Annotated in this window: 53 protein-coding genes; 39 read left to right on the top strand and 14 right to left on the bottom strand. The window is 67.7% G+C overall.

Annotation, left to right across the window (positions count from 1 at the left end):
* From BACI349Y_RS20280 to BACI349Y_RS12240, 4 genes are all read left to right on the top strand, one after another.
* Positions 1-1,717 (top strand): DNA translocase FtsK (locus tag BACI349Y_RS20280; protein ID WP_236560813.1); only part of this gene is annotated, 1,717 nt, incomplete at its 5' end.
* A 17-nt stretch (positions 1,718-1,734) separates the two neighbouring features.
* Complete coding sequence (gene pgsA / locus BACI349Y_RS12250; RefSeq protein ID WP_159632331.1) at positions 1,735-2,379, top strand: CDP-diacylglycerol--glycerol-3-phosphate 3-phosphatidyltransferase; 645 nt, start codon at positions 1,735-1,737, stop codon at positions 2,377-2,379.
* Positions 2,376-2,855, top strand: a complete 480-nt coding sequence (locus tag BACI349Y_RS12245) for a CinA family protein (protein ID WP_159632330.1) — start codon at positions 2,376-2,378, stop codon at positions 2,853-2,855. Before pgsA ends, BACI349Y_RS12245 begins: the two co-directional genes overlap by 4 nt.
* Positions 2,856-3,023: 168 nt before the next feature.
* Complete coding sequence (locus BACI349Y_RS12240; protein ID WP_018771597.1) at positions 3,024-3,476, top strand: helix-turn-helix domain-containing protein; 453 nt, start codon at positions 3,024-3,026, stop codon at positions 3,474-3,476.
* Between the two features lie 75 nt (positions 3,477-3,551).
* On the opposite strand, the gene BACI349Y_RS12235 is transcribed toward BACI349Y_RS12240, so the two are convergent.
* Positions 3,552-4,094, bottom strand: a complete 543-nt coding sequence (locus BACI349Y_RS12235; RefSeq protein WP_159632329.1) for a MarR family winged helix-turn-helix transcriptional regulator — start codon at positions 4,092-4,094, stop codon at positions 3,552-3,554.
* A 41-nt stretch (positions 4,095-4,135) separates the two neighbouring features.
* Between BACI349Y_RS12235 and BACI349Y_RS12230 the strand changes: the two genes are divergently transcribed.
* From BACI349Y_RS12230 to dapF, 6 genes are all read left to right on the top strand, one after another.
* Positions 4,136-4,360, top strand: coding sequence for a DUF3046 domain-containing protein (locus tag BACI349Y_RS12230; protein ID WP_141940786.1), 225 nt, complete (start codon positions 4,136-4,138; stop codon positions 4,358-4,360).
* Between the two features lie 226 nt (positions 4,361-4,586).
* Positions 4,587-5,642 carry a recombinase RecA gene (gene recA, locus BACI349Y_RS12225; protein ID WP_159635594.1) on the top strand — a complete coding sequence of 352 codons (1,056 nt, stop codon included), beginning with the start codon at positions 4,587-4,589 and terminating at the stop codon, positions 5,640-5,642.
* A 120-nt stretch (positions 5,643-5,762) separates the two neighbouring features.
* A complete protein-coding gene (locus BACI349Y_RS12220; protein WP_201302517.1) occupies positions 5,763-6,263 on the top strand; it encodes a regulatory protein RecX in 501 nt (166 codons plus the stop codon).
* Positions 6,264-6,266: 3 nt separating this feature from the next.
* Positions 6,267-7,823, top strand: a complete 1,557-nt coding sequence (miaB, locus tag BACI349Y_RS12215; protein WP_159632327.1) for a tRNA (N6-isopentenyl adenosine(37)-C2)-methylthiotransferase MiaB — start codon at positions 6,267-6,269, stop codon at positions 7,821-7,823.
* A gap of 3 nt (positions 7,824-7,826) precedes the next feature.
* Positions 7,827-8,723: a tRNA (adenosine(37)-N6)-dimethylallyltransferase MiaA gene (gene miaA, locus BACI349Y_RS12210; protein WP_159632326.1), complete on the top strand. Its 897-nt coding sequence runs from the start codon at positions 7,827-7,829 to the stop codon at positions 8,721-8,723.
* A gap of 44 nt (positions 8,724-8,767) precedes the next feature.
* Positions 8,768-9,712: a diaminopimelate epimerase gene (dapF, locus tag BACI349Y_RS12205; RefSeq protein ID WP_159632325.1), complete on the top strand. Its 945-nt coding sequence runs from the start codon at positions 8,768-8,770 to the stop codon at positions 9,710-9,712.
* Here dapF and BACI349Y_RS12200 read toward each other — a convergent pair.
* The gene (locus tag BACI349Y_RS12200; protein WP_159632324.1) at positions 9,684-10,307 is read right to left on the bottom strand and encodes a class I SAM-dependent methyltransferase; all 624 of its coding nucleotides are present in this window, start codon (positions 10,305-10,307) and stop codon (positions 9,684-9,686) included. The genes dapF and BACI349Y_RS12200 overlap by 29 nt on opposite strands.
* A gap of 436 nt (positions 10,308-10,743) precedes the next feature.
* Between BACI349Y_RS12200 and hflX the strand changes: the two genes are divergently transcribed.
* A complete protein-coding gene (gene hflX, locus BACI349Y_RS12195; RefSeq protein ID WP_159632323.1) occupies positions 10,744-12,321 on the top strand; it encodes a GTPase HflX in 1,578 nt (525 codons plus the stop codon).
* Positions 12,314-14,371, top strand: coding sequence for an ATP-dependent DNA helicase (locus tag BACI349Y_RS12190; RefSeq protein WP_159632322.1), 2,058 nt, complete (start codon positions 12,314-12,316; stop codon positions 14,369-14,371). Before hflX ends, BACI349Y_RS12190 begins: the two co-directional genes overlap by 8 nt.
* Before the next feature lie 48 nt (positions 14,372-14,419).
* On the opposite strand, the gene lexA is transcribed toward BACI349Y_RS12190, so the two are convergent.
* Positions 14,420-15,154, bottom strand: a complete 735-nt coding sequence (gene lexA / locus BACI349Y_RS12185; RefSeq protein ID WP_159632321.1) for a transcriptional repressor LexA — start codon at positions 15,152-15,154, stop codon at positions 14,420-14,422.
* A gap of 354 nt (positions 15,155-15,508) precedes the next feature.
* Here lexA and BACI349Y_RS12180 point away from each other — a divergent pair, with 354 nt between their 5' ends.
* From BACI349Y_RS12180 to BACI349Y_RS12145, 8 genes are all read left to right on the top strand, one after another.
* Positions 15,509-15,859, top strand: coding sequence for a LysM peptidoglycan-binding domain-containing protein (locus BACI349Y_RS12180; protein ID WP_159632320.1), 351 nt, complete (start codon positions 15,509-15,511; stop codon positions 15,857-15,859).
* Between the two features lie 227 nt (positions 15,860-16,086).
* A complete protein-coding gene (locus tag BACI349Y_RS12175) occupies positions 16,087-17,205 on the top strand; it encodes a histidinol-phosphate transaminase (RefSeq protein ID WP_159632319.1) in 1,119 nt (372 codons plus the stop codon).
* Positions 17,206-17,266: 61 nt separating this feature from the next.
* The gene (gene hisB, locus BACI349Y_RS12170) at positions 17,267-17,893 is read left to right on the top strand and encodes an imidazoleglycerol-phosphate dehydratase HisB (RefSeq protein ID WP_159632318.1); all 627 of its coding nucleotides are present in this window, start codon (positions 17,267-17,269) and stop codon (positions 17,891-17,893) included.
* The gene (hisH, locus tag BACI349Y_RS12165; protein ID WP_159632317.1) at positions 17,890-18,651 is read left to right on the top strand and encodes an imidazole glycerol phosphate synthase subunit HisH; all 762 of its coding nucleotides are present in this window, start codon (positions 17,890-17,892) and stop codon (positions 18,649-18,651) included. The genes hisB and hisH overlap by 4 nt, the downstream gene beginning before the upstream one ends.
* Complete coding sequence (locus BACI349Y_RS12160; RefSeq protein ID WP_201302437.1) at positions 18,652-18,810, top strand: hypothetical protein; 159 nt, start codon at positions 18,652-18,654, stop codon at positions 18,808-18,810.
* An 84-nt stretch (positions 18,811-18,894) separates the two neighbouring features.
* A complete protein-coding gene (gene priA / locus BACI349Y_RS12155) occupies positions 18,895-19,641 on the top strand; it encodes a bifunctional 1-(5-phosphoribosyl)-5-((5-phosphoribosylamino)methylideneamino)imidazole-4-carboxamide isomerase/phosphoribosylanthranilate isomerase PriA (RefSeq protein WP_159632316.1) in 747 nt (248 codons plus the stop codon).
* Positions 19,642-19,662: 21 nt separating this feature from the next.
* Positions 19,663-20,547 (top strand): SseB family protein, encoded by an 885-nt coding sequence (locus BACI349Y_RS12150; RefSeq protein WP_159632315.1) that lies wholly within the window; start codon positions 19,663-19,665, stop codon positions 20,545-20,547.
* 57 nt (positions 20,548-20,604) lie between these two features.
* The gene (locus tag BACI349Y_RS12145) at positions 20,605-21,903 is read left to right on the top strand and encodes an MFS transporter (RefSeq protein ID WP_159632314.1); all 1,299 of its coding nucleotides are present in this window, start codon (positions 20,605-20,607) and stop codon (positions 21,901-21,903) included.
* 91 nt (positions 21,904-21,994) lie between these two features.
* On the opposite strand, the gene BACI349Y_RS12140 is transcribed toward BACI349Y_RS12145, so the two are convergent.
* Positions 21,995-22,381 carry a DUF1844 domain-containing protein gene (locus BACI349Y_RS12140; RefSeq protein ID WP_159632313.1) on the bottom strand — a complete coding sequence of 129 codons (387 nt, stop codon included), beginning with the start codon at positions 22,379-22,381 and terminating at the stop codon, positions 21,995-21,997.
* Positions 22,382-22,781: 400 nt separating this feature from the next.
* Here BACI349Y_RS12140 and infC point away from each other — a divergent pair, with 400 nt between their 5' ends.
* The 4 genes from infC to BACI349Y_RS12120 all read left to right on the top strand — a co-directional run bounded on the left by infC (position 22,782) and on the right by BACI349Y_RS12120 (position 25,621).
* Entirely contained in the window at positions 22,782-23,804 is a 1,023-nt protein-coding gene (gene infC, locus BACI349Y_RS12135) for a translation initiation factor IF-3 (protein ID WP_236560812.1), read from the top strand.
* 118 nt (positions 23,805-23,922) lie between these two features.
* A complete protein-coding gene (gene rpmI, locus BACI349Y_RS12130) occupies positions 23,923-24,117 on the top strand; it encodes a 50S ribosomal protein L35 (RefSeq protein WP_009358635.1) in 195 nt (64 codons plus the stop codon).
* A 118-nt stretch (positions 24,118-24,235) separates the two neighbouring features.
* Positions 24,236-24,625, top strand: a complete 390-nt coding sequence (gene rplT, locus BACI349Y_RS12125) for a 50S ribosomal protein L20 (protein ID WP_018763610.1) — start codon at positions 24,236-24,238, stop codon at positions 24,623-24,625.
* A 69-nt stretch (positions 24,626-24,694) separates the two neighbouring features.
* On the top strand, positions 24,695-25,621 hold the full coding sequence (locus tag BACI349Y_RS12120; RefSeq protein WP_159632312.1) for a TrmH family RNA methyltransferase: 927 nt from the start codon (positions 24,695-24,697) through the stop codon (positions 25,619-25,621).
* A gap of 141 nt (positions 25,622-25,762) precedes the next feature.
* Here BACI349Y_RS12120 and BACI349Y_RS12115 read toward each other — a convergent pair whose 3' ends face one another.
* Both BACI349Y_RS12115 and BACI349Y_RS12110 read right to left on the bottom strand, forming a co-directional pair.
* Entirely contained in the window at positions 25,763-26,038 is a 276-nt protein-coding gene (locus tag BACI349Y_RS12115) for a GlsB/YeaQ/YmgE family stress response membrane protein (protein ID WP_159632311.1), read from the bottom strand.
* 167 nt (positions 26,039-26,205) lie between these two features.
* The gene (locus BACI349Y_RS12110; protein WP_159632310.1) at positions 26,206-27,414 is read right to left on the bottom strand and encodes an MFS transporter; all 1,209 of its coding nucleotides are present in this window, start codon (positions 27,412-27,414) and stop codon (positions 26,206-26,208) included.
* Positions 27,415-27,581: 167 nt separating this feature from the next.
* Between BACI349Y_RS12110 and BACI349Y_RS12105 the strand changes: the two genes are divergently transcribed.
* Positions 27,582-28,040 (top strand): (deoxy)nucleoside triphosphate pyrophosphohydrolase, encoded by a 459-nt coding sequence (locus tag BACI349Y_RS12105; protein WP_159632309.1) that lies wholly within the window; start codon positions 27,582-27,584, stop codon positions 28,038-28,040.
* Between the two features lie 13 nt (positions 28,041-28,053).
* On the opposite strand, the gene BACI349Y_RS12100 is transcribed toward BACI349Y_RS12105, so the two are convergent.
* From BACI349Y_RS12100 to BACI349Y_RS12090, 3 genes are all read right to left on the bottom strand, one after another.
* A complete protein-coding gene (locus BACI349Y_RS12100; RefSeq protein ID WP_159632308.1) occupies positions 28,054-29,184 on the bottom strand; it encodes an Rv2578c family radical SAM protein in 1,131 nt (376 codons plus the stop codon).
* Positions 29,185-29,291: 107 nt separating this feature from the next.
* Positions 29,292-29,951, bottom strand: coding sequence for an SIMPL domain-containing protein (locus BACI349Y_RS12095; protein ID WP_268891542.1), 660 nt, complete (start codon positions 29,949-29,951; stop codon positions 29,292-29,294).
* The gene (locus tag BACI349Y_RS12090) at positions 29,948-30,400 is read right to left on the bottom strand and encodes a hypothetical protein (protein ID WP_159632307.1); all 453 of its coding nucleotides are present in this window, start codon (positions 30,398-30,400) and stop codon (positions 29,948-29,950) included. Before BACI349Y_RS12090 ends, BACI349Y_RS12095 begins: the two co-directional genes overlap by 4 nt.
* 201 nt (positions 30,401-30,601) lie before the next feature.
* Here BACI349Y_RS12090 and pheS point away from each other — a divergent pair, with 201 nt between their 5' ends.
* From pheS to BACI349Y_RS12075, 3 genes are read left to right on the top strand one after another with little or no spacing between them, the layout of a single operon-like run.
* Complete coding sequence (pheS, locus tag BACI349Y_RS12085) at positions 30,602-31,663, top strand: phenylalanine--tRNA ligase subunit alpha (RefSeq protein WP_159632306.1); 1,062 nt, start codon at positions 30,602-30,604, stop codon at positions 31,661-31,663.
* A gap of 2 nt (positions 31,664-31,665) precedes the next feature.
* Positions 31,666-34,209, top strand: a complete 2,544-nt coding sequence (pheT, locus tag BACI349Y_RS12080; RefSeq protein WP_159632305.1) for a phenylalanine--tRNA ligase subunit beta — start codon at positions 31,666-31,668, stop codon at positions 34,207-34,209.
* A 32-nt stretch (positions 34,210-34,241) separates the two neighbouring features.
* On the top strand, positions 34,242-34,946 hold the full coding sequence (locus tag BACI349Y_RS12075; protein ID WP_159632304.1) for a 4'-phosphopantetheinyl transferase family protein: 705 nt from the start codon (positions 34,242-34,244) through the stop codon (positions 34,944-34,946).
* On the opposite strand, the gene BACI349Y_RS12070 is transcribed toward BACI349Y_RS12075, so the two are convergent.
* From BACI349Y_RS12070 to BACI349Y_RS12060, 3 genes are all read right to left on the bottom strand, one after another.
* Positions 34,910-36,271, bottom strand: coding sequence for a M1 family metallopeptidase (locus BACI349Y_RS12070; RefSeq protein ID WP_159632303.1), 1,362 nt, complete (start codon positions 36,269-36,271; stop codon positions 34,910-34,912). The two genes, BACI349Y_RS12075 and BACI349Y_RS12070, sit on opposite strands and share 37 nt — an antisense overlap.
* A gap of 11 nt (positions 36,272-36,282) precedes the next feature.
* Complete coding sequence (locus BACI349Y_RS12065; protein ID WP_236561030.1) at positions 36,283-40,176, bottom strand: Pls/PosA family non-ribosomal peptide synthetase; 3,894 nt, start codon at positions 40,174-40,176, stop codon at positions 36,283-36,285.
* A 244-nt stretch (positions 40,177-40,420) separates the two neighbouring features.
* Complete coding sequence (locus BACI349Y_RS12060; RefSeq protein ID WP_159632302.1) at positions 40,421-41,386, bottom strand: quinone oxidoreductase family protein; 966 nt, start codon at positions 41,384-41,386, stop codon at positions 40,421-40,423.
* Between the two features lie 155 nt (positions 41,387-41,541).
* On the opposite strand from BACI349Y_RS12060, the gene argC reads away from it, so the two are divergent.
* The 10 genes from argC to BACI349Y_RS12010 all read left to right on the top strand — a co-directional run bounded on the left by argC (position 41,542) and on the right by BACI349Y_RS12010 (position 51,608).
* Entirely contained in the window at positions 41,542-42,573 is a 1,032-nt protein-coding gene (argC, locus tag BACI349Y_RS12055) for an N-acetyl-gamma-glutamyl-phosphate reductase (protein WP_159632301.1), read from the top strand.
* Positions 42,570-43,736 (top strand): bifunctional glutamate N-acetyltransferase/amino-acid acetyltransferase ArgJ, encoded by a 1,167-nt coding sequence (gene argJ / locus BACI349Y_RS12050; protein ID WP_159632300.1) that lies wholly within the window; start codon positions 42,570-42,572, stop codon positions 43,734-43,736. The genes argC and argJ overlap by 4 nt, the downstream gene beginning before the upstream one ends.
* A 54-nt stretch (positions 43,737-43,790) precedes the next feature.
* Positions 43,791-44,750, top strand: coding sequence for an acetylglutamate kinase (gene argB, locus BACI349Y_RS12045; RefSeq protein ID WP_159632299.1), 960 nt, complete (start codon positions 43,791-43,793; stop codon positions 44,748-44,750).
* Entirely contained in the window at positions 44,747-46,018 is a 1,272-nt protein-coding gene (locus tag BACI349Y_RS12040; RefSeq protein ID WP_159632298.1) for an acetylornithine transaminase, read from the top strand. Before argB ends, BACI349Y_RS12040 begins: the two co-directional genes overlap by 4 nt.
* A complete protein-coding gene (gene argF, locus BACI349Y_RS12035; protein ID WP_159632297.1) occupies positions 46,015-47,016 on the top strand; it encodes an ornithine carbamoyltransferase in 1,002 nt (333 codons plus the stop codon). Before BACI349Y_RS12040 ends, argF begins: the two co-directional genes overlap by 4 nt.
* A complete protein-coding gene (locus tag BACI349Y_RS12030; RefSeq protein WP_159632296.1) occupies positions 47,016-47,546 on the top strand; it encodes an arginine repressor in 531 nt (176 codons plus the stop codon). The genes argF and BACI349Y_RS12030 overlap by 1 nt, the downstream gene beginning before the upstream one ends.
* A 45-nt stretch (positions 47,547-47,591) precedes the next feature.
* The gene (locus BACI349Y_RS12025; RefSeq protein ID WP_018763590.1) at positions 47,592-48,797 is read left to right on the top strand and encodes an argininosuccinate synthase; all 1,206 of its coding nucleotides are present in this window, start codon (positions 47,592-47,594) and stop codon (positions 48,795-48,797) included.
* A 5-nt stretch (positions 48,798-48,802) separates the two neighbouring features.
* On the top strand, positions 48,803-50,230 hold the full coding sequence (argH, locus tag BACI349Y_RS12020; protein ID WP_159632295.1) for an argininosuccinate lyase: 1,428 nt from the start codon (positions 48,803-48,805) through the stop codon (positions 50,228-50,230).
* A 70-nt stretch (positions 50,231-50,300) separates the two neighbouring features.
* Complete coding sequence (locus tag BACI349Y_RS12015; RefSeq protein ID WP_159632294.1) at positions 50,301-50,849, top strand: pyridoxine/pyridoxamine 5'-phosphate oxidase; 549 nt, start codon at positions 50,301-50,303, stop codon at positions 50,847-50,849.
* Positions 50,850-50,870: 21 nt separating this feature from the next.
* Positions 50,871-51,608 carry a maleylpyruvate isomerase family mycothiol-dependent enzyme gene (locus BACI349Y_RS12010; protein ID WP_159632293.1) on the top strand — a complete coding sequence of 246 codons (738 nt, stop codon included), beginning with the start codon at positions 50,871-50,873 and terminating at the stop codon, positions 51,606-51,608.
* Between the two features lie 18 nt (positions 51,609-51,626).
* Here the strand turns inward: BACI349Y_RS12010 and BACI349Y_RS12005 are convergent, their stop codons facing one another.
* Complete coding sequence (locus BACI349Y_RS12005) at positions 51,627-52,121, bottom strand: methylated-DNA--[protein]-cysteine S-methyltransferase (protein WP_159632292.1); 495 nt, start codon at positions 52,119-52,121, stop codon at positions 51,627-51,629.
* A complete protein-coding gene (locus tag BACI349Y_RS12000) occupies positions 52,118-53,596 on the bottom strand; it encodes an AlkA N-terminal domain-containing protein (protein ID WP_159632291.1) in 1,479 nt (492 codons plus the stop codon). Before BACI349Y_RS12000 ends, BACI349Y_RS12005 begins: the two co-directional genes overlap by 4 nt.
* A gap of 128 nt (positions 53,597-53,724) precedes the next feature.
* Here BACI349Y_RS12000 and BACI349Y_RS11995 point away from each other — a divergent pair.
* Positions 53,725-53,876 (top strand): DNA-3-methyladenine glycosylase (locus tag BACI349Y_RS11995; protein WP_201302435.1); only part of this gene is annotated, 152 nt, incomplete at its 3' end.

The raw sequence follows: 53,876 nt of genomic DNA, 5'->3' as shown, positions 1-53,876 counted from the left end.
CCCCATCCCGCAGCGGACCGAGCAGCTTTCACTCGCCGGCGACGTCACGTACACCCTCCCGGCCTCGGACTTCCTGACCCCCGGATCCATCCCCAAGGAGCGCACGGAAGCGAACGACGCCGTCGTCGCCGCCCTGACCGATACCCTGCAGCAGTTCAACGTTGACGCCACCGTCACCGGCTTCAGCCGCGGCCCCACCGTCACCCGGTACGAGATCGAACTCTCACCGGGCACCAAGGTGGAGCGTGTCACCGCCCTGTCCAAGAACATCTCCTACGCCGTCGCCTCCAGCGATGTCCGCATCCTCAGCCCCATCCCGGGCAAGTCGGCCATCGGCATCGAGATCCCCAACACGGACCGCGAAACCGTCTCCCTGGGCGATGTCCTCCGCAGCCAGAACGCCCGCCGCACGGATCACCCGATGGTCATGGGCGTGGGCAAGGACGTGGAGGGTGGCTACGTGGTGGCCAACCTGGCCAAGATGCCGCACCTCCTGGTGGCTGGTGCCACCGGTGCCGGTAAGTCGTCCTTCGTGAACTCAATGATCACGTCCATCCTGATGCGTGCCACCCCGGACGAGGTCCGCATGGTCATGGTGGACCCCAAGCGTGTGGAACTGACCGCCTACGAGGGCGTTCCGCACCTGATCACTCCCATCATCACCAACCCCAAGAAGGCGGCCGAAGCGCTGCAGTGGGTGGTACGGGAAATGGACGCCCGCTACGACGACCTCGCCAACTACGGCTTCAAGCACATCGACGACTTCAACAAGGCCGTGCGCGCCGGCAAGGTCCAGCCGCCGGTCGACTCCAAACGCGTCATCCGGCCCTACCCGTACCTGCTGGTGATCGTGGACGAACTCGCCGACCTCATGATGGTGGCCCCCCGCGACGTCGAAGACTCCATCGTCCGCATCACCCAGCTGGCCCGTGCCGCCGGCATCCACCTGGTCCTGGCCACCCAGCGGCCCTCCGTCGACGTGGTCACGGGCCTCATCAAAGCCAACGTGCCCTCGCGCATGGCCTTCGCCACGTCCTCCGTCACGGACTCCCGGGTGGTCCTGGACCAGCCGGGCGCCGAGAAGCTCATCGGCCAGGGTGACGCGCTCTTCCTGCCCATGGGCGCCTCCAAGGCGATGCGTGTCCAGGGCGCCTGGGTCACGGAGTCGGAGATCCACAAAGTGGTGGAGCACGTCAAGGGACAGCTGCAGGCTGTCTACCGTGACGACGTCGCCCCTGAAGCGGAAAAGAAGCAGATCGACGACGACATCGGGGACGACCTCGAGGTGCTGCTGCAGGCCACCGAACTGGTGGTCACCACCCAATTCGGCTCCACCTCCATGCTGCAGCGCAAGCTCCGGGTCGGGTTCGCCAAGGCCGGCCGGCTCATGGACCTCCTCGAATCCAGGGGAGTGGTGGGCCCCTCGGAGGGTTCCAAGGCGCGTGACGTCCTGGTGAAGCCGGACGACCTCGCCGCCGTCCTCGCCGCGATGAAGGGCCAGGAAGCCCCTGCGGCGCCTGACTCGCAGACCGCCGCACTCAGTGACAATGCCAACGCCAACATCGCCCAGGGCGGCTACGCCGAAGACCTGGTGGCTGCGGACCTGGACCAGAGGAAGCAGAACGTCGAATACTACGACGGCTCGGATTCGGCCCCGGGCGGCTACGGCGATGACGACGACGGCTCCGAAGACGCGTGGTCCCTCACGGGACGCTAGGCCGGTAGCCTAGGAACGTGACTAGCACCGATGCCACCGCCGCCGGCCAAGGCCGAGCCGGGGTCTGGAACCTTCCCAATGTCCTGACCATGATCCGCATTGTGCTGGTCCCGTTCTTCGTGTGGTTCCTCGTCGCGGATGCGCCGGGGCTGCACAGTACCTCCGGACCGTGGCGCTGGGCGGCGGTGGCGGCGTTCGCCGTCGCCATCTACACCGACAAGCTCGACGGCGATATCGCCAGGAGCCGGAACCTCGTTACGGACTTCGGCAAGATCGCCGATCCCATCGCCGACAAGCTCCTCATCGGCTCCGCCCTGGTGATGCTGTCCCTGCTGGGCGAACTGCCCTGGTGGGCAACCCTGGTGATCCTGGTCCGGGAATGGGGCATCACTGCGCTGCGTTTCTTCGTGATCCGCTACGGCGTCATCCCCGCTTCCCGCGGCGGCAAGCTCAAGACCGTCGTGCAGACCGCGGCGATCTTCCTGTACCTGCTGCCGTTCGGGGCGTTCGCGCCGTGGATGTCCTGGGTAGCGTTTGCCGTCATGATGGCCGCCGTGGCAATCACGCTGTGGACCGGCGTTGAATACGTGATTGAAGCCATGCGCCTCCGTGCGAAGGGCAAGCGCCAGGCAGGGACCGCGGAAGGGCAGGAACAGGCATGAGCAACCTCCACCAGCTGGCCGCCCAGGCCGTCAGGCAGGCGCTCGAGTCAGGACGGACCGTTGCCACCGCGGAATCTTTGACGGCCGGAATGGTGTCCGCGGTCCTCGCCGACACGCCCGGAGCCTCCGGCATGCTCCAGGGCGGCGTCGTGGCCTACCAGAACTCCGTGAAGGACGCGGTGCTGCACGTCCCTTCCGACCTGCTGGCCCGTGCCGGCTCCGTCGACCCCGACGTCGCCCGTGCCATGGCGGCCGGGGCGCGCACTGTCCTGGGTGCCGACGTCGGGCTTTCCACCACCGGCGTCGCCGGTCCCGAGGCCCATGACGGCAAGCCCGTAGGCCGGGTTTACATTGGAATTGCCACGGCTGCCGGCACCGCCGGTTTCGAATACACCTTTACCGGCAGCAGGCCGGACATCCGGGCCGCTGCGTGCGGCGCCGCGCTGGAAAGACTGCTTGAGGCCCTGTCCGGCTGACCTTCGCCGCCTGCGAAGTTACCGGGCGTAAAGTTGCCGGGAACAAAAGCCGGTACCGATTAGTTATTACATTGTGTCGCTTCCGGAGAGCGGAGGCGCCTAGGATGAAATGACCAAGACGGGTTCGCCGGCGGCGGACCTGACCAATGAGGGAGCAAGGCGATACAGATGGTAAAGCAGCCCGTATCCGTAAACGGCGTTGTCCGCTGGAAGGATGTGGGCCTCGCCGAACAGGCTAAGAGCGAACAGAAGGAGCGCAAGATGGTAGTACTTCGTCACGAAATCGGTGATGTCCTGCGCGATGTCCGCCAGCGTCAGGGGCGCACGCTCCGTGAAGTTTCGCACAGCGCCCGTGTCTCCCTGGGATACCTCAGCGAAGTGGAGCGCGGCCAGAAGGAAGCATCATCAGAGCTTCTGTCCTCGATCTGCTCGGCACTGGATGTTCCGTTGTCAAGCATGCTCCGTGAGGTCAGCGACCGCGTGGCAGTAGCCGAAGGCGTCGCAGTTCCGGACACCGTTCCGCAGGAATTCTCCCAGCGTTACGGCCGTGACCTGGAACGCGACCTCAACACTGAACTGAACGACGAACTCTCCACGGGCCTCCTCTCCGGCGCCCGGTAAAAGCAGCCCCACCCCAGGGTGGGACGAGGAAACAGCAGGAAGCCCCCGGCCGTGCCGGGGGCTTCCTGCTGCCGCCTAGTTGTCGGATGCGTCTTCCTGCGCGGTGGACGGGTCCGCCGCTTCCCTGGCGAACCCGTCACGCTCATAGGTGGAGTTCAGCTTGGCCATGCAGCGGGCCAGCTCCTGCAGGTCCTCCACCGGCCACTCGCGCAGCCGCTCCTGGAAGACCTGGCGCCGGGCGTCCTGGACCTGGTGCATCTTCTCTTCGCCCTTCGGCGTCAGCCGGATGGACTGCGCCCGCCGGTCCAGGGGGTCCGCCTCCTTGGACACCAGGCCCAGGCTTTCCAGGAAGGCGATCTGCCGGCTGACCGACGGCTTGCCCACGCCGATGTTCATGGCAAGGTCGGTGAGCCGGATGGGTCCTTCCCGGCGGATGACCGTCAGGAGCCCATACGCGGCAGGCTCCATGTCCGGGTGAACCTCGCGCGAGAGCTGGTTGGAGATGGCCCGGGCCCGCCGCCAAAAGAGGCTGATTTGGTGTTCGACATTCTGAAGCGCGGCGTCGGCGGCATCGTTGCCTGTGTCCTGCCGCGGCGGGAGATCCGGGGAGTTGCTCATGGCAACAATTCTAGGGTCCGCAATCATGAGAGGATTTACCGATGCGAATCAGCGAGTACTGGCGTCTCATGGATGACGAGTTCGGTGCGGGGTACTCCCGCGTGCTGAGCAGTACCCTGGTCCTTGCCGGCGTAGGCGGACGCACCGCTGACCAGGCCCTGGCCGCGGGCGTTGAGCCGCGGAAGGTATGGCTTGCTGTCTGCGACGTCCAGGACGTCCCGGCGGAACGGCGGCTCGGGCGAGACATCGCCCCGCGCCGCGATTGACGGCGGCGCCCGCCTCGATGCGGGCGCCAAGGATCCCGCCGCCTGACACGCCGCAGGAACTCCACTCTTCGAATACCTGTTCGGATAACGCTATGCTTTTTCCATCGGGTTTATCCACATAGCCGTTGTCCTCCGGCCGGAATGTCAGTGGGTCCCCTTAGCGTCAGAGATGACCAATACAACGGCCGCGAAGGCCACCATCGAGAAAGCATTAGAGGTGTCAACCATGGCGGCAGCCCCGGATCGTGCAAAAGCGCTGGAAGCAGCGCTTGCCCAGATTGACAAGCAGTTCGGCAAGGGCTCGGTCATGCGCCTGGGCGACGAAGTCCGCGCTCCGATCGAAGTCATCCCCACCGGCTCCATCGCCCTGGACGTCGCCCTTGGCATTGGCGGGCTCCCGCGCGGCCGCGTCATTGAAATCTACGGTCCTGAATCGTCGGGTAAAACCACCGTGGCCCTGCACGCCGTGGCGAACGCACAGCGCGCGGGCGGGATCGCAGCGTTCATCGACGCCGAGCACGCCCTGGACCCTGACTACGCCGCCAAGCTCGGCGTGGACACGGATGCCCTCCTGGTCTCGCAGCCGGATACCGGCGAGCAGGCCCTGGAGATCATGGACATGCTGGTCGGCTCCGGCTCCCTGGACGTCATCGTCATCGACTCCGTGGCCGCCCTGGTGCCGCGCGCTGAAATCGAAGGCGACATGGGTGACAGCCACGTCGGCCTCCAGGCCCGGCTCATGAGCCAGGCACTGCGTAAGATCACCGGCCGCCTGAGCCAGACCAAGACCACCGCCATCTTCATCAACCAGCTCCGTGAAAAGATCGGCGTGTTCTTCGGTTCCCCGGAAACCACCACCGGTGGTAAGGCGCTGAAGTTCTACGCGTCGGTCCGCATCGACGTCCGCCGGATCCAGACCCTCAAGGAGGGTGCCGATTCCGTCGGTAACCGGACCAAGGCCAAGATCGTCAAGAACAAGATGGCTCCGCCTTTCAAGGTCGCCGAGTTCGACATCATCTACGGCCAGGGCATCTCCCGTGAGGGCGGCATCATCGACATGGGCGTTGAGCACGGCATCATCAAGAAGTCGGGCTCCTGGTTCACCTACGACGGTGACCAGCTGGGCCAGGGCATGGAGAACTCGCGCCGGTTCCTCCGCGACAACCCTGAGCTGGCCGCCGAGCTGGAGCGCCTCATCAAGGAGAAGCTCGGTGTCGGGGTCAAGCCTGCGGAGGATGAGTCCAAGGACTCACCAAAGCTGAAAGCTGTCGACGGGTTCTAGCCCTTGACCGGACCACGAACACGGCGGCCCCGTACCGGCACCCCCTCAACAGGGGTGCCGGACGGGTATGCAGTCCCTGACGACCCGCAGGCCGCGGACGCCGAACCGGACCCGTTTACGGTGGCGCAGGCAATCGTGTACCGGCAGCTGACGGCGGCGCCTAAGAGCAGGCTGCAGCTTGCCCGGAAACTGGCCGAACGGAACATCCCGGAGCACGTCGCCGAGGCCGTTCTGGACAAGTTCCAGGAAGTCCGGCTGATTAACGATGCAGAATTCGCTGACATGTGGGTCAGGAGCCGCGCCCAGTCCCGCAAGCTTGCCAAGGGCGCGCTGAGGCGTGAGCTCGCTGAGAAAGGCATCGACCAGGAGACAGCGGCTTCAGCCCTGGAACAACTGACTGACGCCGACGAGGAGGCCGCTGCGCGCGCCCTGGTTGAGCGCAAGCTCCGGCCCGGGACAGACCTGTCCGGTCCCGGGGAACGGGACAAAGCAGTGCGGCGCGTGGCGTCCATGCTGGCAAGAAAGGGTTACCAGCCCTCGCAGGCGTTCCGGATCGTCAACGATGTCCTCGATTCCCAGCAGGACCCCGACAGCGGGGGCCTCCAAAGCCGGTACCCTTAACGGGTGAGTTTGACCATTCCTTCCCCCCAATCCGGCGCCACCCCTTCCGTCGACGCAGGGACGGTCCCGCAAACCGGAGCCCTGCCCCGCACCTACCAGGTGCGCACCTTCGGCTGCCAGATGAACGTCCACGACTCGGAACGGATGTCCGGCCTGCTCGAGGCCGCGGGCTACGTCCCGGCGGAGGGCGAGCACGCCGACGTGGTGGTGTTCAACACTTGTGCGGTCCGGGAAAACGCGGACAACAAGCTCTACGGCAACCTGGGCATCCTGGCGCCCGTGAAGGCTGCCAACCCCGGGATGCAGATCGCCGTGGGCGGTTGCCTGGCGCAAAAGGACCGCGAGACGATCCTCAAGAAGGCGCCGTGGGTGGACGCAGTCTTCGGCACCCACAACGTCGGTGCCCTTCCCGCCCTCCTGGACCGGGCGCGGCACAACAACGAAGCGCAGCTGGAGATCCTGGAATCCCTGGACGTCTTCCCGTCAACGTTGCCCACCAAACGTGACTCTGTCTACTCCGGCTGGGTGTCCATCTCCGTGGGCTGCAACAACACCTGCACCTTCTGCATCGTGCCCGCCCTCCGCGGCAAGGAAAAGGACCGCCGGCCCGGAGAGATCCTCGCCGAGATCCAGGCACTCGTGGACGATGGCGCCATTGAAGTCACCCTGCTCGGCCAGAACGTCAACTCCTACGGGGTGGAATTCGGGGACCGGCAGGCATTCTCCAAGCTCCTGCGTGCCTGCGGAGAGATCGAGGGGCTCGAACGCGTCCGGTTCACCAGCCCGCACCCCGCCGCCTTCACGGATGACGTCATTGACGCCATGGCAGAGACGCCGAACGTGATGCCGCAGCTGCACATGCCGCTCCAGTCCGGGTCGGACAGCATCCTCCGGGCTATGAAGCGTTCCTACCGGTCCACCAAGTTCCTGGGCATCCTGGACAAGGTCCGCGAAAGAATCCCGCACGCCGCCATTTCCACCGACATCATCGTGGGCTTCCCGGGTGAAACGGAGGAGGACTTCCAGGCGACCCTGGACGTGGTGGAAAAGTCCCGCTTCGCCACCGCCTTCACGTTCCAGTATTCAAAGCGTCCCGGCACGCCCGCGGCTGACCTGCCCGACCAGCTCCCCAAGGCCGTGGTCCAGGAACGCTTCGAACGCCTCACCGCGCTGCAGGACCGCATCGCCGCGGAGGAAAACCGGAAGCAGCTTGGCCGCCGGCTCGAAGTCATGGTGACCGCACAGTCCGGGCGGAAGTCTGAGGAAACCCACCGGCTGTCCGGCCGGTCGCAGGACCAGCGCCTCGTCCATTTCTCGGTCCCGGAGGGTGCACCTGCCCCGAGGCCGGGGGACCTCGTCACCGTCACCATTACCGAGGCCGCGGCTTTCCACCTGGTCTCCGACCCCACGCCTGAGGACTACACCCTTCGCCGTTCACGGGCAGGGGACGCGTGGGACAGATCCCAGGCCGACTCCTGCGGCGCGCCGGTCCCCGCTTCCGGAGAGGCACGTAAGGGCGTCTCCCTCGGCATGCCCTCACTGCCGCTGCGCACCCGCTGACAGGTGGCTGCCCCGCCCGTCATCGCCGTCGTCGGTCCCACCGGCTCCGGAAAGTCCGACCTTGCCGTCAACCTTGCCCTCGAACTGGACGGCGAGGTCATTAACGCCGATGCCATGCAGTTCTACCGCGGCATGGACATCGGCACCGCCAAAATCACGGTGGCCGAGCGCAGGGGAGTGCCGCACCACCTCCTCGACATCCTGGACGTGACCCAGGAAGCCAGTGTTTCCGACTTCCAGGCCCAGGCGCGCGAAACCATCGACGACATCCATGGGCGCGGCAAGCGCGCCATCCTGGCAGGGGGCTCCGGGCTGTACGTCCGGGCCGCCCTGGACGTCCTGGAATTCCCGGGGACCGACCCTGCGCTGCGTGCCCGGCTTGAAGCGGAGCACGCGGAAGTCGGCACAGGTGAACTCCTGGCCAGGCTCCGGAGGGTGGATCCCACCTCCGCTGACCGGGTCTCCGATGCACGGCGCATCATCCGCGCGCTGGAGGTCCACGAACTCACCGGGCGCCCGTTCAGCTCCTACATGCCGCGGAGGGAGTACCACCAGCCCGCCGTCCAGGTGGGCCTCGGCGTGGACCGCGAGGTTTTGCGGGACCGGCTGGCAGCCCGCGTGCACCGGATGGTGGACTCCGGCCTGCTGGGGGAGGTCCGGATGCTCGATGCCAAAGGCCTGCGCCGCGGCAAGACCGCGTCCCGTGCCCTGGGCTATGCACAGTTCCTGCGGGTCCTCGATGGCGCCTCCACCGTTGAGGCTGCCGCGGAGGAAACCATCGTGGCCACCCGCCAGTTTGCCCGGCGCCAGTTGACCTGGTTCCGCGCCGATCCCCGCATCACGTGGCTGGACTGGCAGGCTCCGGAGCTCATTGGCAAGGCAGCGGAGTTGTGCCGGTAGCTGCGGTTTCAGGACCGGCAGCATCCGCCGCTACGCTTGGGATCATGAATGCTACCCCCGCAGAAACCACCGGGCCCGCCCTGCGCACACTGAGCGGGCTCCGCTTTTCCAAGGGGCACGGCACCGGCAACGACTTCGTCCTGGTGGCGGACCCCGAGGGGACGCACGTGATCGGTGCCGACCAGGCCGCCGCCCTGTGCGACCGGCACCGTGGCATCGGGGCCGACGGCCTGATCAGGGCCGTCCCGTCCCGCTTCCTGCCGGAGGGCCGCGAACTGCTCGCCGGCACCCCGGACGCGGAGTGGTTCATGGATTACCGCAACGCCGACGGCTCCCTGTCCGAGATGTGCGGCAACGGGGTCAGGGTCTTCGTCCACTTCCTGCGGACCGAGGGCCTGATCGACCTGCCCGACGGCGGATCGCTCACCATCGGCACGCGGGGCGGCGTCAAGACCGTGGTCCGGACCGGAGACGGCTACGCGGTGGACATGGGACCCTGGGAGTTCATTTTCCCCGGGGAAGCCAGCGCCAAGGCCATGGATTCCCTTGTCACCGCCGACGGGCTGGAGGTTCCCCGGCCGGCACTCTCCGTGAGCATGGGCAACCCGCATACGGTGGTGGCCCTCGCTGAACTTGCGGAGCTCGCGGGCACCCGGCTGTTCACCGCTCCGAAGGTCGACCCGGTACCCGCGAACGGGACCAACGTGGAATTCGTGGTGCCGGCAGAACCGCTGGTCCATGACGGCGTCGGCTCCGTAACCATGCGGGTGCACGAGCGCGGCGTGGGGGAGACCCAGTCCTGCGGGACGGGCGCCTGTGCTGCCGCCGTCGCCACCAGGCACTGGGCCGGAGCGGAAGCCCCCGACGCCTGGCAGGTCCACGTTCCGGGAGGAGTGGTGGGCGTGAAGTTCTTCGCCGGCCCCGGTGGCCACGAGCATGTGGAGCTCAGCGGTCCCGCCGTCATTGTGGCGAGTGGGACGCTTTCCTGACCTTCAGGATCCGGAAGGACTTGGACGTCGATTCGCGGGTCACGGTGAAGGAACTGTCCAGTTCGGCGGCCAGCCAGCGCTGAAGGGAATCAGAGCCAAGGTTCTTCTGCACCACCAGCCACGCGGTGCCGCCCTCCGCCAGGCGCGGCAGCCACAGCTTGAGCAGGGCATGCAGTTCGTCCTTGCCGATCCTGATGGGAGGGTTGGACCAGATTGTGTCGAAGCGGATGCCGGGATCCACGGCCTGGGGCGTGCTGGCGACGACATTGGACAGTCCCAGCGCGGCGGCGTTCTCGTTGGTCAGGGTGATGCAGCGTTCGTTGACATCCACGGCGTAGACCTTTGATTCGGGGGCCAGCAGCGCCATAGTGAGCGCCACCGGACCCCAGCCGCACCCGATATCCAGGAGATTGCCCTCGGGATTCGGGGCCGGAACTTCGGCGAGGAGCACCGCGGTGCCCTTGTCGATTCCGTCGGGGCTGAAGATGCCCGTGGAGGTCTGGAGCCGTCGCGTCTCACCGGCCAGTTCCACCGTCAAAGGCTTCCGGGTAAAGGGGCCGGCAGGGGAAGTGCTGAAATAGTGTGCGGACTCCATAACTGGCCAGAGTAGTTCCCCCTGCAGCGTAATGGGAAACCGGCGAGAAGGCCCTCTGCTACGCTGGAAGGCATGTTCCTGATCTTCGAGTAGCCGGTACGGGCAATGCCCGTCCGCAGCCTGTCCTCCAGCGACAGTCGGTCCCGCAGCGACGCAGGTTTCCATGCCTTCCGCTTTGCGCACCGGCCAGACCGTTCCGTCTGAGCCGGACGCCGGACAATACTCGAAAGTCAGCCCGTTGCTGCACTTCCTGCCATTCTCCGGCCTCTTCCAGCCCTGCCGCCGTCGTGACGCGGCATTCGAGCCCCGGCATTGCAGCCGGCGGCGAAACAACCAGGAGAACTGCATGACCGCAGGCCGTCAGCCCAGCGCGAATACTTTCCAACTTCCACCCAATCAGCACTATTCTGGAACTGCCGAATCTTCAAAGGAGACCATGACCAGCCAGCCCAATACCGGTTCCGATCCAGCCGCCCAGGACATGAGTCCGCAGGAGATCCAGGCTGTCATCGACCGGATCCTCGCCAAGGACGTACCGGCCAGAAACGTCAGCACGCCCGGTGGTGAAGGCGGCGGTGGAAAAGCGGTGCTCGGCAAGGCGCAGGCCATTTCCCGCCTTGACGAAGAACACTCAACGTACGACGGCGACCAGCAGGACCTCGAGGAACGGCGCGCGCTGCGCCGGCGGGCAGGCCTGTCCACCGAACTCGAAGACGTCACCGAGGTCGAATACCGGCAGCTGCGCCTGGAACGCGTCGTCCTCGCCGGGCTCTGGTCCGAAGGAACGCTTGCCGACGCCGAAAACTCGTTGCGTGAGCTCGCCGCCCTCGCCGAGACCGCCGGTTCGGAGGTCCTCGACGGGTTGGTGCAGCGCCGCGACAAACCGGACCCCGGGACGTTCCTGGGTTCCGGCAAGGCCCAGGAGCTGAAGGACATCGTCATGGCCACCGGCGCGGACACCGTGGTGGTGGACGCCGAACTGGCACCTTCCCAGCGCCGCGGCCTTGAGGACATCGTCAAGGTCAAGGTCATCGACCGCACGGCCCTGATCCTGGACATCTTCGCGCAGCATGCCAAGAGCCGTGAAGGCAAGGCCCAGGTGGAACTGGCACAGCTGGAATACCTCCTTCCCCGCCTGCGCGGCTGGGGCGAGTCGATGTCCCGCCAGGCCGGTGGCCAGGTGGGCGGCGCTGCTGCCGGCATGGGCTCGCGTGGTCCCGGTGAGACCAAGATCGAACTGGACCGGCGCCGGATCCGTACCCGCATGGCAAAGCTGCGGCGCGAAATTGCCGCCATGAAGCCGGCCCGCGAGACCAAACGGGCCAACCGCCGTCGTAACGAAGTGCCCTCCGTGGCAATCGCCGGGTACACCAACGCCGGCAAGTCCTCGCTGCTGAACAGGCTCACGGACGCAGGTGTCCTCGTGGAGAACGCGCTGTTCGCCACGCTGGATCCCACCGTCCGCAAGGCCGAAACCGCTGACGGCCTGGGGTACACCCTGGCCGACACCGTCGGATTCGTCCGTTCGCTGCCCACCCAGTTGGTGGAAGCCTTTCGTTCCACCCTGGAAGAGGTCGCCGACTCGGACCTGATCCTGCACGTGGTGGACGTTTCGCACCCTGACCCCGAAGGGCAGATCGCAGCGGTCCGGAAGGTCTTCAGCGAAGTCGATGCCCGCAAGGTGCCGGAAATCATCGTCCTGAACAAGGCCGATGCGGCCGACCCCTTCGTGGTGGAACGGCTGAAGCAGCGCGAGCCGCGGCACGTGGTGGTCTCCGCCCGGACGGGGGAGGGCATTCCGGAACTCCTAAAGGCCATCAGTGAGTCCATTCCCCGGCCATCGGTCAAGATGGAGCTGCTCATTCCGTACGACCGCGGGGACCTGCTCAGCAAGCTCCACGAGTCCGACGCCGAAATCCTCAGCCTGGACCACGTTGAGGCAGGCACCAGGGCTGCCGTGATGGTCCGGGAGGGCCTCGCGTCTGAACTGGAACCATTCGTCGTCAATGACTGACCCCGCGGCCGGCGAAGCTGCGCAGACGGCGGGCGAGCAGTTCGTTATTGAACTGCTCGACCGCGCCGTCGCCGGCATGGGCGGACAAAGCCGCAGCGGACAACACGAAATGGCCCGCCAGGTGGCCCGGGCCATCGAAACGGGCAACCACTTGTTGGTCCAGGCAGGCACCGGCACCGGCAAATCGCTCGCCTACCTGGTGCCGCTTATCGCCCATGCCCTGGAAAGCAACAAGCCGGCCCTGGTGTCCACGGCCACGCTGGCATTGCAGACCCAGATTGTGGGCAGGGACCTGCCCCGGCTCCTGAAGAACATCACGCCGGCACTGGACCGGCCGGTCAAGGTTGCCCTGGTCAAGGGGCGGTCCAACTACGTTTGCCGCCATAAGCTTGAAGGCGGGTTCCCGTCAGAGGAACCCTCGGAAGGTCAGCTCTTCTCCCTGGGAGAGGACACCAGCGTTCCACATTTCGCTGCTTCCGTGGGCGGACCATCGTCGCAGCTTGGCAAGGAAGTGGTGCGGCTCCGCGAATGGGCTGAAAAGACAGCCACCGGCGACAGGGACGAGCTCCTGCCGGGTGTGACCGACCGTGCCTGGCGCCAGGTTTCCGTGACCTCGATGGAATGCCTGGGGGCACAGAAATGCCCAATGGCCGCCGAATGCTTCAGCGAACTCGCCCGCCAGGACGCAGCCGACGCCGATGTGGTGGTGACCAACCACGCCATGCTGGCCGTCAGCGCGTTCGAGGGACTCGCGGTCCTGCCCGAATACGACGTCGTGGTGGTGGACGAAGCGCACGAACTGCAGGACCGGGTCACTGGCGCCGTGTCCGGACAGTTGTCCGTGGCCATGGTCCACGCTGCCGCTTCGGGTGCCCGGAAACATACCGCCATCACCGTTGATGCCCTGAACGCCGCAGCTGCAAACCTGGAGCTGGCTCTTGCCGGCGCGCCGAACGGTCTGCTTCCCAACGGGCTGAATGATGAACAGCTCGACTGCGTGGACCAATTGCGTGAAGCGTGCCGGGCCGCGTTGTCCGATTCCAAAGGGGACAGCAACACCACAGCCGACGGCGGGCGGCAGCTGGCGCGTTCCCGGCTGATGCTCATCCTGGAACTCTGCGAAAGGCTCATTGCTGCACGCGAGAACCGCGAAGTGGTGTGGTTTTCCCGCGCCAGCACCTTCGACCCCGGCCAGGGATACTCAGCGCCCGATGACAGTGCACCGGTGCTGATTAACATAGCCCCGCTGTCCGTCGCCGGCAGGCTGCGGGAGGGGCTTTTTGCGGACCATACCGTCGTGCTGACCTCTGCCACCCTGGCCATTGGCTCCGCCTTTGAACCGGCGGCCGGGGGACTGGGCCTGGTAGGCGACGGAGCCCCCAGCTGGACGGGCGTGGATGTTGGCTCGCCCTTCGACTATCCCAAACAGGGCATCCTCTACGTCGCCGGCCACCTGCCCAAGCCCGGCCGCGGCGTGTCACCGGAAGCGCTGTCAGAACTCGAAGCACTCATCAAGGCATCCGGTGGGGGCGCCCTGTGCCTGTTCTCCTCGCGTCGGGCCGCCGAAGAGGCCGCCGATGCCCTCCGGCCCAAGCTCAATATGACTGTTCTCTGCCAGGGCGAGTCGACCATGACCGCCCTGGTGAAGCAATTCGCCGACGAACCGGACACCTGCCTCTTCGGAACCATGTCCCTGTGGCAGGGCGTCGACGTTCCCGGAGGATCCTGCCGGCTGGTGGTGATAGACCGCATCCCCTTCCCGCGGCCGGACGATCCCCTGATGACGGCGCGTTCGCGTGCCGTGGCGCAGGCAGGGGGAAACGGCTTCATGTCCGTTTCTGCCACCCACGCGGCCATCCGGCTTGCGCAGGGCGCCGGCCGCCTGATCAGGTCTACCGGGGACAAAGGGGTGGTGGCTGTCCTGGACTCACGGCTGGCCACCGAACGCTATGCGGGATTCCTGCGCGGGGCGCTGCCCCCGTTCTGGGCCACCACCGATCGCGCCAAGGCGCTGGCTGCGCTCACCCGGCTTGGTGCCGACGCTTCCTGAGAAACCGCCGGACAACGCCTGCGCGGATGCCGCGCAGGCGTGCGCAGGCTAGAGCGAACGCAGGACTGAGACGACCTTGCCCATGATGGTGGCGTGGTCGCCCAGGATTGGTTCGTACTGCGTGTTCTGGGGGAGCAGCCAGGTGTGTCCGTCGCGCTGGCGGAACGTCTTCACGGTCGCCTCGTCGTCCAGCAGGGCAGCAACAATGTCCCCGTTGGCAGCGTCAGCCTGCCGCCGCACCACCACCCAGTCGCCGTCGCAAATGGCGGCGTCCACCATGGAGTCACCGGCCACCCTCAGCATGAAAAGTTCGCCCTGGCCCACCAGCTGGCGGGGCAGCGGCATGACGTCTTCCACGAGCTGTTCGGCGAGGATGGGGCCGCCGGCGGCAATCCGGCCCACCAGCGGAACCATGGCCGTATCCAGCGCGGTGGGCAGTTCGGTGACCGTGGCGCCGCCGCCCGCAGCCTGCGGCGCAGGAGACGCGCCGGCGCCTTTGCCCCCGCCGTCGAGCGTGAGCGGCATCAGCACTTCCATGGCGCGCGGCCGCTTGGGGTCGCGGCGCAGGTAACCCAGCTTCTCCAACTGTGAGAGCTGGTGGGTCACGCTGGACAGGCTCGCAAGGCCGACGGTATCGCCGATCTCGCGCATGGAGGGCGGATAACCGTTCTCGTTGACCGAGCGCTGGATGGTTTCGAGGATCTTTTTCTGCCGTGGGGTCAGGCCCTTGGCTGTCCTCTTGGATTGCGGGGCGGTCCTGCCCCCGGCGGCTGCTGCTGCCATATTCGCCAATGCCTTTCGCTTGCCGCCGGATCTTCCGTGTGCGGCTGTTCCACAGTGCCGCCGGAAGGACTCCCACTGTCATTGTCAGACCCTGCTGTTCAACTTCAGTGGTGGATGTTCTGTGGTTTCAAAACTAGGCCAGCCACATTGCTTTTTCAAACATTTGTTCTAGCGAGTCTCGACATTGTTCGTTGATAGGTGCTAAAACTTAACAAGCAAAGTTCGAACATGTGTTCTAACCAGCAGGTGCCCCATTCGAATACGCGGCCGGGAGAAGTCCCGGCGCGATATGAACGGCAAGGCAGCAGCGGGCGGACACCCGGGCAGCACGGCAAGTCCAGGAGGGCTTAGTTCATGTCAGCTTTATCTCTTCACCAGGTTTCACCTTCGTCCGCACCCCTGCGGCTGACCCGCCGGGGGAGGATCGTCCTGATCGGAGTTCCGCTCGTGCTCCTGGCTGTACTCCTGCTGTCGCTTTCGGGCCTCTTCCACTCCCCGGCCAAGGCCTCGGACTCGGCCGCCGACCTTGCCGTGACGCCCACCGTCACGGTGACCGTGCAGTCCGGCCAGTCGCTGTGGGCCATTGCGGGCGCCGTCGCTCCGGACCGGGACGCCCGGGACGTCGTGGCGGACATCGTCCAGCTCAACAACCTTGCCGCGGGCACCGTTCTTCCGGGCCAGCAGCTCTTCGTCCCCACTCACTGACCGTCCCCACTCACTGACCGTCCCCGCCCACTGACCGGCCGCCCACTGACCGGCCGCCCACTGACCGGCCGCCCACTGACCGGCGCCACCCCTGAGTTCGTGGCCTCTGCGAGGGTGGCCTGCCTGGCTGGCTGGCAAGCCCTGGAGCGGGCCGCCGCGGGACATGCCGAGGGCGAACAGGAACCGTCACATTTTCCGGTCGTTGCCGCGGCAACTAAACTGTTCAGGTGAACGACCAGCTAGAACGTCTGAACCGGCTTCCCCTCCGCAGCAACCTCCGCGGCCTGACCCCTTACGGGGCGCCCCAACTGGACGTCCCCATTCTGCTGAACGTCAATGAAAACACCCATGGCGTCCCCGCCGACGTGCGCGCAGCCATCAGTGCCGCCGTGACGGAGGCCGCTGCGGGTCTAAACCGTTACCCGGACCGTGAGTTCACCGCGCTCCGGAAGGCCCTGGCCGAATACCTCGGGCATGGGCTCCATGAAACCAACCTGTGGGCCGCCAACGGTTCCAACGAGGTCCTCCAGCAGATCCTCCAGGCCTTTGGCGGTCCGGGCCGCACCGCACTGGGTTTCCCGCCCACGTACTCCATGTACCCCCTGCTGGCCAGCGGAACAGACACGCAGTACATCACCGGGGAGCGCGCGGAGGGCTATGACCTCAGCGCGGAGTCGGCCGCGCGCCAGGTCAAGGAACTGCAGCCGAACATCGTGTTCCTCTGCTCGCCCAACAACCCCACCGGGACCGGACTTGGGCTGGACGTCGTGGAGGCCGTCTACGAGGCCGGTTCGGACAGCCAGGCCATCGTCATAGTCGATGAGGCGTACCACGAGTTCGCGCACGACGGAACGCCCAGCGCGCTGACGCTCCTGCCCGGCCGTGAGCGGCTGATCGTGTCCCGCACCATGAGCAAGGCGTTCGCCCTGGCGGGGGCCCGGCTCGGCTACATGGCCGCTGCACCCGAGGTCACCGACGCCCTGCGCCTGGTCCGCCTGCCGTACCACCTGTCCGCCATCACCCAGGCCACCGCCCTGGCCGCACTCGAACACCGCGAAGCGCTCATGGCCGACGTCGAGGACATTAAGAAGCAGCGGGACCGCATCGTGGCCGAACTGACCAGGATGGGCCTCAAGCCCGCCGCGTCGGACTCCAACTACGTGTTCTTTGGCGGCCTGGAAAATCCGCACCAGGTCTGGCAGGAACTGCTGGACGCGGGCGTGCTCATCCGGGACGTGGGCATCCCCGGCCACCTCCGGGTCACCGCAGGCACTGAGGCGGAAACCACAGCCTTCCTCACGTCCCTGGAACGCATCCTTGCCGGCCACGCCGCGCTTCACGCCTAGACTTGATACTGCGGCGCTGGTCGCCTTGAACCACTCCTTCTCCCACTAAGGATCCTTCACCATGAGTCCAACCGGATCGAATACGGCTGCTGCCCGGACCGCCCGCATGGAGCGTGCCACCAGCGAGTCCTCCGTACTCGTGGAGATCAACCTCGACGGAACCGGCGTGTCGGACATCGATACCTCGGTGCCGTTCTATGACCACATGCTGACCGCCCTGTGCAAGCACTCGCTGATCGACATGACGGTCAAGGCCACCGGCGACACCCTCATCGACGTCCACCACACCGTGGAGGACGTCGCCATCACCTTCGGCGAGGTCCTGCGGACCGCCCTGGGCAACAAAGCAGGGATCCGCCGGTTCGGCGAAGCCACCGTGCCGCTGGATGAGGCCCTTGCCAATGCGGTGGTGGACGTGTCCGGCCGCCCGTATCTGGTGCACGGGGGTGAGCCGGCGGGCCAGGAATACCACCTGATCGGCGGCCACTTCACCGGGTCCCTGACCCGCCACGTGTTCGAGGCCATCACCCTGCACGCCGGCATCTGCCTGCACATGAACGTGATTGCCGGCCGGGACCCGCACCACATCGTCGAGGCACAGTTCAAGGCCTTTGCCCGCGCCCTCCGCGCCGCCGTCGAACCGGATCCCCGGGTTGAGGGCATCCCGTCCACCAAGGGTGCGCTGTGAGCGGGCAGGTCCTGAAGGACGGGGCAATCATCGACCCGTCGGCGTCGCGCAGCCTGCCGTCGCCGGAGGGCAAGCCCACGGTCACGGTGCTGGACTACGGGTCCGGGAACGTCCGCTCGGCCGTGCGCGCGCTGGAACGTGCCGGCGCGGAAGTGGTCCTGAGCGCCAAGCCGGAGGACGTGCTGAACGCGGACGGCCTGGTGGTGCCGGGCGTCGGCGCGTTCGAGACCGTGATGCGCGAGCTCAAGGCCGTGGACGGCATCCGGCTCATCGGCCGGCGCGTGGCAGGCGGCCGCCCGGTCCTTGGGATCTGCGTGGGCCTGCAGGTCCTGTTTGAAGCCGGCGTCGAACACGGCACCGAAGCGCAGGGCATCGGCGAATGGCCCGGCAAGGTGGAGGCACTCCCCGCCGAAGTTGTTCCGCACATGGGCTGGAACACCGTCAAGGTCCCCGAAGGCTCGAAACTCTTTGCCGGCGTCGAAAATGAGCGGTTCTACTTCGTGCACTCCTACGGCGTGCAGGAATGGAACTTCGACGTCATCCAGCCCCGGATGGCGCCGCCCCTGGTTACCTGGTCCGAGCATGGCGGACCGTTCATCGCCGCCGTAGAAAACGGCCCGCTCTGCGCCACCCAGTTCCACCCCGAAAAGTCCGGCGATGCCGGTGCGCGGCTCCTGCGCAACTGGGTGGAAGGCCTGCGCAAGCCGGCCGCCGCTGACTCCGGCGCCCCGGCCGCCGACGCCGGCAGTGACGCCTAGATGTGGCCCGTACTCCTGACGGGCCTCGCCGGCCTGCTGATTGGCGGCGGCATCTCGTTCCGGCAGCAGCGCAAGCCCCCCTGGACCCAGGTGGCCTTTTATATCCTGGCCGCCATGTCGCTGGTCGCCGCCTACCTGCTCACGCTGCCGGCCGGCTGATCCAGGGGCTCCGCGGCACTGCCTGAGCGCGCCGACTTCCACCCGCCTTTGCCCGAAACCGAAGAACCAACACCGAGGATGAGTATGACCACCGCACATGACCTGCCGGTACTTGAACTGCTGCCTGCCGTCGACGTCGTCAACGGCCAGGCCGTCCGGCTGGTCCAGGGCGAGGCAGGAAGCGAAACCAGCTACGGAACGCCCCTCGAAGCGGCGCTGAACTGGCAGCAGCAGGGCGCCGAATGGGTTCACCTGGTGGACCTTGACGCAGCGTTTGGGCGTGGCTCCAACGCCGACCTGCTCCGCGAGGTGGTGGGCAGGCTGGACATCAAGGTGGAGCTCTCGGGCGGCCTCCGCGATGACGAGACCCTGGAAGCAGCCCTCGATTTGGGTGTGGCACGCGTCAACCTCGGGACCGCGGCACTGGAAAACCCGGAGTGGACTGCCCGGGCCATCGAGCGCTTCGGCGACAAGATCGCCGTCGGCCTTGACGTCCGGGGGACCACCCTGGCCGGCCGTGGCTGGACGAAGGAAGGCGGGGACCTGTGGGACGTGCTGGGCCGCCTCGAAGAGGCCGGCTGCGCCCGCTATGTGGTGACCGATGTGACCAAGGACGGCACCCTGCAGGGCCCGAACGTTGAACTCCTGCGCCAGATGGTGGAGAAGACCGGCAAGCCCGTGGTGGCCTCCGGCGGCATCTCCAGCCTGGACGACCTCAAGGTCCTCCGCTCGCTGGTTCCCCTGGGCGTCGAAGGCGCCATTGTGGGCAAGGCCCTCTACGCCGGAGCCTTCACGCTGCCCGAAGCCCTCGACGTCGCCGGCCGCCGCTAGGCGCGGGGAAGCAGCCCGGCCATGCCCAGCTCCGAAGAACCGGTAAACCCTCCCGCCCGCCACCTGCCCGGACATATCGCGGCGGCGCTGGCCGGCGCCGGTGGTGCCACGGACTCCGCGGGACAGCCATGGGCCGGCCGCAGCCTCGCCGGTGAGGACGCAAAGATCCACAACTTCGAGGACGACGACGGAACGGCCGACGCCGGCTACCTCGGCGCAATTGCCGCGCTCCGCCAGGGGCGGGGCGACGAGGCTGACGTCGTTGCGTCGCTGGCCACGGCCCGGGTCTTCATTCCCATCGTGGCGCAGCTGGCTGAAGAGGCAGAAACAGAGCACGGGCTGCACGCCGACAAACAGGCGGATATGGCGCTGGTGACGCTGAAGGCTGCGGACGGACGGACTGCGCTGCCGGCCTTCACCTCGGCGGACGCATTGTCCGCATGGCATCCCGAGGCCCGTCCGGTGGCCGTCTACGCCGCCCGCGCGGCGCTCTCGGCCGTCGCCGAAGGTGCAGAACTCCTGGTCCTGGATCCGGGCGCCGACGTGACGTTCGTGGTGCGCAGGCCCGGTGTCTGGGCCCTCGCCCAGCAGCATGGCTGGACCCCTTCCTACAGTGACCAGGAGCTTGCCGCCGAAATGGGCACCGCTGCCGCCGGCTTCGCGGCTGTCCGCGGCATCGAGCTGCTGCCTGGCAGGGGAGTGGCCGCCATGGCCGCCGACGGCTCTGTTGTTCCAGGCGGTGGTGCCGGGCCGGAGCTGCAAGTGGTGCTTTACCTTGAAGACGGCCTCGACGCTGCCGGTGTGCAGGAGCTGGTGGCCGGCCTGCAGTCAGAGTGGTCACAGAATGTATTGTTTGGGGAGCGCGTCGACTCCCTTGAAATCAAACTGAGGCGCGCTCCCGATTAACCGCTGCAGGGTGGGTGATCCCCGCCGGTACAGCGGAATACCCTGAAGGACCGCTTCGTGAATTTCGCTCTCTACCGGGAGTTGCTCGCCATCCGGCCGATCCGGCGGCTGCTGCTGGTGGGCATGGTTGCCCGCATCCCGCATTCAGCCGCGGGGGTCCTGCTGACCCTGCACATTGTCCTCACCCTGGGCCAGGGCTACGCCGCAGCCGGCGCTGCAGCGGCGGTCATGACCATCGGCATTGCCCTCGGGGCGCCGTGGCGGGGGAGGCGCGTGGATACCGTGGGGTTGCGGACCGCCCTCATCCCGTCGGTCATCTCGGAGACCGTGATCTGGTCCATCGTGCCCCATGTGTCGTACCAGTGGCTCCTGCCGCTGGTCTTCGTGGGCGGCCTGCTCACATTGCCCATTTTCAGCGTGGTGCGGCAATCCCTGGGTGTCCTGGCCGAGGGTGACCAGCGGCGCACCGCGTTTGCCCTGGACGCCATCACCACGGAATTCGTGTTCATGATCGGGCCGGCCGCCGGCGCCGTCGTAGCTACCCGCGGCCACACTACTGCGGGACTGACAGTGGTGGGCGTGGCTACGTCCCTCGCCGGGCTGTTCCTCATGTGGTTCAACCCGCCCACCCGCAGCCGGGACCAAACGGTCGAATGCGTCGAGGATGAACAGCACGCTGCGGAAGTCGCCGTCGTCTCCACGGCACCGGCGCATGTCCAGGAAGCGGCCGCGGAGCTGGCCCCTGCGGGCGCGGCCACCAGCGCGGCGCAGGGCGGCCTGCGGGGGAGGCTGGCCGGGGGCTTCGCCTGGTTCACCGCCACGGTCGCGGCACTCTTCGCCGTTGCCGCCGGCGCGGGCATGGTCCTCAGCGGCACCGACGTCGGCATTGTCGCGGCCCTGGAAACCGGCGGCCACCAGAGCGAAATCGGAATTGTCTTTGTCTTCTGGTGCGCTGCCTCTGTGCTGGGCGGCCTGATTTACGGCGCCATGCACCGGCCCATTCCACCTGTCATCCTGCTGCTGGGCATGGCCGCGCTGACGCTGCCCATGGCCTTCGCCCACGACACGTGGACGCTTGCCTTCATATCCGTCCTCCCCGGCCTGCTCTGCGCCCCCGTGCTGTCCGCGGCCTCCGAGAAGGTCGCGGACCTGGTATCGGAGGAACGGCGCGGGGAGGCCATGGGCTGGTACGGTTCCGCGCTGACCGCCGGCGTTGCGCTCGGTTCGCCCCTCGCCGGGGTCTTCATCGACATCATGGGCCCCTCCGGCGGCTTCGTGTCCGTCGGCGCCGCCGGCGTGCTGCTCTGCCTGGTGGGCCTAGCGCTCCAGCAGCGCCGCCGCCGCGCCGCCGCCTGAGCGGCCCCGTCCAGCGGGGAGTTAAAGCGCGACGGCGGGACAGCCTGCAAAGGCCGTCCCGCCGTCGGACGCTGCTTGGGGGAGTTGCTCCCTAGTTCACGGCCCCGGTGTACTTTTCACCCGGGCCTTTGCCCGGTGCATCCGGAATCAGCGACTCTTCACGGAAAGCCAGCTGCAGGGACCGCAGGCCGTCGCGCAAGGGCCCGGCGTGCTGGGACCCGATCTCGGGGGCGGCTGCGGTCACCAGGCCGGCCAGCGCGGTGATCAGCTTCCGGGCCTCGTCGAGGTCCTTGAGTTCGGCTGCGTTGTCCTCTGCGGCCAGGCCAAGCTTTACCGCGGCCGCGCTCATCAGGTGGACGGCGGCCGTGGTGATGACCTCGATGGCGGGAACTTCGGAGATGTCGCGGATCTGTTGTGAAACGTCTGCGCCTGCTTCGCCCGGCTCGAAGACGTACGAATTACTGTCTGAGGTGCTCATACTGGTAAGCTTGACACAGACCGACTGGATGTCGTTATTTCAGAGATTGTCCCAAACGATCAGGTTCCCAACAGCGCTTCGCGGCGTTGACGGGAATTTTTTCTGTAGAATGGCTTCCAGTTTGCAAGCGGAGTTCTCTCCCACCCGCGTCAGCCGCTGTCCCACCCGTTCCTTTGGAACCTGCAGGGACGCAAGGTTGCCGGGTACCTGGTTGGGCATGGGCCGGCATTTGCCGGGACCGTGCGCGTGCAGCCCTTTGCGGGGTTGCCGGTCCAACCTCTTTGAGGCCTTCGATTGCTCCGGCAATTGGGGGCCTTCTTCATTTGCCGGACTCAACAACAAACACAGGAGCTTTAACATTAGCGAGCCAAGAATCAATGAGCGTATCCGCGTCCCCGAGGTGCGGCTGGTCGGCCCTGCAGGTGAACAGGTAGGAATCGTCCGTATTGAGGATGCCCTGCGCCTGGCTGCCGAGTCCGACCTTGATCTCGTTGAAGTTGCACCTCAGGCGAAGCCTCCGGTGTGCAAGCTGATGGACTTCGGCAAGTACAAGTACGAGGCCGCAGTCAAGGCACGTGAGGCCCGGAAGAACCAGACGAACACGGTTCTGAAGGAAATCCGCTTCCGCCTGAAGATCGACACCCACGACTACGAGACCAAGCGCGGCCACGCCCTGCGCTTCCTCGGCGCCGGGGACAAGGTCAAGGCCATGATCCAGTTCCGTGGCCGTGAGCAGCAGCGTCCGGAGATGGGCATCCGCCTGCTCCAGCGCTTCGCGGACGACGTCGCCGAAGTCGGCGTGGTGGAGTCCAGCCCCCGTATCGACGGCCGCAACATGGTCATGGTGGTTGGTCCGCTGAAGAACAAGGCTGAGGCCAAGGCGGAAGCACGCCGGGCAACCCAGCGCGCCGAGGCCAAGGCCCAGAACGAAGCCAAGGCTGCGGGACGGGTTGACACCTCCGGCGAGGACCAGGCCCCCATGACCCAGTCACTGGCGGACCTCCTGCCGGAAGGCTTCACCGTCTCCACTGAACCGGAGGCACCGGCCGCGGACAGCGCCCCGGCTGAAGCCCCTGCTGCCGCTCCCGAGCAGGAAGCCCCCAAGGCCCCCGCTCCGAAGCAGGAAGCTCCGAAGCAGGAAGCCCCGAAGGCCGAAGCCCCCAAGGCTCCCGCTCCGAAGCAGGAAGCTCCGAAGCAGGAAGCCCCGAAGGCCGCCGCTCCCAAGGCTGCTGCACCGAAGGCCGCCGCTCCGGCGCCCAAGCCTGCAGCTGCCGCCAAGCCGGAAGCTGCCGCACCGTCGGCGCCGAAGCCGGCTGGTGTGCCTGCGCCGCCGAAGCCGGTGGCCAGGCCTGCTGCACCGAAGCCTGCTGCCCGCCCTGCCCCCAAGGCAGTGCCGAAGCCGGCCGGTAAGAAGACCAACTAGTTCACAGCTGCCGGGGCGTGTCCCCGGCAGTCAGCAACCAGCATGCTGCCCGCAGGGGTGGCTGCGCGATAGAACTGCCGGCCCCCGGGTCCGCAGAAACGTAAGGAGATCGGTTCCCATGCCGAAGATGAAGACCCACAGTGGTGCTAAGAAGCGCTTCAAGCTGACCGGCAGCGGCAAGCTGCGCCGCCAGCAGGCCAACCGCCGCCACTACCTGGAGCACAAGTCCAGCCGCCTGACCCGCCGCCTTGCCGGCGACAAGATCGTCTTCAAGGGCGACGCCAAGGTCATCCGGAAGATGCTCGGCATCTAGTTTCCAAGTTTATTGATGGACCGCCCACCGGTGGTCCGTCACCTGCCAAACAGCCTTCTCAGGCCGCCGGAACACCGGCAACAGATGCTTGGGATCAGATTTTCGAAGGAGTACGCACGTGGCACGTGTGAAGAGGGCGGTCAACGCCCACAAGAAGCGCCGGGTTGTTCTTGAACGGGCGAAGGGTTACCGCGGACAGCGTTCGCGCCTGTACCGCAAGGCCAAGGAACAGCTGCTGCACTCGTTTGTGTACAGCTACGGTGACCGCAAGAAGAAGAAGGGCGACTTCCGCCGCCTGTGGATCCAGCGCATCAACGCTGCGTCCCGCGCCAACGGCCTCACCTACAACCGCCTCATCCAGGGCCTGAAGGCCGCTGAGGTCGAGGTTGACCGCCGCATGCTGGCCGAGCTTGCCGTTTCTGACGCCAACGCCTTCGCCGCACTGGTCCAGGTGGCCAAGGACTCCCTGCCGGCAGACACCTCCGCCAAGAAGGTTGCCGCAGCCTAGCAGCCGCTGCCGCCCCTCGCCTGAGGGGCCAGTTCAGGAACTGGAAGCGTCAGCTACTACAGTTCTTGTATGAACGAAACCGGGCGCCCGCAAGATCTTCCACTGTCCAACCCCCGAGCCGATCGGGTCAGGGACGTGGCAAAGCTTGCAGGGCGCCCGGCCCGTTTAAAGCGTGGCCAGTTCCTTGCCGAGGGGCCGCAGGCGGTCCGGGAAGCCCTCAAGCTCCACCAGCAGCGCCTCGCGGCGGGAGCGCCCGGAGTGGTTACCGAGGTATTCGCCAGCGAAAGCTGCCTGGACCGCTTCCCCGAATTTGAACAGCTCGCCGAAGGCACCAACGCCCGGCTGGCCACCGATGAGGTCCTGGCGGCCATGGCGGACACCGTCAACCCGCAGGGAATCGTGGCCGTCTGCAGGTTCGTGGACGTTGAGCTGTCGGCCGTGCTCGACGCCGGTCCGCGCCTGATTGCCGTGCTGTGCCAGGTCCGGGACCCGGGAAATGCAGGAACCGTGCTGCGTGCGGCCGATTCGGCCGGCGCCGACGCCGTCATTTTTACAGCGTCCAGCGTGGATATCTACAATCCCAAGGCGGTCCGCTCCACCGCAGGGTCGCTGTTCCATCTTCCGGTCGTCCTGGCCGCAGATCCCGCGGAACTGGCTGCCGCCTGCAAGGCCCGGGGCATCGGCGTCCTCGCTGCCGACGGTTACGGGCAGCTGGACCTGGATGTCCTGCAGGACGAGAACGCGCGGCGCAGGCTCACCGGGGACGGCCCTGAATCCGCCTTTGACCTCGCTGCGCCGACCGCCTGGTTCTTTGGGAATGAGGCCCAGGGACTCTCGGATGAGGAGCTTGAACTGGCCGACCACCGGGTGGCGGTCCCGGTGTACGGCGCGGCCGAAAGCCTCAACCTTGGAACCGCAGCTACCGTGTGCCTCTACGCCAGCGCCCGATCCCAGCGCCGCCCCGATACTGCCGCCGGGCAGGTCAGCGCCGGGTAAGGGGAGCACGACGGCGGCCGGCGGCCCGCGCCCGGCCGCACTCCCGGTGCCCGCATGCACATCCGCGGAGCAGCATTGTTGCCGGGCACAAAGAAAGGCCCCGGAAATCCGGGGCCCGATGGTTGTTGCTGGACAGAGTTATCAGGGAGCGCGGCTGGCTTTTCCGCGTCCGGTGACGGCTCCGTAGATGCCGGCGACAACCAGGCCGCCGACGATAGCGAGAATCCAGGTGCCGAGGTCGAAGAAGGCAAGATCGCCCTTGTTGAACAGGAGGCTGCCAATCCAGCCGCCAACGATGGCTCCAACGACACCCAGGATGAGGCTGGTAACCCAGCCGCCGCCGACCCGTCCGGGCATAACGGCTTTAACGATGGCCCCGACAATCAGGCCCAGAATAATCCAAGCAAGAAAACCCATGTCTCCTCCTCATTGTGACCGGGATTAATAGTCCCGATGAGCCTCAAGCTAACATAAGCACCCCGCAAAGTCAGTAGCCCCAAAAAGGGCGTTGCCGCATCGTTAGGAGCGTGTATCGGCGGGGAGTTTCAGGGGCCGTGGCCGCGGGGCGCGCAGTGGGCCACGGCTTAGCCCGCCAGCGGCCTCTTGCGTTCCAGCAGGCCGCTGAGGAGGGCGACGCCGAAACCGAGGACGGCCAGGACGGCGCCGACGAGTGCCGGGGCAACAAAGCCCCACCCGAGGGCGATGACCACTCCACCAAGGAACGCGCCGAGTGCGTTGGCGACGTTGAGGGCGGCATGGTTGAGGGAAGATGCCAGCGACGGTGCATCCGGGGAGGCGTCGAGGAGCCGGGTCTGCAGGGCAGGGATCAGCATGGAACCGGAAGCTCCCACCACGAACACCATCACCATGGCGCTCCACTGCCAGTGGGCTGCCACCGCGTAAACCACCAGGGCCACGGCAATGGCCGGGAGGACCCGGTAGAGGGTGCCCATTACCGATTTGTCGGCCAACCTGCCACCCACGATGTTGCCGGCCACCATCCCCAGTCCGTACAGGGCCACCACCAGGGGGAGCAGCCCCGACGGGATGCCGGCCACGGCCGTCATGGTGTGCGCGATGTAGGTGTAGGTGGCGAAGAAGCCGCCGAAGCCCACGATGCCCACCAGGAGGGCCAACCAGACCTGTAGCCGCTTGAGGGCGCCAAGTTCGCGACGGATGCTGGCATCGGGGTGGGCCTGCTGGAACGGGACGAACTTCCACACCATGGCCAGGGCCACCAGGCCGATGGCGCCCACCAGGACAAACAGCAGGCGCCACCCGAAGGTTTGGCCCAGCCAGGTGGCGAACGGGACGCCCACCACGTTGGAGACACTGAGCCCGGCCATGACCATGGAGATGGCCCAGCCCCGCCGGGTGGGGGGAACCAGGGATGCAGCGATGACGGCAGCAACTCCGAAGAACGCCCCGTGGGGCAGCCCGGCGGCAAAGCGGGACACGAGCATCGTCCCGTAGTCAGGGGCTATGAACGAGGTCAGGTTGGCCACGGTGAAGAACAGCAGGAGGCCCAGTGCCAGTTTCTTGCGGGGCAGCCTGGCGCCGACGGCGGCAAGGAGCGGAGCGCCTACCACGACTCCCAGTGCGTAGGCGGAGATCAGGTGCCCGGCCTCTGGAGTACTGATCCCCAGGCCCTGTTCCACTTCCTTCAGCAGGCCCATCATGGTGAACTCGGTGACGCCGATGCCCACCCCGCCCATGGCCAGGGCAAAGATGGCCATGCCGACGTTGGGGGTCTTGGTGCCGGCTGCCGTGGACGGGGAAAGGACGCTGCTCATATGCCTGCTTTTCAAAAAGTGGAACTGGAACTGGAACTGGGACGGGACGCCACGGCAATGGGGCAGGAATCCGGACAGTGAGGCCAACCCCGGGCGGGCAGGCCCTATTCCCTGGGACGGGAAATGCTGATCCGGGCTGTTCCCATTGTGGCCCATAGAATGGGCCGGTGACTGGACTGATTCAGGTAGTGGGCGGAGCCGTGGTGGACAGCCTTGCCAATCCAACGGCACTGCTGGTGGCGAGGCGGAGCGCTCCGGAGCACCTCGCCGGGCTGTGGGAGTTCCCCGGAGGCAAGGTGGAACACGGCGAGGCGCCCGAAGCGGCACTGGTACGGGAACTGGCCGAGGAGCTGGGAATCGGGGTGCGGCTGGGGGCAGAGCTGCCGGCGGAAACACCGGCCGGATGGCCCCTGAACGACCGGGCCAGCATGAGGGTCTGGTTCGCCGAGGTGACCCGTGGCGATCCCGCACCTTTGGAAGACCATGACGAACTGCGCTGGATCCGGCTGCAGGACAGCGAAGCAGTCCTGGGGCTGCCGTGGATTCCGGCCGATTACCCGATTGTGCGTGCCCTCCTGGAGTCAGTGGACGCACTGGTGCCGGGGCAGGGCCGGGCCCACGCCTGATAATCCAGGCTGCTCAGAACAGGGAATCCTGCACCGCGGACGGCGACGCTGAAGCAGCCGTGGGACCTCCGGGCGCTGCAGCCGGAATGCTCCCCGCCGGATACTCCGCTTCCTCGGCGCGTGGATCATCCACGTCCCGGTTGTCGAGGTCCCTGTTGTTGAGGTCCCGGTGGCTGAAGCCGGAGGAATGCGAAAAGCCGTGGCGTGCCTTGAAATAGCGGACCTTGCCGGCAAGCCACGTCCGGTATTCCTTGGACGCGTAGGAGCCGGTCCCGTAGAGCCGCCGGTAGCGGCCGGCCAGTTCGGGATGGTTGGCGGCGATCCACTTCATGAACCATTCCCTGGTGCCCGGCTTCAGGTACAGCGCGCCCGCGCTGACTCCGGTTGCGCCGGCGGCCGCCAGGGAACCGAACAGCGCATCCAGGGCTTCATCGCTGTCCGAGAGCCACGGCAGGATGGGCATCGCCATGACGCCGCAGGGCAGCCCGGCTTCGCGCAGCCGGGACACCAGTTTGAGCCGGGCCCTGGGCCCCGGGGTGCCGGGCTCGATCGCCTCGGAGAGGGCTTCGTCGGTCATGGCCAGGGAGATGCCAAGCCCTACCGGCACCTGCGCGGCAGCACTCTTGAGCAGCGGGATGTCCCGTGCCAGCAGCGTCCCTTTGGTGAGGATGGACAGGGGAGTGCCGGACTCCGCCAGGGCATTGATGATGCCAGGCATGAGCCGGTACCTGCCCTCGGCCCGCTGGTAGGGGTCGGTGTTGGTGCCCAGCGCCACCTGCTGGCGCGTCCATGAGGCCTTGTTCAGTTCCTTCCGGAGGACTTCCGCGGCGTTGACCTTCACCACCACCTGGCTGTCGAAATCCATGCCGGCGTCGAAGTCAAGGTAGGTGTGGCTCTTGCGGGCAAAGCAGTAAACGCAGGCGTGGCTGCAGCCGCGGTAGGGATTCACTGTCCACTCGAAAGGCATCTTCGATCCCGCCGGGACCCTGTTGAGCACCGATTTTGCGGTGACCTCGTGGAACGTGATCCCGGCGAACTCGGGGGTGGTGACCGAGCGGACCAGCCCGGCCAGCGGAAGCAGCGCGGGACCGGGTCCTCCTGCGGTTTCCGGCGTGGGCACCAGTGCTTGCGCTTCCCATCTCATGGGACCCATTCGAAAACATGTTCGAATTTAAGTCAAGGCGCCACGCAGTCGAAGCCAGTGGAAACTATGCCTCGACGCGGCCCATACGGCTCCAGGCGCCATCGGGGCTAGGGCCGCAGTTCCCATGTGACGGTGACGGCTGCCTCCACCCGGTTCAGGCCCGGCTCAACCTGTGGACCTTCCGTGGCGGATGCCCGCTGCAGCCCGGCAAACGGTACCGGTCCCGGCGCCGGGCGCTGGTCGGTGACGGACAGGACCCGGCCCAGGCCGGCCGAGGCCAGTGCGGCATACTGCGCAGCGGAACCCAGCGCGTCCTGCCAGGCCGCGTCACGCGCCTGCGCCCGGACCACTGAGTCGTCCGAAAGGACCAGCTGCAGGCTGTTCAGGCGGACATTGTCCCCGGCGGTGTGGACGGCTGCTGAAACTGTGGCCGCCGCGCTGCCGAGGTCCCGCAGCCTGACCGCGAGGCTGCTGGAGGCAATGTAGCCCACAAGCCGCTGGCCCTCACCGTCCCGCCAGGCGAGGTCCGCTCGGACGGCCAGGCCGGCCGAGCGGATATCGTCCGGGGAAACGCCCCGGCTGCGGAGGGCCGCTCCAACTGCCGCCAGGTCCCTGCCTGCTGCCGCGTAGGCTTCCGCCACCGATTCGGCGCGGCACTCCATGCCTATGGAAACAAGCATCAGGTCCGGTGCGGCCTCCGCCCATCCAGTCCCCGTGACGGTGATGGCCCCAGGATCCCGGCGGTCCTGCGGGTCCTGGCCCGTCACGGCTGCCTCGCCGCCCGGAGTGGGTAACCGCCGGCGGCAAGGCCTGCCCGCCGCTCGAAGATGTTCGCCGTCCCCGGATTGCCGGTGCGCAGCACGGACCAGCCGGCGGCTGCCAGGTACAAGGGGATGAAGGGCAGCCCCAGGCACCACGCGTACTGGCTGCAATGCCGTTCCTCGTGTCCCAGGAGCGCAGGCCGGGACAGCAGGTCCGCAGCCGTGCTGCGGCACAGCACCACGTTGCCCAGGGTGAAGGCGCCGGCGAAAGGCAGCCGCCAGCGGTAGCCGGCCGCAATGATCAGGCCGCGCGGCCCCCGGCTGATCCGGGTCCGGGCGGCCAGGGCGACGGCGAGCCCGGCCAGGGTGCTCCCGTTGAGGAGGTTTGCTGCCCGCCTGAGCCGCTGGGCCGTCGTCGGGCCATTCACCGAACCTGCGTGCTGCCGCAACGTCATGAGGCCATGGTAACCGGAGGGTTCTACTAGACTGGAGGGCAGTGGCCGCCGGTCCTGCCGGCGAGCCCTGACCTGGTCATTGAATGACACTGACGTTCAGCGCATTCATCCATGACCTGCCAGCGACGGAGGCACCGGGCGGGAAACCGCGCAGGGCTGCCCCGGCCGCAGGCAGCCACGACTCGTAGCTAAGAACAGTAGATGACTGAAACTTTGCCGGGCGCCGCCATCCCGAACCCCACGGATGAGGCCGCCATCAACGCCGCTGTAGACCAGGCCATCACCGCCATCGCCGGTGCGGCCACCCTTGACGAGCTGAAGGCGGTGCGCCTCGCCCACAGCGGCGAAAAATCGCCGCTTAGCCTGGCCAACCGGGAAATCGGCCGCCTCCCCAAGGACCAGAAGGCGCTCGCCGGAAAGCTGATGGGTGCTTCCCGCGGCCGGGTCAACAAGGCGCTCGCCGACCGGACCGAGGTACTCGAAGCCGAGAATGATGCCCGGATCCTGGTTGAGGAGACCGTGGACGTCACCGCTGCCCCCCGCCGCCGCCGCGCCGGTGCGCGCCACCCGCTGTCCACCCTGCAGGACCGCGTGGCGGACATCTTCGTGGGAATGGGCTGGGAGATCGCGGAGGGCCCCGAGGTGGAATCCGAGTGGTTCAACTTCGACGCCCTGAACTTCAAGCCGGACCACCCGGCCCGCGAAATGCAGGACACCTTCTTCGTGGAGCCGCCCGAAGCCCACCTGCTGATGCGCACCCACACCTCCCCGGTGCAGGTCCGCTCCATGCTCGAGCGTGAGGTGCCCATCTACGTGCTGTGCCCGGGCAAGGTGTTCCGCACCGATGAGCTGGACGCCACCCACACCCCGGTGTTCCACCAGTTTGAGGGCCTTGCCATCGACAAGGGCCTGTCCATGGCGGACCTGCTGGGCACCCTGGAGCACTTCACCCGGCAAATGTTCGGCGAGGAGGCGAAGGTCCGCCTGCGCCCCAACTACTTCCCGTTCACCGAGCCCTCCGCCGAGCTGGACATCTTCCACCCCGGCGCCAAGGGCGGCCCGCGCTGGATCGAGTGGGGCGGCTGCGGCATGGTCAACCCCAACGTCCTGCGCGCTGCGGGCATCGACCCGGACGTCTATTCAGGTTTTGCCTTCGGCATGGGCATCGAGCGTGCCCTCATGTTCCGCAACGAGGTTGCCGACATGCACGACATGATCGAAGGCGATGTACGGTTCAGCGAGCACTTCGGGATGGAGATCTAACAGTGCGTATCCCACTTTCCTGGCTGCGGGAATTCGCAGCAGTACCGGCCGGAGCAACGGCCGAAGACGTCATGGAAGAACTGGTCAAGGTCGGCTTTGAAGAAGAAGCCGTCCACCGTCCCACGGACACCCTCCAGGGCCCCGTGGTGGTGGGCCAGGTCCTGAGCCTGGTCAAGGAACCGCAGACCAACGGCAAGACCATCAACTGGTGCCAGGTCCGCGTAGTCCCCGAAGGCAAGGAACAGACCCTCACCGGGGACGGCATCGACCCGTCCGGCGTCCAAGGCATCATCTGCGGCGCGCACAACTTCGTTGAGGGCGACAAAGTGGTGGTCACGCTTCCGGGCGCCGTGCTGCCCGGCGACTTCCGCATCTCCGCCCGCAAGACGTACGGCCACCTTTCCGCCGGCATGATCGCCTCGGTCCGCGAACTGGGCATCGGCGAGGACCATGACGGCATCCTGGTGCTGTCCCGCATCGGGCTGGACCCTGAGGTGGGTACCGACGCCATGGAGCTCCTGGGCCTGTACGACCAGGCAGCCGAAATCAACGTCACCCCGGACCGCGGCTACGCCTTCTCCATCCGCGGCGTGGCCCGCGAATACGCGCACGCCACCGGCACCGCCTTCACGGATCCCGCCTCCAGGGTCCAGGCGCCGGCCGAACTTTCCGGCGGTTACGGCGTCAAGCTCAACGACGACGCCCCGATCTACGGCAAGGCCGGCTGCGACCGGTTCGTGGCCCGCACCGTCAGGGGCGTGGACGCCACCCGTCCCACCCCGCCATGGATGGTCTCCCGGCTCCGGCTCGCCGGCATCCGCTCCATCTCGCTGCCGGTGGACATCTCCAACTACGTCATGCTCGAACTGGGCCAGCCCACGCACTGCTATGACCTGGACAAGCTCTCCGGCGACATCGTGGTGCGCCGCGCCGCCGCAGGGGAGAAGATCACCACCCTGGACGGCAAGGAACGTACCCTTGACGCCGAGGACCTGCTCATCACCGACGACTCCGGCGCCATCGGCATCGCAGGCGTCATGGGCGGCGCGGCCACCGAGGTGAGCGATTCGACGTCGAACATCCTGGTTGAGGCGGCGCACTTTGACGACGTGTCCATCGGCAGGTCCCGGCGCAGGCACAAGCTGCCGTCCGAGGCGTCCAAGCGCTTCGAACGCGGCGTGGACTGGCAGGTGGCGGGCATCGCCGCCCAGCGCGTGGTGGACCTCCTGGTGGAACTGGCCGGCGGCACTGCCGACGAAGCCGGCACCGACGTCGGGACCGCCCCGGAAACCGTCACCATCGAGCTGCCCGCAGGCTTCGCTGCCGCACGGATTGGCATCGACTTCACCGAAGACCAGATCGTCACCTCGCTTGAGGACCTGGGCGCCGTGGTGGCAAAGCACGACGCCGGGTGGACGGTGACGCCGCCGAGCTGGCGGAGCGATCTGGAGACCAAGGAAGACCTGACCGAGGAAATCGCCCGGCTGGTGGGCTACGACAAGATCCCCGCCACGCTGCCGGTCGCCCCTCCGGGCCGCGGCCTCACCCGTGTCCAGCAGCAGCGCCGCCGCCTCATCCAGGCACTGGCCGACGCCGGACTCACCGAGGTCCTGTCCTACCCGTTCGTCTCCAAGGCGGCCAACGACACCTTCGGCGTGGCTGACGAAGGAGGGGCGCGGACCGCCCTCAAGCTGGCCAACCCGATCAGCGAGGAGCACGGCTACCTGCGCACGTCCATCCTGCCCGGACTGATCGAGGTGGCCAAGCGCAACCACTCCCGTGGCTTCCGGGACCTGGCCCTGTTCGAATCCGGCCTGGTGTTCCTGCCCGAGGGGACGGTGGGCACGGCCTCCATCCCGCCGCTGGGTGCCAAGCCTGCCGATGAGGTTCTTGACGCTTTGTACGACGGCGTCCCGAACCAGCCGTTCCACATCGCGGCAGTCCTCACCGGCCACGATTCCCCGGCCGCCGCGTCCCACACGCCCCGTGTGTGGGACTGGGCCGACGCCCTGGACATGGCCCGGCTTGCCGGCGACGTGCTGGGCGTGGACCTGGTGGTCAGCCAGGGCAGCCACCAGGCGTTCCACCCCGGCCGCACCGCCCGGCTGGCGCTGCGCACGGGGGAGACCGTTGGCTACGCCGGCGAACTGCACCCCAAGCTGCTGGCCGCCTCGGACATGCCCGCCCGTTCGGTGGCACTGGAACTTGATGCCGATGCCCTGTTCGAAGCCGCGCCGGACGTGATTGTGGCCCGCCACATTTCCACGTTCCCGGTGGCCACCCAGGACGTGGCGCTCGTGGTCCCGGCCGACGTGCCGGCAGACGACGTCCTTGCCGCCCTGCGCGAAGGCGCCGGAGAGCTGCTGGAAGACGTGGCGCTGTTCGACGTTTACGCAGGCAAGGGCATCGAGGACGGCAAGAAGTCGCTGGCCTTCGGGCTCCGCTTCCGGGCCGCCGACCGCACCCTGACCGCTGACGAGGCCTCGGCGGCGCGTGAAGGCGCAGTGGCGCTGGCTGCCGAACGCTTCGGAGCTGTCCAGCGGTAGGGTTCCTGCAGGCTTTTCGGGAAGGGCGGGTCATGGCGCAATGCGAAGTGCGCGCCATCCCGCCCTTCCTGCTGTCCGGGAAAGACAGCGGGATGCAGGAGGAGGCCGAAGGCCTCCTGGACAGCGTCGAGCTGGCGCGGGCCAAGGCTTTGCCGCCAGCCGCCGGCATTGCTTTTCTGGCCGGCCGGCTGGCGCAGCGGAGGCTCGCCGCGGAGCTGCTCTCACTTCCCGCCGCAGACCTCACCGTGGCCTACAGCTGCCCGCAGTGCGGGACCGGCCCCGGGGTGGGCCACGGCCGGCCGGGATACAGCTATCGGGGCGCCCCTGTGCCGCTGGCACTGAGCTTGTCCCGGGCAGCGGGCTGGACATTGTTGGTGGCTGTGGTGGACGCCTCGCCGGGAACGCGGCTGGGCGCCGACATCGAGGATCCGTCCCGTACCGGCTTTGACGGGTTCGACGGGCTCGCCCTGACGCCTGCGGAGCGCCGGAACCTCCGGAACGTCAGGGTGGAGCTGCTGCCGGCGGCGAGGGCCAGGCTCTGGGCACGCAAGGAAGCCTGGCTGAAAATGACCGGTGACGGACTCCGGACTGCGCCGTCCACCGTGGACGTCAGCGGGCGTCCCGGCCTGCGGGACCTGGGCCCTGCTGAAACCGGGCTGCCCGCACACCTGGCCGCCGCCGTCGCACTCTCCGGACCCGTTCAGGCCAGCGGAAGCGGCGGCAGCGGCTCCTCGTAAAGCCAGGGGTGCAGCAGCGGCTCCGCATCGACAGCTGTGGCGCTGCTGACCGCCACGATGAAGTCCTGCGTCGTGACCCAGCCGTGCCTGTGACCGGCTGTCCAGTCCTGCAGGACGGCGAAAAAGGCGAGGTCGCCCACGGCCATCCGGACGGCGTGCAGGGCCAGGGCGCCCCGCTTGTACACGCGGTCATCGAACATGCGCGCCGGACCGGGATCGCCCACCAGGATGTCCTGGTCCTCCGCCTGCAACCGCTGCCAGGCCGCCGCGGCCCGCTCCGCCACGCTCATAACGCCTGCTTCCTCGGACCAGATCCACTCGGCATAGCAGGCGAAGCCCTCGTGCAGCCAGATGTCCTGCCACCCCGCAGCGGTCAGGGAATTGCCAAACCACTGATGCGACAGCTCATGGGCGATCAGGCGCTGGGACTCCCAGTCCAGGCCCAGGTGGTTGGGACCCAGGATTGCCATCGATTGCGCCTCAAGCGGGATTTCCAGTTCGTCCTCGGTCACTACCACCGTGTACGCGGGAAACGGATAAGGGCCAAAGCAATTGCTGAACGTGCTCATCATTGCCGGTTGCCGGGCCAGTCCTGTCCTGGCACGGTCCGCCAAGGCGTGGGAGACCGCCACGGACTGCGGAACCGGGGCCCCGTGCCGTCCGGCGTCCAGCTCCAACGGCACGTACCTGCCAATCTGGACGGTCGCAAGATAGGCGGCCATCGGCTCCGCCTGTTCGTAGACCCAGGTTTCCCGGCTGGCGCGGGCCGTATGCGATTGCAGTACGCCGTTGCACACCACCCGGTAGTTCGCTTCAGTGGTGACCGTGAACCGGTAGCTGGCCTTGTCCCTGGAGTGGTCGTTGCAGGGGAACCAGGAGGGGGCACCGTTGGGTTGCCCGGCCACCAGGACACCGTCCGTCAGTTCCTCCCAGCCCACCTCGCCCCAGGGTCCGCGCCGCGGCCGCGGGTTGCCCTCATAGCGCACCTCCAGGGTGAAGGGCTGTTTCGGTTCGAAGGGGGCTTGCGAGGTGACGACCAGCTGCCCGGCCCGCTGGCTGAACCGAAGCGGTTTGCGGCCATCCAGCAGGACCTTGGTGGCGCGCAGGCCAACGAGGTCCAGGACAATGGCCGACGTCGGAGCGCAAGTGACGCCGTGCAGCACCGCTTTGCCGCTGAGCCGGTTGCTGGCCACCCGGTAGTCCAGGTCCAGTTCGTACCTCTCGACGCGGAAGGCGTTTGTCCCGGCACCGGGCAGGTACGGGTCCGGGGAGGTTCCGGTGGCTGCGGGAATGCTGCCCCGGGCGGCTGATGCTGAAGAACTCATGGGACCTTCGGTTAGGTGGCAGACGGCGATCCGGGCCCGCTCCATGGGCTGACCGGGTTACCCATCCAGTACGTCGCGGCGGGCACTGCTTCGCCGCGCATCACCAAGGATGCCGGCCCCACCGTTCCGCCGGCGCCGATGCTGGCCTGGGGAAGGATGACCCCGTGCGGGCCCATGGTGGCCCCGTCCTCGAGCGTAACAGCGTCAATGCTCATCACACGGTCGTGGAACAGGTGCGTCTGCACCACGCAGCCCCGGTTGACCGTGGAATTCCTGCCAAGGACCACCAGGTCGGCTTCAGGCAGCCAGTAGCTCTCGCACCACGTGCCGCTGCCAATTTTCGCCCCGAGCGCCCGCAGCCACCAGACCAGCGCCGGGGTGCCCGATGCTGCCCGGGCGAACCACGGCGCCGTGACTAGTTCGATGAAGCTGTCCACCACTTCGTTCCGCCAGATAAAGGAGCTCCACAGAGGATGTTCGCCGGGCCGGATCCGCCCCACCAGCACCCATTTCGCGGCGACGGACGACCCTGCCGCCACGAGGCCCGCCAACAGCATCACGACGCCGGTGAGCAGGGCGGCGGCGGCGTAGCCCCAGGTCGCTGCAATCCAGTCGAAGGCCAGCATGGTGCCGGCCGCGATGGCGACCGTGAGCATGACCGGCAGAAAGCGGCCCAGTTCCCACAGGGTGCGGGCGACTTTCAGCCGCGCCGGGGGCTGGAAAGTGCGCGAATCGTCGGAGGCGATCGCCGTCCGCCGCAACCGGACGGGCGGGCTTCCCAGCCAGGAGGTGCCGGACTTTGCCTTCGCCGGTGTGGCGGACAAGACGGCCACGAGTGAGTTCTTGGGGACGCTGCGGCCCGCGGCGGTCATGCCCGAATTGCCCAGGAAGGACCTTTTGCCGATCTTCGCCGGTGCCACCCGCAGCCAGCCGCCGTCGAGTTCGTAGGAGGCCACCATGGTGTCGTCGGCGAGGAAGGCGCCCTCGCCCACGGTGGTCATCTTCGGTATCAGCAGCACGGTGGAGGCCTCGACGTTCTTACCGACCTTCGCGCCCAGCAGGCGCAGCCACACCGGCGTGAACAGGCTCGCGTAGATGGGGAAAAGCAGGTCCCTGGCCAGGTCCAGCACCCGCTCGGTGGCCCAGATCTGCCACCCCACCCGGCTGCGGATCCGGTAGTAGCCCTCCGTGATCCCGATGGAGAGGAGCCGCGTGGCAACCAGCACCAGGACGGCGTTCGTGGCGAACCACACCAGCGATGCCGGAGCAAGGGCCGCCAGCAGCCGGGGGAGGGCCCCGGTCAGCGACGTACTGCCCTGGACGAAGGTGAACGCGACCCACAGCGCGGCGGCAGCAGACGAGTACGGAATGAAGGACAGGCACGCAGACGCCAGGGAAAATCCGGCAAACCACGCACGTGCGGCAAACCTGCCCTGGGGCGGGGCATGTGGCACGCTGTGTTTGGCCTTGCCCTGCCGGCGGGCCGGTGAACCTGCGGCCAATTGGCCTGCCTTCACCTTCCCCAGCACCGCGGAACCGGCTTCCACCTGCGCCCCGGCCCCAATCGAGGCGCCGGGCATCAGCGTGCTGCGTGCACCCACGCTGGCACCGCGGCCAATGCGGATAGCCCCAATGTGAACGTCGTCGCCGTCGATCCACCAGCCTGACAGGTCCACCTCCGGTTCCACGTTGGCTCCGCTGCCGAGCGTCAGCAGCCCCGTGACGGGCGGCAGCGAATGAAGCTGGACGTCCCTGCCGATCTTCGCCCCCAGCGCCCGGGCGTAGTACGGCACCCAGGGCGCACTGGCGAGGCTGATGGCCCCTGCCAGGTCCTGGATCTGTTCTGCCAGCCACAACCGCAGGTGGACCCGCCCGGACCGGGGATAGATGCCTGGCCTGACGCCGCGGAGGAGGATCCTCGCGGCTGCGATGGACAGCAGCATTCGTCCGGCCGGGCTGACGAACACCAGCCAGGACGCTGCCACCCACCACCATGAAATGGTTGGTGCGGCAGTAAATCCGGCGAGTCCGGCCAACAGGTTGTTGATTGCCATGAGGTAGGTCAGCCACCGCATGCCCACCAGGATGTGCAGCGGCACACCCATCAGTGTCTGGAAGACCTGCGACTTCCTGGCAGTTGGCCGGACCGTCCGCTCCCGCGCAGGAGCGGAGTCCCCGGATTGGTTGACCTGCCGCGCCAGCTCCACCAGTGCCCCCACCCTCGGCGTCGCGTAAACATCGGCCACGGTGATGGTGGGGTAGCGGACCCTCAGCGCGGAGACCAGCTGGGCGGCGGACAGCGAACCGCCGCCGTAGGCGAAGAAGTCGGCGTCCAGCGATGTGACGGGGCTGCCCAGCACGCTGCTCCACTGTTCCACCACCCACGCGGCATCATCCGGAAGGTTCAGCGGAGCGGCATCCGCCTCTGCGGCGCCTGCACCCGCCAGGGGCCACGGCAGGGCGTGCCGGTCCACTTTTCCGCTGGTCTTGGTGGGCAGCGAGTCAACTGTCGTCAACAATGGCACCAGCGCCGCCGGAAGGCTTTCCGCCAGCTGTTCCCGTGCGGCACCCAGGTCCATGTCGTGGCCCGGTGCGGGGGCAAGGTAGCCCACCAGGATGTGGTTGCCTGCGGCGGTGGTCTGCACGGCGGCCGCCGCGCCGGCCACCCCGGGAAGGGCCTGCATGGCTGCGTCGATCTCGCCGAGTTCGATCCGGCGGCCGCCCAGCTTGACCTGGTCGTCCGCGCGGCCCTGGAAGATCAGGCCGGCCTGTTCGAACCGCACGAGGTCCCCCGAGCGGTAAGCCCGCTCCCACCCCAGGCTGGGCATGGGCGCGTACTTTTCCGCGTCCTTGGCCGGATCCAGGTACCGTGCCAGCCCCACCCCGCCGATAATCAGTTCACCCGTTCCGCCCTCGGGCACCGGGACACCCGCGGCATCGACAACGGCAAGGTCCCAACCGTCCAGGGGCAGTCCGATCCGTATTGGTCCAGGGCCGCCCAGCGGCGCCGCGCAGGCCACCACCGTTGCTTCCGTGGGGCCGTACGTGTTCCAGACCTCCCGGCCCTCCACGGCCAGGCGGTCGGCGAGTTCCGGCGGGCAGGCCTCGCCGCCGAAGATCAGGAGCCGGACGTTTTCGAGGGATTCGGCGGGCCACAGGGCTGCGAGCGTGGGCACCGTGGAGACGGCGGTGATTGCGTGGTTGATCAGCCAGGGGCCGAGGTCCATGCCGGTGCGGACCAAGGCGCGCGGTGCAGGTACCAGGCAGGCGCCGTGGCGCCAGGCGAGCCACATTTCCTCGCAGGAGGCGTCGAAGGCAACCGAAAGGCCGGCCAGGACGCGGTCCTGGGGGCCGAGCGGATCATCCTGGAGGAAAAGCCGGGCCTCCGCATCGACGAAGGCTGCGGCCGAGCGGTGCTGGACGGCCACCCCCTTGGGTGTTCCGGTGGACCCCGACGTGAAGATGATCCAGGCGTCATCCCCGGGTCCGGGTAGGCGCGCGCCCTTGAATGGGCCGCTGCGTGCCGCACCTGACGGCCCCGGCCCGACGGAGCCCCCGGCCCCCAGGACGGCTGCCACCCGGGCTTCGCCAAACACGAGCCGGGCACGTTCTTCGGGATCGTCCGCATCCACGGGAACGTAGGCTGCGCCCACCAGGAGGATGGCAAGGATGGAGACATACAGTTCGTTGGTCCCGGAGGGGATCCGCACGCCAATCCTGTCGCCGGCGCCCAGGCCGGCGAGGTGGAGCCGGCGTCCCGTGGCACGGACCTCGTCCAGCAATTGGGCGTAACTGAGCGACGTGCGGCCGTCATCCAGTGCCGAGGCGTCAGGAAACCGGGCGGCCGTGTCCTGCAGCACATCAATGAGGGTCCGGGCCGGCGGCGCCGCGGGAGCCCCGGCCAGCTGGGGCCGGAAAACGGCAACGCTGTGGCCGGCGTCCCCGGACTCCTGGTCCCGGCCGCCGGCTCCTGCACCGTCCCGGATGATGCTGGCTGGCTCCACGCCGGAACCGGAATCCCCGAAGGGGACCTGCTGCTGAGTCACTTGCGCATTGTGCCGGGACAAGATGAACGGAAGGTGTCGTGCACGCCCGGACGGGCCGTTTCAGGCCGTTCGGGCGTTTGCCCGTTGTTCACGTCGCCCGTGCCTAGGGAACCAGCAGGACTTTCCCGGTGGTCTTGCGGCCTTCGAGGTCGCGGTGCGCCTGCCCGGCCTGGCTGAGCGGGTAGCGTGCACCGATCCGGACCTTCAGGCTGCCGTCGGCCGCGGCGGCGAACACCTCGTCCGAACGCCAGCGCCGCTCCGCCGCGTCCCGCAGGTAGTGGCCCATGGTGGGGCGCGTCAGGAATAGGGAGCCCGCGGCGTTGAGGCGCTGCGGGTCAAACGGCGGGACGGGCCCGGAAGCCGCCCCGAACAGCACCAGCATGCCCCGGATCCGCAAGGCTGCCAGGGAGCCGTCGAACGTATCCTTCCCCACGCCGTCGTAGACGACGTCGACGCCGGTACCGCTGGTGATGTCCCTGACCCGCTCCGCGAAGCCGTCGTAGCGCAGCACGTGGTGCGCGCCGGCGTCGAGCGCAAGCTGCTCCTTTTCGTCGGTGGAGACCGTGGTGATGACTTCCGCGCCCCGTGCCTTGAGCAGCTGGATCAGCAGCAGCCCCACGCCCCCGGCGCCCGCGTGCAGCAGGACCTTGTGGCCGGGCTCCACCTTGAAGGTGGAATTCATCAGGTAGTGGGCGGTGACGCCCTGCAGGGGGAGCGCTGCGGCAGTGAAAACATCCAGGCCTTTCGGTACCGGCAGTGCGGCATCCTCATCCACCAGCGCGTAGTCCGCGTAGCAGCTGATGCCTTCAGCGGTAGCCACCCGGCTGCCCACGGCGAAGCCGGTCACGCCCTCGCCGACTGCCTCGACAGTGCCCGCGGCCTCCGAACCTGGAGTGAAGGGGTAGGGGACTTTGTACGTGCCGCTGCGCTTATAGGTGTCGATGAAGTTGACGCCGGCCGCCCCGACCTTGACCAGCAGCTGCCCGGGGCCCGGAACGGGGGGCTCCGCCTCCGTGTACTCAAGGACTTCCGGTCCGCCTGCCTGCCGTGCGACGATTGCGTGCGTCATGGCTCTCCTTTCGCGGGTCCCGGCGTCTCCGGCCCCGGCTGCCGAAACCATCCTAGGGACACTCCCGGGCGGCACGACAAGTGCCGCGTTACCCGGACGCGCTCGAATGCATAATTATCAGTACCAATGCATAACTATTGCTGTATAGTCGGAGCATGACTATTTCTGTTGCGGTTTCGGGAGCCAGCGGATACGCCGGGGGAGAGGTCCTCCGCCTCCTTGCCGGGCACCCCGGTGTGACCATTGGCGCCATCACAGCCCACAGCAACGCCGGTTCCCGCCTCGGTGAACTCCAGCCCCACCTGCACGGACTGGCCAGCCGCATCCTCGAGGACACCACGGTGGAAAACCTGTCCGGACACGACGTCGTGTTCCTCGCGCTGCCGCACGGTGCCTCCGCAGAGATCGCTGCCCAGCTGCCGGACGGGACCGTGGTGATCGACGCAGGAGCCGACCACCGCCTCGAAGATCCCGCCGCCTGGGAAAAGTTCTACGGCTCCGCCCACGCCGGCACCTGGCCCTACGGACTTCCCGAGCTCCCCGGCCAGCGCGAAGCCCTCAAAGGAGCCAAGCGCATCGCCGTTCCCGGCTGCTACCCCACGTCCGCCCTCCTGGCGTTGACCCCCGGGTTCGCCGCGCACCTGCTGGAGCCCGACGACGTCGTGATCGTTTCCGCGTCCGGCACCTCAGGCGCGGGCAAGGCCGCCAAAGTCAACCTGATCGGCTCGGAGGTCATGGGCTCCATGAGCCCCTACGGCGTCGGCGGCGGCCACCGGCACACGCCGGAAATCGAGCAGGGCCTGTCCAACGCGGCGGGGGAGCAGGTCACCGTATCCTTTACGCCTACCCTTGCCCCGATGAGCCGCGGCATCCTGACCACCGCCACGGCCAAGGTCAAGGCCGGCACCACGGCGGCGGAACTGCGCCTGGCCTGGGCCGAGGCGTACGAGGATGAGCCGTTCGTCCACCTGCTGCCGGAAGGCCAGTGGCCCACCACCAAATCGGTCCAGAGCTCCAACCATGCCGCCATGCAGCTGGCCTTCGACGCCCACACCGGCCGGGTCATCGTCACCTGCGTCATCGACAACCTCACCAAGGGCACTGCCGGCGGCGCCGTGCAGTCCATGAACATCGCACTCGGCCTGCCGGAAACCGCCGGCCTCAACCTGCAGGGAGTAGCCCCGTGACCATCACCGCACCCCAGGGATTCCGGGCCGCCGGCGTCACTGCCGGACTCAAGGCCTCCGGCAATCCGGACCTCGCCCTGGTCGTCAACGACGGCCCCTCCAAGGCCGCCGCCGCCGTGTTCACCAGCAACCGGGTGGCAGCAGCCCCCGTGCACTGGTCCCGCCAGGTGGTCTCCGACGGCCGGGTGGACGCCGTCATCCTCAACTCCGGCGGCGCCAACGCCTGCACCGGCCCCACCGGGTTCCAGAACACCCACAGCACAGCGGAAAAAGTGGCGAAGGTTCTGGGGATCTCGGCCACTGACGTCTTCGTCTGCTCCACCGGCCTGATCGGCGAGCAGCTGCCCATGGACAAGATCCTTCCGGGGGTGGAGGCTGCCGCGGCGGGGCTCAGCACCGACGGCGGTCCGGCCGCCGGCACCGCCATCATGACCACGGACAGCGTGCCCAAATCAGCGCTCTTCATCGGCACCGACGCCGACGGCCAGGAGTTCAGCATCGGCGGCATCGCCAAGGGGGCAGGCATGCTGGCCCCGGGCCTGGCCACCATGCTGGTGGTGCTCACCACGGACGCCGACGTACAGCCCGAAATGCTCGACGTCGTCCTCCGCGATGCCACCCGCGTCACCTTTGACCGCGCCGACTCGGACGGCTGCATGTCCACCAACGACACCGTGGTCCTGCTGGCCTCCGGCGCTTCCGGGGCTGTGCCCACAGCCGAAGCGTTCGGTGCCGGGCTGACCCAGGTCTGCGCCGAGCTGGCACGCAAACTGATCGCCGATGCCGAGGGCGCCAGCCACGACATCGCCATCCGGACCTTCAACGCGGCCAGTGAAGCCGACGCCGAGACGGTCAGCCGCTCCGTGGCCCGCTCCAACCTCTTCAAGGCCGCCATCTTCGGCAAGGACCCCAACTGGGGACGTGTGCTCTCCGCCGTGGGAACCACCGACGCCGCCTTCGAGCCGGACAAACTCAACGTGGCCATGAACGGCATCCAGATCTGCCGGAACGGCAGCATCGGCGATGACCGCTCCCTGGTGGACCTGGAACCCCGCGAAGTGCTGGTGGAAATCGACCTGCAGGCAGGCGACGCCGAAGCCACCATTTGGACCAACGACCTCACCCACGACTACGTGCACGAAAACAGCGCCTACTCCAGCTAGGAGCCCCGGCCACGGCAATACCGCCAGGCACAAGCCGCTGTGGAAAGTGACAACATGAACACCCAGACGCGTGAAACCACCAGCATGTCCGCCGCCCAGGACAAGGCCGCGACCCTGATCGAGGCCCTGCCCTGGATCCAGCGGTTCGCCGGCACCACCATGGTGATCAAGTACGGCGGTAACGCCATGGTCAACGACGAACTCCGGCGTGCCTTCGCCGAGGACATCGTCTTCCTCCACCACGTGGGCATCCACCCGGTGGTGGTCCACGGCGGCGGCCCGCAGATCAACTCCATGCTGGGCCGGCTGGGCATCGAATCCGAGTTCAAGGGCGGCCTGCGCGTCACCACCCCGGAAGCCATGGACGTGGTCCGCATGGTCCTCACCGGCCAGGTGGGGCGCGAACTGGTGGGCCTGATCAACTCCCACGGACCCTACGCCGTCGGCATGTCCGGTGAAGACGGCGGCCTGCTCCGCGCAGTCCGCACCGGGACCGTGGTGGACGGCGAAGACGTGGACCTCGGGCTGGTAGGCGAGGTGGTCGGCGTCGACCCCGCCGGCATCGTGGACATCCTCGCCGCCGGCCGCATCCCCGTGATCTCCACGGTCGCCCCGGAGATTGTCGACGGCGGTGACGGCGTAGCTGGCGCTGCGCGGTTCCAGCCCACCGGCCAGGTCCTCAACGTCAACGCCGACACAGCAGCGGCCGCCGTCGCCTCCGCGCTGGGTGCCTCCAAACTCGTCATCCTGACCGACGTCGAAGGCCTGTATGCCAACTGGCCGGACAAGTCCTCGCTGATCTCCTCCCTCACGGCCTCCGAGCTGCGGGACATGCTGCCCAGGCTCGAATCAGGCATGATCCCCAAGATGGCCGCCTGCCTGAAGGCCATCGACGAAGGCGTGGAACGCGCGCACATCGTGGACGGGCGCCTGCCCCACTCCATGCTTCTTGAAACATTCACGACGGCGGGCATCGGCACGCAGGTGGTCCCGGACGAGGAGAACAACGCATGAGTAAGCACACCGCGGAGGTTGAGCTGGTCGAAACCCCGGTGGCCGAACTGGTGGAAACCAAGGGCCACGCGGGCTCCGAGTGGCTCTCCCGCTACTCCACCTCGCTGATGAACGTGTTCGGCACGCCCCAGCGCGTCCTGGTACGCGGCGCCGGCTGCCTCGTGTGGGACGCCGACGGCAAGGAATACCTGGACCTGCTCGGCGGCATTGCCGTCAACGCCCTCGGCCACGCCCACCCCTTCGTGACCTCAGTCATCGCCAGCCAGTTGGCAACCCTGGGCCACGTCTCGAACTTCTTCACCAGCCCCACGCAGGTGGCCCTGGCGGAGAAACTTCTGGAGCTGACCCACGCCCCTGCCGGGTCCAAGGTGTTCTTCAGCAACTCCGGCACGGAAGCGAACGAGGCAGCCTTCAAGCTTGCCCGCCGCAACACCGGCGCCGGCGACACCAAGCGGACCAAAATCATCGCCCTCGAAGGCGCGTTCCACGGCCGGACCATGGGAGCCCTGGCGCTGACCGCCAAGGAAGCCTACCGGGCGCCGTTCGAACCGCTGCCCGGTGGCGTGGTGCACATCCCGTTCGGCGACATCGGTGCGCTGGAGGCAGCAGTGGATGACACCGTTGCCGCCGTCTTCCTGGAGCCTATCCAGGGTGAGGCCGGCGTCCGGCCGCTGCCCCCGGGCTACCTGAAGGCTGCGCGCGAGGCCACCACCAAAGCCGGAGCACTCCTGATCCTCGATGAGGTCCAGACCGGCATCGGGCGGACCGGCAAGTGGCTGGCCAGCGAAGACGCCGGGATCGTCCCCGACGCCGTCACCCTGGCCAAGGGCCTCGGCGGCGGCTTCCCCATCGGTGCCCTCATCACCTTTGGCGGCCAGACGTCGTCGTTGCTCTCCGCCGGCCAGCACGGCACCACGTTCGGCGGCAACCCGGTGGCCACCGCGGCCGCCCTGGCCACCCTCCATGCGCTGGAAAGCCAGAATGTCCTGGCCAACGCCACCACGGTGGGCGCGCACCTGCGCTCCGGGCTCGCCCGGATTCCCGGCGTCACGGAAGTCCGCGGCGAAGGACTGCTGATCGGATTCGACCTCGACGCCGACGTCGCCCCCGCCGTCGTGCAGGCCGCCCTCGACGCAGGCTTCATCGTCAACAGCCCCGGCCCGCGCACCATCCGCCTGGCCCCGCCGCTAATCCTCACCACGGCCCAGGCCGACACCTTCCTCACCGCTTTCCCGGCAATCCTCCAAGCAGCTAAGGACGCCCAGTGACCACCGCAACCCGGCACTTTCTCAAGGACACCGACCTCAGCCCCGTCGAGCAGGCAGAGGTCCTGGAACTCGCAGCCCGGATGAAGGCCGCCCCGTACAGCGTCCAGCCCTTCGCCGCCGAGCGCAGCGGCCGCAAGACCGTGGCCGTGATCTTCGACAAGACCTCCACCCGGACCCGCGTGTCCTTCGCCACCGGCGTTGCCGACATGGGCGGCAACGCGCTGGTCATCAACCCGGGCGAAGCCCAGATCGGGCACAAGGAATCCGTGGAGGACACCGCCAAGGTCCTCGAACGGATGGTGTCCACCATCGTGTGGCGCACCGGCGCGCACGCAGGCCTGGTGGCCATGGCGGAGAACTCCAGGGTCCCGGTCATCAACGCCCTGTGCGACGACTACCACCCGTGCCAGCTCCTGGCCGACCTGTTGGCAGTCAAGGAACACAAGGGCGAACTCAAGGGCCTCACCATGAGCTACCTGGGCGACGCTGCCAACAACATGGCCAACTCCTACCTCCTGGCCGGAGTCACCGCCGGCATGCACGTCCGCATCGCCGGGCCGGCGGGCTACCTGCCCGCGGAGGACATCGTCGCGGCAGCCCGGGAGCGTGCGGCCGAAACCGGCGGCTCCGTGCTCATCACCACCGACGCCAAGGAAGCGCTGCAGGGCGCAGACGTCGTAGCCACCGACACCTGGGTGTCCATGGGCCAGGAGGCCGAAAAGGAAGCCCGGATGCAGCTGTTCCGGGACTACTCCGTGGACTCGGACGCCATGGCACTCGCCGCGGATGACGCCGTCGTGCTTCACTGCCTGCCCGCCTACCGCGGCTATGAAATCTCCGCCGACGTCATCGACGGCCCGCAGTCCATCGTCTGGGACGAAGCCGAAAACCGGCTGCACGCCCAGAAGGCGCTGATGGCCTGGCTGATGCACCGCTCGGGCCTTGCCTTCGTGGACGGACTTTCCCCCGTCGAAGGCACCGGAGAGAGCACGTTCTAGTGTCCGCCCAGCCGTCCTCCCCGGGCACCAGCCCCGCCACCAAGACCGCCCGACAGGCGCGCATCACCGCCATCCTCACCGGGCAGTCCGTGCGTTCCCAGGCGGAGCTTGCGGCGCTGCTGGCGGACGATGGCGTCCAGGTCACCCAGGCCACGCTGTCCCGCGACCTCGTGGAACTGGGGGCCGTCCGGGTCCGCGGGAAGGAGGGCGTCCTGGTGTACGCCGTCCCCGGCGAAGGAGGCGAACGGGGCGCCAAGAGCGGAGTCACCCAGGAGATCCTGGATGCCCGGCTCGCCCGGTTGTGCAGCGAACTGCTGGTCACCGCCGAAGCGTCCGCCAACATCGCAGTCCTCCGGACGCCGCCCGGAGCTGCGAACTTCCTGGCCCTGGCCATCGACCACTCGGTGATGCCGTCCATCCTGGGCACCATCGCCGGTGACGATACCGTCCTGCTGGTCTCCCGGGACCCGCTGGGTGGCCCGGACCTCGCCGCCCGCTTCCTGCAACTGGCTGAGGAAGCCGGGCAATAAGCTTGAAGACAACAAATCAACCAACCCCAACAAGGAGCATTTAAAGTGACTGAACGCATTGTGCTGGCCTACTCCGGCGGCCTGGACACGTCCGTCGCCATCGGCTGGATCGGTGAAGCCACCGGTGCCGAGGTCATCGCCGTGGCGGTCGACGTCGGACAGGGCGGCGAATCGCTCGAAACCATCCGCCAGCGCGCCCTGGGCTGCGGCGCCGTCGAAGCCTACGTCGCCGACGCGTCGGACGAGTTCGCCAACGAATACTGCGTCCCCACGCTGAAGGCCAACGCCCTGTACCAGGGCCACTACCCGCTGGTGTCCGCCATCTCCCGCCCGGTCATCGTCAAGCACCTGGTCAAGGCAGCCCGCGAATTCGGCGCCACCACCGTTGCCCACGGCTGCACCGGCAAGGGCAACGACCAGGTCCGCTTTGAAGTCGGCATCCAGACCCTGGGCCCGGACCTGAAGTGCATCGCACCGGTGCGCGACCTCGCCCTGACCCGCGACAAGGCCATCGCCTTCGCCGAGGAAAAGGGACTGCCGATTGAGACCACCAAGAAGAACCCGTACTCCATCGACCAGAACGTCTGGGGACGCGCCGTCGAAACCGGCTACCTCGAGGACATCTGGAACGCCCCCACCAAGGACATCTACGACTACACCGCCACCCCGGAGTTCCCGCCGGCACCGGATGAGGTCACCATCTCCTTCGAAGCCGGCGTGCCCGTCGCGATCGATGGCGTCAAGGTCACCCCGCTGCAGGCCATCAAGGAACTGAACCGCCGCGCCGGTGCACAGGGCGTCGGCCGCATCGACGTCGTCGAGGACCGCCTGGTGGGTATCAAGTCCCGCGAAATCTACGAAGCCCCCGGCGCCATGGCGCTGATCACCGCCCACAAGCACCTCGAGGACATCACCATCGAGCGCGAGCAGGCCCGCTTCAAGGCCACCGTGGGCCAGCGCTGGGCCGAGCTGGTTTACGACGGCCAGTGGTTCTCCCCGCTGAAGCGCTCCCTGGATGCCTTCATCGAGGACACCCAGAAGTACGTCTCCGGCGATATCCGCATGACCCTGCACGGCGGCCAGGCCATCGTCAACGGCCGCCGCTCCGACACCTCGCTGTACGACTTCTCGCTGGCCACCTACGACACCGGTGACACCTTCGACCAGTCCCAGGCCAAGGGCTTCATCGAGCTGTGGGGTATGTCCGCCAAGGTCGCTTCCGGCCGCGACATCCGCGTCGCAGGGAAGTAGCCCGCGTGGCTGAGCAAAAAACGGAGGCAACCAACGCAGGTGCCCTGTGGGGCGGCCGGTTCGCCGGCGGCCCCGCGGACGCCCTCGCGGCGCTGAGCAAGTCCACGCACTTCGACTGGCGGCTGGCCCGCTACGACATCGCCGGCTCCAAGGCGCACGCCCGCGTGCTGCACAAAGCCGGCCTGCTCGACGACGCGGAGCTCGAAGGCATGCTCGCGGCCCTGACGCAGCTGGACGAGGACGTGGCGTCCGGCGCCTACCTGCCGGCGGAGTCCGATGAGGACGTGCACGGTTCGCTGGAACGCGGCCTGATCGAGCGCGCCGGTGCCCAGCTGGGCGGCAAGCTCCGCGCCGGCCGGTCCCGCAACGACCAGGTGGCAACCCTGGGCCGGATGTTCCTGCGGGACCACGCCCGGATCATTGCCCGCGGTGTCCTGGCCACCGTGGACGCGCTGGTGGAGCAGGCCAAGGCGCACCATGGCGTTGCGATGCCGGGCCGCACCCACCTGCAGCACGCCCAGCCGGTCCTGCTCAGCCACCACCTCCTGGCCCACGCCTGGGCCCTGCTGCGCGACGTGCAGCGGCTCCAGGACTGGGACAAGCGGGCGGGTGTTTCGCCCTACGGTTCGGGCGCCCTGGCCGGCTCCTCGCTGGGGCTGGACCCGGAAGCGGTGGCGGCCGACCTTGGGTTCTTCTCCGCCGTGCACAACTCGATCGACGGCACCGCCTCCCGCGACGTCTTCGCCGAGTTCGCGTGGGTCTGCTCGATGATCGGCGTGGATCTGTCCCGGATCTCCGAGGAAGTCATCTTCTGGGCCACCAAGGAGTTCTCCTTCGTCACGCTGGATGATTCGTACTCCACGGGGTCCTCGATCATGCCGCAGAAGAAGAACCCGGATGTGGCCGAGCTGGCCCGCGGCAAGGCAGGGCGTTTGATCGGCAACCTGACCGGGCTGCTGGCCACGCTCAAGGGCCTGCCGCTGGCGTACAACCGCGACCTGCAGGAGGACAAGGAACCGGTGTTCGACGCCGCCGACACCCTGGAGCTGCTGCTCCCGGCCGTCTCCGGCATGATCGCCACCCTGAAATTCAACACGGAGCGGATGGAGTCCCTGGCGCCGCAGGGCTTCGCGCTGGCCACGGACATCGCCGAATGGCTGGTCCGCCAGGGCGTGCCGTTCCGCGAGGCCCACGAGCTGTCCGGTGCCGCCGTGAAGCAGGCGGAGTCCCGCGGCGTTGAGCTGTGGGACCTGACGGACGAAGAGTACGCCGCGATCTCGGAGCACCTGACCCCGGAGGTCCGGACCGTGCTGTCCACGGAGGGTTCGCTTAACAGCCGGAATTCCCAGGGCGGAACGGCGCCGGCCGCCGTCGAACGCCAGCTGGCTGCGCTGGAAGGCGAGCTTGCCGGCGTGCGGGAGTACGCCGGGTAGGAAACATTGTTGCCAAGGGCCCCGGGGCATGTTCCCCGGGGCCCTTGGCGTCTATGGCTAGGCTGGGGCCATGAGCGAAACCTTCCGCAAGTTCCTTCGCACCCTGCCCGACTTCCCGTCCGACCTGGCCGGCTTCGACCCCGGCAACGCACCGCAGGACCCGGCCTTGCTCTTCAAGCAGTGGCTGGACGAGGCACTGGATGCGGGGGAGCAGCAGCCGCACGCGTTCAGCCTCGCCACGGTGGGGGAAAGCACCGACGGCGCCCCGCAGCCGTCCTCGCGGATGCTCATCCTGAAGAACATTGACGACGACGGCTGGCACTTCGCCACGTCCCGCACCTCCCGCAAGGGCCGCGAGCTGTCGGGGTCACCGCGCGCGGCGATGAACTTCTACTGGCCGGCCCTGGGCCGCCAGGTGCGGGTGGCGGGTACCGTGGTTGAGCTTTCCGCCGAAGCCTCCGCCGTCGACTGGCACGAGCGGCCCCGGGCCGACGGCAGCGACAACCCGGACTGGCAGCTCTACGCCCTCCAGCCGGCCGAAATCGAGTTCTGGCAGGCCAGCAACGACCGCCGGCACGTCCGCCACCGTGTCGGGCGGGACGGAAGACCGCTGGACTGACTGCTCGGCTAGGCTAACCGCATGACGTCACCATCCCCTGCCGCCCTCCTCGCTGAACTGCACAAAGCCGCGGACGCACTGACCGCTGCGGTGGACCGGATTCCGGCCGGCGGCGAAAGGGCCCCTTCCACCCTTCCCGGCTGGAGCCGCGGCCACCTCCTGGCCCACATCGCCGGAATCTGCAGCGCGCTGGCCCGCCAGGTGGAATACGGGCGGTCCGGCAGGACGGTGGAGCTGTACGACGGCGGCGTGGACGGCCGCAACCGGGCCATCGAGCTTGCCGCCGGCCACAGCCTGGAGGAGCACCGGAAGGACGTTGCGGCCGCAGTGCAGCGGGCACTGGCGGCCTTCGATGCGCTGGGGGAGGACGAATGGCAAACGCGCATCGCCTTCCGCGACGGCGTGATTTTCGACGCCGGTTTGGCGCTCTGGCGCGAGCTGGTCATCCACACCGCGGACCTGGACACCGGCGCGGGACCCGAGACCTGGAACAGGGCATTCTGCTCCCACCTCTTCGACTTCCTCGCCGCCCGCGTGCCGGCGGAAACCCGGCTGGTCCTGCAGCCCGTGGCACTCCCGCCGCTGACCCTCGGAACCGGCGGCAGCACCGTCGTCGTCAGCGGGATGGTGACGGACATCGCCGCGTGGCTCGCAGGCCGGCAGCCGTCGCTGGACAGCCTGCGGGCCACGGCCGCCGGGGACGGCACCGATCTTCCCGGCCTGATGCCCTGGCCGTCGGCGATGCCGGACCCCAAGTAGCCAACGCCGGGGGAGTGGTCAGGCGGCCTCGCGGGCCAGCAGGCTCTCTTTGATGCGCAGGCCCCAGCGGAAACCGCCCAGCGAGCCGTCGGTCCGGATGACGCGGTGGCACGGCACGAACAGGGCAGCCGCGTTGAACGCGCAGGCACTGGCGGCGGCCCGCACGGCGCGCGGGTTGCCGGCCAGGGCGGCGTACTCCGAGTAGGTGACGGGTGAGCCCGGCTTGACCTGCCGCAGCACGTCCCAGGCGTGGGCACGGAACGGTCCGGACTGCTGGCGGACCGGCACCGCCATGGCCGGGGCGGGGTCACCGGCATAGAAGGCCTCCACGGCGGCTGAGATCCCGCCAAGGTCCGTTACCTCTTCCACGGCGTCGGGCCGCAGCATTGGATGGACCTGGCCGGTCAGGTCCGCCAGGCCGGCCGTCCAGCCGGACGCAAGGACCACGCCATCCTGGGCGAGGACCGTAAACGGACCGTCCGGCGTGGACAGCTGCAGCAGTTGGGCTTTCATGGCGTCCCTTTCGCGGGAATGGTGGTTTTTGCGGCGGGCCGGGCGGCAGCGCGCCAGAGGTGCATGGTGGCGTAGGAGCGCCACGGGCTGGTCTCCCGGAAGTCAGGGCTCAAGGCGCTGGTCCCATTATCGAGGGCGCGGATCCCGTTCCGCACGGCGGCGTCGTTGGCAAGGAAAATATCCGGGGCACCCAGGACCCGCATGGCGACGTACCCCACCGTCCAGGGCCCGACGCCGGGGAGCGGCAAAAGTGCCGCGGTGAGGCTTGGGAGGTCGTCGCCATAGCCGAAGTCCAGGCGGCCGCGGGCCATGGCCTCCGCAGCATGCAGCAGCGACTCGGTCCGGCGCCGGGGGCCGCGAAGCAGATGTCCTGCAGCAGCGATTTCCGCCGGAGTGGGAAACAGGCGGTCCAGGCCGTCGCCGGGGGCACTGGCGGGACTGCCCGCCGCGGACAACAGGGTCAAGGCTGTCCTGGCGGCCGCCACCGTGATCTGCTGGCCCACCATGGCCCGGATCAGCAGTTCCTGCGGATCCACCGCGCCCGGCAGGCGCATCCCCGGTGCGGAGGCAACGGAGCCGGCAAGCCTGGGATCGGCGGCGAGCGTGCCGTCGATCGCCTCCGGGTCCGCGTCCAGGTCGAACAGCCGGCGGACCCGGCTGAGCAGCGCCGGAAGGTCGCGAAGGTCCACCGCGCCGATGGTGAGGGTCAACGGCCGTTCCCGGGCCCCGTCGTCGTACTCCACCCTGAAGCGCGCGTCGCCGTGGGGGAGCCGCAGCGTCCGGGCATAGGAAGTGGGCGTGCCGTCCTCGACCCCGGGGATGGCGCGGACCGCCAGGAAGGAGAAGATGCCCGGATCGAAAGGCGGACGGTAGGGCAGGCCCAGGGTCAGGGCTGTGGCGCCGCCGCCGTTCACCGGATGGCGGACGGTCCTCCTGAGCGCCGTGGGCGTCATATCGAACACCTCGGCGATGGTCTCGTTGAACTGCCTGACGCTGCTGAAGCCTGCCGCAAAGGCGACGTCGGCGAGTTTCATCGATGTTGAAACCAGCAGGGTGCGGGCCGTCTGGGCCCTTGCGGCGCGGGCCAATGACAGGGGGCCGGCGCCAAGTTCCTGGCCGAGGATCCGGTTCAACTGGCGCGGCGAATACCCCAGCCGGGCGGCCAGGCCCGCCACGCCGTCGCGGTTGATCACGCCGTCGTTGATCAGGCGCATCGCCCGCCCCGCGATGTCCTGCCGCACGTTCCAGGCCGGGGTTCCGGGCACTGCCTCCGGCAGGCAGCGCTTGCAGGCGCGGTAGCCTGCCTCGTGTGCGGCGGCGGACGTCTCGTAGAACGTGACGTTGGAGGCCTTGGGGGTCCTGGCAGGGCACGACGGCCGGCAGTAGATCCCCGTGGTGCGGACGGCCGTAAAGAACTGGCCGTCGAACCGGGTATCGCGGGCATCGATTGCCCGGTAGCGCTGCCAGAAGTCCATGCCTCCATCCTGCCAGCCCCCGGACACGGCTACTAGCGGAAATCGGACATGGCCGTGAGCGTGCAGATCCACCCCTGACCCTTTTCCGGTGGCGGATGAAACCTGCGGGATCTGGGTAAGGTCAGCTAATGAACCAAAGCGCTGGGGCGACGGAACAAGTACGGGATTTCCTGTCCGCGGACGCCCGGGAACTCGCACCAAAGCTGCTCGGTGCCGTGCTCACCCATGAGTCCCGCGACGGTGCCGTGTCCGTCCGGCTCACCGAGGTGGAGGCCTATAT

It is taken from the genome of Arthrobacter sp. 8AJ, from assembly GCF_902506025.1.
GTDB lineage: Bacteria > Actinomycetota > Actinomycetes > Actinomycetales > Micrococcaceae > Arthrobacter.
The sequence above is the reverse complement of the archived record's forward strand: the minus strand, read 5'-3'. Positions and strand labels throughout refer to the sequence as shown.

What these genes read in the sequence shown, in the direction of transcription:
- BACI349Y_RS12245 (WP_159632330.1), top strand. Translation starts at nt 2,376, where the DNA reads ATGAGCAACCTCCACCAGCTGGCCGCCCAGGCCGTCAGGCAGGCGCTC.
- BACI349Y_RS12240 (WP_018771597.1), top strand. Translation starts at nt 3,024, where the DNA reads ATGGTAAAGCAGCCCGTATCCGTAAACGGCGTTGTCCGCTGGAAGGAT.
- BACI349Y_RS12235 (WP_159632329.1), bottom strand. Translation starts at nt 4,094, where the DNA reads ATGAGCAACTCCCCGGATCTCCCGCCGCGGCAGGACACAGGCAACGAT.
- BACI349Y_RS12230 (WP_141940786.1), top strand. Translation starts at nt 4,136, where the DNA reads ATGCGAATCAGCGAGTACTGGCGTCTCATGGATGACGAGTTCGGTGCG.
- recA (WP_159635594.1), top strand. Translation starts at nt 4,587, where the DNA reads ATGGCGGCAGCCCCGGATCGTGCAAAAGCGCTGGAAGCAGCGCTTGCC.
- dapF (WP_159632325.1), top strand. Translation starts at nt 8,768, where the DNA reads ATGAATGCTACCCCCGCAGAAACCACCGGGCCCGCCCTGCGCACACTG.
- BACI349Y_RS12200 (WP_159632324.1), bottom strand. Translation starts at nt 10,307, where the DNA reads ATGGAGTCCGCACACTATTTCAGCACTTCCCCTGCCGGCCCCTTTACC.
- hflX (WP_159632323.1), top strand. Translation starts at nt 10,744, where the DNA reads ATGACCAGCCAGCCCAATACCGGTTCCGATCCAGCCGCCCAGGACATG.
- BACI349Y_RS12190 (WP_159632322.1), top strand. Translation starts at nt 12,314, where the DNA reads ATGACTGACCCCGCGGCCGGCGAAGCTGCGCAGACGGCGGGCGAGCAG.
- lexA (WP_159632321.1), bottom strand. Translation starts at nt 15,154, where the DNA reads ATGGCAGCAGCAGCCGCCGGGGGCAGGACCGCCCCGCAATCCAAGAGG.
- BACI349Y_RS12180 (WP_159632320.1), top strand. Translation starts at nt 15,509, where the DNA reads ATGTCAGCTTTATCTCTTCACCAGGTTTCACCTTCGTCCGCACCCCTG.
- hisB (WP_159632318.1), top strand. Translation starts at nt 17,267, where the DNA reads ATGAGTCCAACCGGATCGAATACGGCTGCTGCCCGGACCGCCCGCATG.
- BACI349Y_RS12160 (WP_201302437.1), top strand. Translation starts at nt 18,652, where the DNA reads ATGTGGCCCGTACTCCTGACGGGCCTCGCCGGCCTGCTGATTGGCGGC.
- priA (WP_159632316.1), top strand. Translation starts at nt 18,895, where the DNA reads ATGACCACCGCACATGACCTGCCGGTACTTGAACTGCTGCCTGCCGTC.
- BACI349Y_RS12150 (WP_159632315.1), top strand. Translation starts at nt 19,663, where the DNA reads ATGCCCAGCTCCGAAGAACCGGTAAACCCTCCCGCCCGCCACCTGCCC.
- BACI349Y_RS12140 (WP_159632313.1), bottom strand. Translation starts at nt 22,381, where the DNA reads ATGAGCACCTCAGACAGTAATTCGTACGTCTTCGAGCCGGGCGAAGCA.
- rpmI (WP_009358635.1), top strand. Translation starts at nt 23,923, where the DNA reads ATGCCGAAGATGAAGACCCACAGTGGTGCTAAGAAGCGCTTCAAGCTG.
- BACI349Y_RS12120 (WP_159632312.1), top strand. Translation starts at nt 24,695, where the DNA reads ATGAACGAAACCGGGCGCCCGCAAGATCTTCCACTGTCCAACCCCCGA.
- BACI349Y_RS12115 (WP_159632311.1), bottom strand. Translation starts at nt 26,038, where the DNA reads ATGGGTTTTCTTGCTTGGATTATTCTGGGCCTGATTGTCGGGGCCATC.
- BACI349Y_RS12110 (WP_159632310.1), bottom strand. Translation starts at nt 27,414, where the DNA reads ATGAGCAGCGTCCTTTCCCCGTCCACGGCAGCCGGCACCAAGACCCCC.
- BACI349Y_RS12100 (WP_159632308.1), bottom strand. Translation starts at nt 29,184, where the DNA reads ATGAGATGGGAAGCGCAAGCACTGGTGCCCACGCCGGAAACCGCAGGA.
- BACI349Y_RS12090 (WP_159632307.1), bottom strand. Translation starts at nt 30,400, where the DNA reads ATGACGTTGCGGCAGCACGCAGGTTCGGTGAATGGCCCGACGACGGCC.
- pheS (WP_159632306.1), top strand. Translation starts at nt 30,602, where the DNA reads ATGACTGAAACTTTGCCGGGCGCCGCCATCCCGAACCCCACGGATGAG.
- BACI349Y_RS12075 (WP_159632304.1), top strand. Translation starts at nt 34,242, where the DNA reads ATGGCGCAATGCGAAGTGCGCGCCATCCCGCCCTTCCTGCTGTCCGGG.
- BACI349Y_RS12070 (WP_159632303.1), bottom strand. Translation starts at nt 36,271, where the DNA reads ATGAGTTCTTCAGCATCAGCCGCCCGGGGCAGCATTCCCGCAGCCACC.
- BACI349Y_RS12060 (WP_159632302.1), bottom strand. Translation starts at nt 41,386, where the DNA reads ATGACGCACGCAATCGTCGCACGGCAGGCAGGCGGACCGGAAGTCCTT.
- argC (WP_159632301.1), top strand. Translation starts at nt 41,542, where the DNA reads ATGACTATTTCTGTTGCGGTTTCGGGAGCCAGCGGATACGCCGGGGGA.
- argB (WP_159632299.1), top strand. Translation starts at nt 43,791, where the DNA reads ATGAACACCCAGACGCGTGAAACCACCAGCATGTCCGCCGCCCAGGAC.
- BACI349Y_RS12040 (WP_159632298.1), top strand. Translation starts at nt 44,747, where the DNA reads ATGAGTAAGCACACCGCGGAGGTTGAGCTGGTCGAAACCCCGGTGGCC.
- BACI349Y_RS12015 (WP_159632294.1), top strand. Translation starts at nt 50,301, where the DNA reads ATGAGCGAAACCTTCCGCAAGTTCCTTCGCACCCTGCCCGACTTCCCG.
- BACI349Y_RS12010 (WP_159632293.1), top strand. Translation starts at nt 50,871, where the DNA reads ATGACGTCACCATCCCCTGCCGCCCTCCTCGCTGAACTGCACAAAGCC.
- BACI349Y_RS12005 (WP_159632292.1), bottom strand. Translation starts at nt 52,121, where the DNA reads ATGAAAGCCCAACTGCTGCAGCTGTCCACGCCGGACGGTCCGTTTACG.
- BACI349Y_RS12000 (WP_159632291.1), bottom strand. Translation starts at nt 53,596, where the DNA reads ATGGACTTCTGGCAGCGCTACCGGGCAATCGATGCCCGCGATACCCGG.